The sequence below is a fragment of the Aquisalinus luteolus genome (assembly GCF_009712425.2).
GTDB classification, from domain to species: domain Bacteria; phylum Pseudomonadota; class Alphaproteobacteria; order Caulobacterales; family Parvularculaceae; genus Aquisalinus; species Aquisalinus luteolus.
Genome location: NZ_VCJR02000001.1, coordinates 810,001 through 867,671, shown reverse-complemented (window position 1 = coordinate 867,671; position 57,671 = coordinate 810,001). Strand labels below are relative to the sequence as shown.

Genomic DNA, 57,671 nt, shown 5'->3' with positions numbered 1-57,671 from the left:
AATCGTACGTGGGCGCGGCTCCAGCAGGCGAGCGGTCTGCATGGTGATGGTAGACGCGCCGGAGACCACCTCGCCATGGCGGATGAGCGAGCCGGTGGCGCGGAAGACGGCGAGCGGGTCGACGCCCGCATGGTCGTAGAAGCGCTTGTCCTCGATGGCGATCAGGCGTTCGACGAAGAGCGGGTCGATTTCTTCAAGATCGGCCTGTAGCCGCCAACGGCGCTCACCATCCCGGTCGATGACGGTGAAGCCGTGCAGCCATTCGCCGTTGCGGTCGAGGGCGACAACGCTGGTGCGGACCTGATCGAGCGGCGGCGGGAACAGCCGGTCGGCCAGCACGATACCGCCGAACAGAATGGCGAGGACAAGCCCTGCCTTCTGCCAGAACGGTATGCGGCTGACCAACCGAGTGATCATCCGCCCCCCCTATTGCGCCGGGGCGACGGCGAGCCGACCTGCGCCCGTGCGGGCGAAAATGCCCGGCCGGTACATGTCCTCAACGACAGCGCCGGGGAAGACATACTCGCCGGGTGTCACGGCACGAACCACATAGGCGAGCGCGAACTGGCCGGACCCGGCGCGGTCGGCATTGCGGCGGACATCAAGCGCGGCGACGAAGCGGTCGTCGCGCGCCTCCGCGACCTTGGTGTAGGAGAGGTCACCGAGCCAGCGATAGATGCCTTCCTCACCGGCATCGCCCGGGGTCAGCACGCTTTCGATCTCGAAGCCCGGCGGCAGCATGTCGACGATGACCGCCGCATGGAGCAGCTGGTCCTGCGGCTGGCCGCTGAGGGCGATGACATAGCGGTCGTTCTGGCTGACAGAGCCAAGACTCGCCGACTGGCCATCCAGCGTGAAGACCGACTTGCTCAGCGTGAAGCCCTCATTGACGGCAGGCGGCGCTTCGACCGGCGTGCCGAAGACGGCGACCGAACGATAGACCGTGCCCTGCCCGGCATTGGTGAAGGTCACCTCACCGGTGATGTCAGCGGGCAGGAGGTCGAAGGCCGGTGTCGTCTGGCCGGTTGCCTCTGCGCCGTTCATGGCGATTGTAACCTCGCCGGCACGGTCGAGCAGCGTGGCGCTGGCGAGCAGCAGGAAGGCTTTCTCCTGTGTGTTGAGATAGCTTGCTTCGCTCTGCATGCCTTCCAGGTCTTCCGTCAATTGGGTGACGAGAGCCTCGGCCCCGACCTCAGCGGCGAGCGGGATCATCGCTGCTACGTCACGCAGGGGCGACTGGTAGTAATTCTCCCGGTTGCTGTAGCCAATGGTCTCGGCGGCAAGCTCGAAGGCGCGGTTGGCACGGGCGCGATCCCCCATCAGGGCGAGCGCCGCCCCGGCATGGGCACGGGCCAGCGGGCTCGGGACTTCGCCGAGGAAATTGTCGGCGAAATAGCGAAGGTCGGACAGGTCTGCCCGACCGGCGCGGGCCAGCACATAGAAGGAATAGGCTGCAGCCCGGCGGCGCAGGTATTCCTGATTGTCGGCATAGATTGAGCCCTGCTCGATGCGGGTGATGTAGTTCACCGACAGCCAGCGATCCGTACTTGTCAGTTCCTCGACCGCGTCATAGGCCGACGACAGCGCCGTTTCTGGCACGGCATAGCCCTGTTGTTTTGCACGATAGAGGAAGTCGGTGACATAGGCACCGATCCACGCTTCGGCATTGCCATCACCGGCCCGCCACAGGCCGAACGCCCCGTCGGTCGACTGGCGCGCGAGGATCTTGTTGATCGCCTCCTGCACGCGCGGGCGCAGGGACATGTCCGCCTCTTCACCCGCCATGGCACCGAGCTCATCGGCGAATAGTAGCGGGAAGGATGTCGACACCAGTTGCTCCGTGCACCCGTATGGATAGCGATAAAGGCTTTCCAGCAGCGGCTTGGGATCGATACCGCGCAACGGCGAGAAGGATACCGTCACCTCGGTCGAGCCCGGATAATACCCGGCGATCAGGTCGCTGGACGGGGTATAGGTCGCGCCTGCCTCCATCGCTTCTGTCGTTACCTGAGTGACCGGGAAATACGGCGCGCGGACCTGGATCGGATAGCTGCGCTGGACGGCAAAGTCCTGCGGGCCTTCCACATCCAGCAGCACTTCGCCGATGCCGACATCGCCCGCCGTGAGCGAGAACAGCGCATCCTGACGCTGGTCCTTGGCGAGGTTGACGTTCAGCGTCTCGTCTATGCTGACCGGGCCGACACCGTCGACATTGACGGTGTAGACACCGCTGCGGCCATCGACATTGTCGATCAGCAGCGTCGTCGAGGCCGTGTCGTTCGGGCCGAGGAAGCGCGGCAGGGCGAGCTCCGCCGGGACGGTATCGCGCACGGTCAAGGCTTGAGCCGCCGAGCCGACCTTGTCGTCGGTCCAGGCGACAGCCATCAGGCGCAATTCGCCATTAAAGTCCGGAATGTCGAGCGGCACGTCTACCGTGCCATCGCCACTGATCGTCAGGATGCCGCTGAACAACGCCACCGTCTTGGTCGGCACGACGGTCAGCCCCTCCCCGCCCAGCTGGTCGCCACCGAAGCGGGTCGGCGCGGCAAGGTTCGGGTTCAGAAGACGTCCATAGTCGTCATAGACCTGCACGCCCAGCGCCTTCTTGCCGAAGAAGAACACCGCCGGGTCGGGCGAGTCAAACTTGGTCAGGCGCAATATGCCTTCATCGACGGCGGCGACGGTCATCATCACCGCTTCGCCCGCTGTTGCGCCATCGACATCCACCGGCAGGGTGACCTGCTGGCGCGGACGGATCATGTCGTCGATATCGAAAGTGAGGTCGAGCGTGCGCGTGTCCATGTCGAACGGTACGTAGGCAACGCCCATGGCGCGGCGCGGGACCGGCTGGTCGACGGCATCGCGTGGCGTGACGACCGTGGCGAGCACATAGAAGCCGCCGCCCCATGACGGATCGGTATCGATATTGATCTCGCGCGCGCCCTCATCGATCCGCACACGCTGGATAGAGTGGATGCGGTCGGTCGCCACCACAATCGTCGCCTCGCCAGCATAGGGCGCGGACAGGGTGACCTTGGCGCGGGAGCCAGGTTTGACCGCGCGGTCGGGCGTTGTCAGGCTCGCCTGATCGGGCGTGTCGGCGCCGGAAGCATAGGACGAATAGCCCGAATAGAAACGGTGGCTGGTCAGGACGCCCGTCTCGCTGTCGGTCACTTCCAGCCGGTAGGAGCCATAGTCGAGATCACTGGAGAGTTTGGCGAGACCGTCTTCATTCGTGTCGAGCGTGCCGGTCGCGATCAGGATATCCTGATAGTCGCGACGCCAGCGCCATTCGCCATTCTGGCGATACCATTCGAAGCGATAATCCTCCTCGATCAGGCGCCAGTCGAGAGATGCCTCCTCGACGGGTGTCCCTTCGCGGTCGAGCGCGAGCAGGGAGAAAACGACATTTTCGTCATTGGAGCGGCGCTCGCCTTCGTCCTGGCGCACACCGACATAGCGATCCAGCGTGCGCACCGGCACGCGGGCACTTTCCTGAACGAAACGCCCACCCGGCTCGGCGACACCGACGACGAGGTCGGCGCGCAGGGGCATGCCATTCGCCTCGACATCATTGTCGATGGCTAGCGTCAGGGTCGCTGCACCCGCACCGTCGGTCATCGTCTCGCCAAGGCGCAGATAACGCTCGTTGAAATAGCTTTCGGTATCGCCGAAGCGGAATTCGGAATAGTCAGGGAACGGATTGGGATCGACCCGCAAGCGGGCATCGCCCTCCACAGCGAGGCCGGAGCCCGGCGCGCCATAAAGGAAGCGGGCGTCGACCTCGACCGCGCGGCGCTCGCCGGCGAACAGCGGCGTGTCTTCATCGGCCACTACCTCGACCGCGATGCGCTGGGGCACGAAGTCCTCCACCGCGAAGCTCTCGGAATACTCTTCCTGCGTCCCGTCCACTTTGAGCGTCGCGGTCCACATGCCGCGCGGCGCGGAGGACGGGATTGCGAAATCGGTGGTAAAGCCGCCGACTGTCGTCTCCTCGATGCGGATCACCTCGGCTTCGGTATAGTTCGGGCGGCGCAGGGTCAGGGTTGCCGGGCGGCCTTCGACGGCATTGCCGGCATCATCGCGGATCATGCCGGAGATATGCGCCGTCTCGCCCGGGCGATAGATGCCGCGGTCGAACCACATGTAGCTGTCGACGGCACCGCTGGTATAACGGCCATCGATATTGCGATCGGAAAGATCAAGCGGTGAGCGTGACAGGTCGATGGCGGCGAAGTCGTCTTTCGGGCCATAGGCGACAATCATCTGCGGCGCCAAGGCGCCCTCGCCGCGGGTAACCGGACCGGGGAAACGCACAAGGCCGTCGCCATCGGTCGTGCCTTCGGCCAGAATTTCATTATTGCGGGCGATCAGCTTGACAGCGACCTTCGACAGCGGCCGCGCCGTCTCCAGCGAGCGCACGACGAGGTCAATGCCTTCATCGCCATGATAGGCAGAGAGTGCCATGTCGGTGAACATGATCCAGCGCCAGGCCCGCGCCGGCTGGTAATCATCGACACCCTCCGAGGCATCCTCGACCTGCAGGAAGTACGCACCGGGTTTCAGTCCGCCGCTTTCGGCCCGCGCCTCGCCCAGGGCAGCGCCGAGCGGGAAGACCGTTACGACGCGATCATTGCGATCCATGGCGACCGGCAGTTCGCCTTCCCAGACCTTCACGCCATCATCGAGGGCGCTTTCGTCACCCCACGGATAGCCATAGCTGCCTTCCGCCGCGCCATCGCCTTCGGTGATGCGCTTGTAGACGAGCCCGCGCTCTGCGACGCGGTAGACAGAGATTTTCAGCGCCTCGACATTGACGGTCTCGAAGCCGACGCCATCGGCCTCCATGCGCGGCAGTATCACGCCATTGCCGACAAAGCCCACATAAGCCGGCTTGTCGCCGAAGGCGACGGTGACGCCCTCGGCACGTGCCAGCGCCGCGCCATCGGCGCCCGGCAGGCCCTCGCGCAGGGTCGCCTGATAGGTGGTGTCAAAGGCAACGCCGGAAACGCACAGCGTGTTGTTGGTCACTTCTGTCACAGCCTGCACAGACGGCTCGAAGCGGACATAATCGGCATAGTTCACATCGCCGGAGGAGACGAGATTGCCAGTGAAGGAGAAACAGGCACGCGGCACGTCGCCGGAGGTATCTAGGGTCAGGCGGGAGAAGCCAAAGCCGTCCGGCTCAGCGCCTTCACCAGCGCGGGGGGCGTCGTCTGCACGGACAGTCTCGAATTCGCGCTGCTGGTCGAAGGCCTGATTGGCCTGGGAGACGCTCTCGATCGCCGGGCGTCCACTCTGGGCGAACTCCCCCGACGCGATTGGCCGCGACCCGACCCGCCCGATGAACAGCCCCGCCGCGAATGCGATCAGGACGAACACGCTTGCGATTACCAAACCCTTGCGTTGCATGAGTAAATCTCCCTCGACTGCCATATGGCAGCATTTCCTCGTGATTGGGCGTGATTATGACGCGGGCAAGGCGATTTTCCTATGGTAAATTGTTGGTTTTACGGCGGTTTAATTAGGGGGTTGGGCCTTTTCGGGTGCGCCAAAAACCGCTAAGGCAGGAACTGGCTGGCCCCGTAGCTCAGCAGGATAGAGCACGAGATTCCTAATCTCGGGGCCACAGGTTCGAATCCTGTCGGGGTCACCATTTTCCCAGCATTCACGGCTGTTGCGCGGACAGGCTAAAGCGTGGTTCGGCCGCAGCTTTAGCTCATTTCCCATAGTGTTGGAGTGATGCAAGACGCTGTTTTTGCTGGTGCTTGAAAAAAATTGCCGGGCCATGACCGATTTCAGGGCCGTTTCCAGCTTCTCCCTATGTGCAGGAACTTTCGCATGAAGGAGAGATATCATGAAGACGAACCAGCCTACCCCCAATCGCCGCCGCTATTTCCACAGCTTTCTGGCCGCTACCGCCCTTCTGGGCGTCAGCGCCGCTAGTATCGCACTCGCCCCCACCGCGGTGGCACAGATCACGAAAGCCCAGATCGACGGAACCTATCAGGCCGCAGAAGATCCCGCGATCGTCAACCGGTTCGTGGTCGATATCTTCGGCGGACTGGAAGTCACACCGATCCGCGACGGACGCAACGGCCAGGTGGTCATCTACGAAAAAGTCAGCGAAGGCCTATGGCGCGAGGCTGGCCCGTTCCTGAAGAACCGAGCCACATATACCTATACGAATTCAGGGGCATTCCTCTGGCAGAACAGGACAGGAACCAAGAAATACACACTCTACCGGACAGGGCGTGACCAGGTCGCGACTGACAATTACGTCATCCAGGGGAGCTATATGCTCGACGGTGTGCGGAGCAATTACAACGTCTTCGAGATGACCGATGGTGACACCGTTCTCATTACGCCCTACCGCAACAACCGCAAGGGCGCGGCAGTCACTTACAAGCGCTCGGCCCCGGACGAGTTCAGGGCCACGAACAGCGCGGCAACCTATACGGTCCTGCCAAACGGGGACCTGCTCTGGGAGAGCAATGACAGCCGCAACATCCGGATCAGCCTGACGCCCCGTTAAGACTGGCTGACGACACAATGGTGTGCCCGGAGATACTGCCTGACAGGAAGACTCCCGGCACATCACCCCCTGAAAATAACACTGACAGATCAATTCATCCCATCGGAGGACAGGCCCATGCTTTCCATACCCCGACCATCATCGAAGTTCATATTCGCAAGGGTCGTCACGGCTATACTGTGGGTATTGCTCTGTGTACTCACGACCACCGTCACTGGCACCTTTACCGGGGCCGAAGCGGCATCTTTCCCCAGCGAATGCGGTCGCGAAGGCCAGCGGCCATGCAAGGTGTGGGAACACGTCCCATCCTGTGCCTCCGGGCTGGAGGAACGCCCGCTGGGCAAGCGGTGCTCCAAAAAGCAGAGTGCCAGTCCCATTCTCCAGCGACCGACCAATTGCGGCGGCCTCGATGAACGCCCCTGCCCGCTGCCCCACATTCCGTCCTGCGATCAGGGCCTTGTAGAGAATTTCGCCGCCAACCGATGCCAGTCGACACAGCGTCCAGGCCATTGCGGGCGCGAGGGACAAAAACCGTGTACGGTCGATGAATTCTTCCCGTCCTGCGAAGGTCGGCTGGTGGAGGATTTCATCGCCAACAGCTGCATCAAGAGCGAGGGCGACATCATCAACATTGCAAAGAACACCGCCGAGGAAGTCGGCAGCTTCGCGCAGGCTGCAGCGACATCGATGCATAGTTGCGGCGTTTTCGCCCTGATGGAAGCCGTTGACCCGGACAGGCTCTCCGTAACGGCAGGCGAAATCGCCGCCAAGGGCTGCTTCGAGACCCTGTTGGCGCAAGCCGACCGTCTGGGCTATCAGACAGTGACGATCGGCGGGACCGGGGGAGCCGGCTTCCTGATCGGGGCTGACGGCGAGAACGGCTTTGCCTTTGACACTAAAGGCCGGTACGCGCCGAGCACCTATCATAATCTGGGCTTCAAGATCGGGCTCACCGCCGGGGGCGGTGCTGCTCTTACGGTCGGTTTCTACAAGAAAACAAACCAGCCGGGCCCGGATGGCTTTGGCGGCGACGGTCATGGCGCGGCTCTCGGCGTTGCCGCCTATGGCGGCTCCGGACTGGGTGTCTGGTATGGTTATGATGGATCTTTCGCAGGCTTCAATGCCGTGGTGACGGCGGGCGGCAAGCTCGATGTCGTCTATGTCCGAAACACGACGCAGATCATCAGTCTCGGGACAGTCCCTGCCAGCTCCGGCGAGACCTGGCAGGCCCCGCAACCGGCACCTGCCCCTTCTTCTGGCCCGTCCTCTGGCCCATCCTCTACACCCCCGGCTTACCGTCCCGGCATTCCCGCGCCGCCACCGCCTGCGGCGGAGTTTGACGATCCGAACCTTGCCGCGGCCTACGCCATCGGCCAGGGAATTGCGACCATCATGGAAACGCGCGCAAACCAGAGCCGGGTGAAGGTGTGCAACAAGACCGATGTCGATGAAGTCAATTTCGCGCACATCCAGTCGATGCCCTCCGCAAGTGGCTATGGCTATGAATGGGTCGCCACTGGATGGTATCAGGCAAAACGCAAGCGGTGCGAGACCGTTCGCCTGCCCACCAATAAAGACGGCAGCGCGTATGTCGGTCAGGCCTTTTTCGTCTTTTACGGCCAGCGCGACGGCGTCGATACATTCTGGGGCAATGAAGGAAACCCCTCATTCTGTGTCGATCTCGAAAGCAGGTTCACCTTCCCGGGGGCTGACCGTATGGCGTGCAACGGGCCGAGCCTCGCGCAGATCGGCGGGTTTCCCCGGGTTATCAGCCTCGGCACGAACCAGATAAATGTTACCGACTGAGCCTGCCATGCGCTTGCATTCAACAATCAAAAAATTGTCCCGATTTTGACGAGGAGTGATATGGTTCATCGATGGGAGCGATGAACGGGGGCGCCATGCCGACACAGACCGAGTTGACCGGCTTTCTGAAGGACTGGGCCGAGGGCGATCGCAGTGCCGAGCAAAAGATTGCCCCGGTGATCTACGATGAGATGAGGCGAAGCGCGGCGCGCCTCTTCGCGCGGGAGCGAGCCGGCCACACGCTGCAGCCAACCGCGCTGGTTCACGAGGCCTTTGCCAACCTCATCGCCGCAGATGTGGAATGGAAGAGCCGCAGCCATTTCTACGCGCTCGCCTCACGCATGATGCGGCGCATACTGATCGATCATGCCAAGGCGAAGAACGCCCAGAAACGTGGTGGCGGCATGATTGCCGTCACGCTGAATGAGGAAATCTTATCGAATGGCGAGAACGGAATCGGGCTCCTTGACCTTGCAGACAGCCTCGATGCGTTCGAGGCTGAGTACCCCCGCCCGGCCCAACTGGTCGAACTCCACTATTTCGGCGGCCTCACGGTCGATGAAATATGCGCTGTCACCGATCTCTCCCCGTCCACCGTCGGGCGCGACCTTCGCTTTGCGCGCGCCTGGCTGAAAAACGAACTAACCATCGATAAGGGGTAGCGGGCAATGACCGGATATCCCGCTCTTTGTCGCATTTGCGGACAAAAGGAGTAATCTGTCTTGACCGAAACCAGTTCAACCAGACTGATGGATCTGTTCGCCGAAGCCGTGGAGCTCGACGAGGACGCCCGGCGCACCTTCATCGACCGTATAGAGGCGGACGATCCCGGGCTGGCCCGGAAACTGCGGGCACTTCTCGCCGCAGACAGCACCGAAGGCCCATCCCTCCATGCACCGATCGAAGAAGCCGCCAAATCCCTTAGCGCCCAGAAAGCCGCCGAGGAAGCCGCCGAGGAAGAAGACCGCTGGCTAGGGCGCGAGATCGGTCCCTGGCGGATAAAGCGCAGGATCGGCGCTGGCGGTATGGGCGCGGTTTTCTATGCTGAGCGTTCCGATGAAAGCTATGATCAGGGCGCAGCGCTCAAGATAATGGCGGCTCAGCTTCTTGACCGGGAGGGTGCGGCACGCTTCCGGGTGGAGCGGCAGATCCTCGCCAATCTTCAGCACCCGCATATCGCCCGGTTGATCGACGGCGGCACCACGGATGAAGGACTGCCCTATCTCGTCATGTCCTATGTCGAAGGCGAGCGGGTCGATCTTTATTGCGACCGGGAGGCGCTGAACGTCCCAGATCGCCTGAAGCTGTTCATGAAAATCTGCGAGGCCGTGGATTTTGCCCACCGCAACCTCGTCGTTCATCGCGACCTGAAGCCCAGCAACATCCTCATCGACACGGCCGGCACGCCGCAGCTTCTGGACTTCGGCATCGCCAAGCTGATCGACAAGGAGCAGCTGGAAATGACGATGGTCAGAACATCCGTGGACGCACGAGTCATGACCCCTGAATATGCAAGCCCCGAACAGGTGCGCGGCGAACAGGTATCGATCGCTACAGATGTCTATGCCCTCGGGGTGCTGCTATATCGCCTTCTCACCGGGCGCTCGCCCTATGGCAGCGGACACAGCTCGCCCCACGCGCTGCATACGGCAATCCTTAGCGAAGACCCGAAGAAGCCAAGCAGCGTCGTTACCGAAGCAACCACGCCGGATGAACGCAGCGTCATGACAGACCTGGGCAAGCAACGCGGTCTCAGGCCAGAGCAATTGCGCAGTGCCCTTTCCGGCGATCTCGACAATATCGTTCTCAAATGCCTGCAGAAAGAACCAGAGCGCCGCTATCGCACGGCTGCCGACCTCGCCGATGACATACGCCGCTACCTGAACCGGCAGCCGATCGAGGCGCGCGGCGATGACTGGGCCTACAAGGCCCGTAAATTCATCCGCAGGCGGGCCATTCCCCTTGGTGTCACCGCTGGCGTCATCGCCATCGTCGCGGGCCTGACGACCTTTTACATGATCCGTCTCGCCGATGAACGGGACCAGGCGCGGATTGCGGCGCAGCAGGCCCGGCAGGCATCCGACTTCCTCGCCGGCTTGTTCTTCAATGCCTCTCCCGACCAGACACCGCAGGGCGGCGTTACCGCCATCGATCTCCTTGAAAAAGGACAGGAACAAGTCGACGCACTGGCCGAGCAGCCACGCCTGCAAGCGCAAGTCATCGCCCTGATCGGCAGAAGCTATTTCTATCTGGGTGATGTGGAGCGGGCAGCCGACTTGCTCAGGCAGTCCGTTACCCTGCAGGAGCAGGCAGATACGCAGGACCCGCTTCTGTTCGCCGATACGCTGATCGTTCTTGGACAGGCGCTGTCCTATAATGACTATGGCGATGACATCGACGAGGCGGATGAGTTTCTTCAAAGAGGGATCGCGATCCTCGACACTGTGGAGGGCGCTGATCCCTTGTTCCTGCGCAATGCGCTCGCTGCCCGGGGAATACTGCTCTACAATCTCGACCGTAGCGAAGAGGCGATCGACCTGCATCGCCGCGCGCTTGCCATTACGGAGCAGGCCAACGACCGTGAATCGGTCGCCAGCAGCCTCAACAATCTTGCGCTCGCCTATAGCGACCTTGGCCGCCTTGACGAAGCGGAACCATACTACAGACGCGCCATAGCAATGAACGATGAGCATCTTGGCGAGCTTCACCCTGTGACGATCCAGAGTTACGGTAATCTCGGTACGTCCCTGATGCGGGCCAACACGCCGAAAGATGCGGAGACACTGCTGACGGAAGCCATCCGGCGCGGCGAGGAAGTCCTGCTACCCACCGACGCTGGCCTTGCTCTCTACAGGGCCGAACTCGGCCTTGCGAAGATGGAGAAAGGAGCGTTCGAGGAAGGCGCTGACGTGTTGCGCGAAGCGATTGCCATTTCGGAGGAGGCCTTTGGCGAAAATCATGTCGAGACCTGTTATCAGATGCTCAAGCTCGGCGATATCCTGGCAGCGGCCGGGGATTTCGACGGCGCCGAGCGTGTCTATATGGATGCCGATCGCCGCCTCAGCCAGAGCGATGCCCAGGCGGCACCCAACATTGCCAGGCAAATTCGGGCTTCTCGAATTCTGGCCATGCTCGCCAGTGGCAATGCGACGGGCGCCCGGCCACTGATAAATGAAGCGCTCGAAGAGCGAGATGAGATTTCACAGACGCGACTGAACATCCTTGAAACCTATCGGGCGATGGCAATGACTGTCGCTGGTGAGCACGAGCAAGCAGCCGACCTTTTCGCCGACACGATTACGAAGATCGGCGACACACGTTTCGAACCGCCGGTCTACAAGATGTCCGTTTACGACCACCAAGCCCGCAGCCTGCTTGCGCTGGGGCGCATCGAAGAAGCCCGCAACAGCATTCTGGAAGCAAAAGGGATTGCGCAAAACTCGGTCGGCCCGGAAAGCTGGCGCATGGCCCTGCTCGATCTCACGCACGCCAGCATCATGCGGGCAGACGGCCGGGAAGATGCTGCGCAGGCCCTTGAAAAACCCGCCCGCCAGCGGTTGATTGCTCTATTCGGAAACAGCGACCCACGCTTGCAGCTAGGCACGATCATTCGCTGACAGGCGGTTGATCATGCCCTCTTCGATAGCTTGCAGACATTCGAGCGCTCAAACCGGATAGCCCGATCGGCCCGCCTCTTCGGCGGATGATCGGCCCTGTCATGGGGCGCATCCTCCCTCTCGTGGAAAACCCGAGGAGGACCATCCCATGCGACCATTCCGTAAACCGGCTGCCTTGTTGGCGGCCCTGTCAGGCCTGGCGGCCGTTACCATGGCTTTCAGCCCTGCCCATGCAAGCTGGGAGAAGATCGGCATTGCCGAGGATGCCGCTTGCGCCAGTCCGCTTGCTGGCGGCAACTTTTTCTCGTCGAAAAGCCGCCCGCTGCGTATCAGACCCGGGACAACAAAGAATATCGAGGTTTACGGGCATGGCCTCGACCTGTCGCGGACTGCTTCTATGAGTGGTATTACCGGCGGATCGGCCAGTGCCTTTGGCGGCCGTGGCGGGGCTGAAAACGCCGCAAGGGGTTGCGGGGGGATAGGCTCCATGCGGTTGCAGATACGCGTCGCCGAGAACGCCGATCCCGGCGACAAGGGTACGCTGATTGTCGGCGACCAGCGCATTCCCGTCGAGATCGTCGATACCGGGCTTCAGACCAGCTGGTCCGTATACAACAATTCCGACGCCCTGAGCGACGAAACACAGGCCGAGATCGAGCGCCGCCGCGCGCAGAATTTCTCTGATGCCCAAGCCGCAGCCAGCAGCCAGCAGCGTATTGCCGATTGCGCCAATGGCGTCACCCAGTGCGAAGCCAATCGCGCCAGGCGGCGGGCACAAATCGAGATCGAACTGGCCAACTGCGCTGCAAGCGGCAACTGTATTCGATCTTCCGTCAACACGTTCAGTCAATCCTGTCAGCAGGCAGTCCAGGCTTGCCGTGCGCCGACCCGGCCCCGGCCAAACCCGCAGCTCGAAGGTCCGGCCCGCTGCCTTCGCGACCTTGGCGGTTTTGCCGAGGTTGATACCAATGGTGTCCTTCAGCTTTTCGTGCCCATGGCGGCACGGGAGAATACCGCCGCGCTGCGCACCTGTCTTGCCCGTGACCTGCCTGTCGAGTTCGAGACCGTCGCATCCGGCGCAGACATCACGCCCGCGACTGGCCTGCCTTTCGGCCAGGGCGTAACGACACCGTTCTATCAGAAGACCGCCGCGACGGGCACTTACCCGATGGGCGATGCTACGCCTTTTGACGAGCGCTTTCCGGCCGTCCTTTATGGCCGCCTCAGCGCAACGCGGATCGTCGATGAGGTCGCCGGCGTGACGGAAGGCACGATCACCTTTGGCGTGAACTCGATCGACAGCCGCAGCGGTGGTTACAGCAAGGATAATTTCCGCGACGCCGCCCCCCTGAAATGGCGCCTTGAAACACTGCCGCAGAACGGCGTTGCCTCGCTTGCCCCGCAGATCGTGGCTGGCAAGCGGCTGGCCTCGCAGCCTGTCACGGTGAATGTGACCCTGCGGCAGCCAACGGCGGCGTCGACGGCGTCAGCATCCAAGACCACGACGAGCCTGAGAACCTCCATGAGCAAAGCTGCACCGACTCCGACGGCACGCTGGGAAATCGTTGCGGCGGGTACGAAGTCGGCGTCAGCCTGCTTCAGCCGGACGAGCGGTGATATCGTCATCAGTACGGGCAGCAAGAGCGGCACGTTCCAGATCACACCGACTGAAGCATCGGGCTGCAGCACGGCACAGTTCACGGTGAAAGCAGCACCAGACGGTGTCTCCACTGCGGCAGGTGCCCCGTTCGCTGCGGAGAAGACATTCTCGCTAGGCTCGCCATTGTCCCTTGCCACTACAGGCAAGACGACGTTGCCGAGGCCGATCAAGATCAACTAGAAACACATCAGTACGAAATCAGAAGGGCCGCCTACGGGCGGCCCTTTTTCGTGTGCCGATGAAATGTGAAAGCGGTCGATCAGATCAGGCCAAGCTCACGGGCGCGCATCGCAGCCTCCGTCCGGTTGACCGCCCCGAGGCAGCCGATGACATGGGCGACATGGCTCTTCACCGTTGCCGGAGAGATCGACAGGGCACGGGCGATCTCCTTGTTGGACTGGCCGAGCGCAAGAAGCCGCAAAACATCCATGTGCCGGTCGGACAGGCGGCCGAGAAGAGCCGTCGGTTGCTGGACCGTCGCGCCTGCTGGCTCCGCCTGCGCGGGCTGAACGGGGACCTCTTCTACGGCCGCCCGGGAAGCGCCAACGCTGAGATCGTAGAGCCGTGGCGGCAGGTACTGTCCGCCCGCGAGGGCTAGCCTGATTGCGGCATCTATGACCTTTGGCTCGGCGGATTTGGGCACGAAGCCGGCAACGCTGAGCCGCAGGATGGACAGGAGCACCGCATCATCTTCCTGCCCTGTGATGACCACGAGAATAGCCTCCGGCGCGATTTCCTTGAGCCGGGCCACACCGCCCTGCCCGTCACATCCCGGCATGCCGAGATCACAGAGGATCAGATCCGGACGGCTTTCAGCGACCTTGAAGGCAGACGTAAAATCTGCGGCAACCGCAACCTCAGCCTGCGGAAGAATGGAAGCGACCGTCATCGACAGGGCTTCGCGCACCATTGCGTGGTCATCACAGATCAGGCAGCGCATCAGGCAGCCCCTTTCCGGCTGACGGTTTCCGCAATGGCCGAGAACACACGGGCGGGCGTTGCCGGCTTGTGCAGCAGGCGTGCGCCGGTCGCCACGATCTCGGCAAGGGTTGAAGGCGCGCCGTCGCCTGTCATCACGATGGCTGGCAGATCTGGCTGGTGCTGACGAATGGCCGCCAGGGCATCGGCACCGGTTTGCGTCAATGACAGGCGCCAGTCCGTTATGACAAGGTCATAGCGCCGCGCTGCCGCCTGCGCGGCCGCAGCCTTCACCGATGGCACCCAGTCGGCAGCGGCACCAGTGCTTTCCAGCAGGGCCGCGAGCGCACGCCCCGCATCTTCGATATCTTCAACGATCAGGATGGCCAGACCCGCAATATTGGAAAGTGATCCTGGCACAGACTGCACAGCTCCGGACACAGGTACATCCGTCGCCGCACCCGGCAGGCTGAGGCGAAAGGCAGCCCCGCCTCTCCATCGGGTCTCTAGCATCAGCATTGTTCCGTGCAGCGCCATGATGCGCTGTGCGGAGGCAAGACCAAGGCCAAGGCCGCCACGCGGGTCCTGCCGTGTGGAGCGGCCCTGCACATATTCCTGGAAAAGCTCCTCGCGGTCTGTCGCCGGAATGCCCTGCCCGTCATCAATGACGTAGATCTCGACCTTGCCGCCACGCCTTCGGGCCGTCAGCAGCACGCGCTCTCCCCGGGAATGACGGATCGCATTTAGTACGAGATTTCCGAGGGCACGCTCGATCAGGGCGGGATCGGCTTCGACGGCAAGTCGTGTAGGCCGGACACGGATCGTCATGCCGGCAAGGCGTGCCTCGCCCTCATGCAGGGCGGCGACATGGGCGAGCATCTCGCCTACAGCCACGCTGCGCCGGCGAACCGGCATCGCTGCTGCCTCCAGCCGCAGGTGATCGAGGATCGTGTCGAGGAGATTGCCGGCGGAAACGAAGGCACCCCGCACGCCGGTGATTGCCCGTTCACGGATCGTCCCGTCCTCCGCCGTCTGTGCCTGCTCGAAATAGAGGGAGGCGGCATGCAGCGGCTGGCGCAGATCGTGGGAGGCAGCAGCGATGAAGCGGGTCTTCGCATCACGCTCTGTTTCGGCGCTGCGCAACGCGGCCTCCAGCTGTTCGGCCGTATCCTCCGCCTTCAGCCTTGCCTTGATCGCCGAGCGCATGGCGGTACGCAAGGCGATTGCGACGATCATCAGCAGCACCCCGAAAGCACCACAGAAAACGGCGATGCCGGTCGAATACGTGCCCGGCGTGTTGAGATAGAACAGCGCGATAGAACCAAAGATGGCGATAACGCCGAAGGCATTCGTCTCCAGCGACTCCGCTGTCGAGATAACCTGCCCGCAGATCGCCGCGAGATAGAAGATCACCATCAGGAGCCGCAGCCCCTCGCTGGCATAAGGCAGGAGCATCCAGATCGAAAGCGCGATGGAAATGTCATAGATGACCGCGACGACCTTGCCCGCCGGTGCCCACCAGCGCACGGTTTCCTCCTCACCCGGATTACGGATCAGATACAGCGCCGGCAGCAACATCATGATGGTGATCGTAACCGCCATGATCGTCGTCCAGGTGTTCAGGACGTTGCGCGGCGCGATGGGGGCGAAAAGTGTCCAGACATAGGCAAGCGTGCCGAAGAGCAGCAGGGTAAAGAGACCGGAGACAATGAACTCCGTGCGCGATTCCGCTGATCGGATACGCGTGCGTTCTGTCGGCCTTGCCGTATGAACATCCCCCTCTGCCATCCCCGCAATTTCCCACGTCACGGGCAGACAGGGAAGCCGGAAAAAACGGGCCGATCGGGCTAGCCGGATGGGCGATGCAGCGGGCCCCGCACCCGGCGAGGCTGTGTTGCATGAAAATCCTTTCCGTCTTCGCTATTTTCTTTGTGGTCTTCGCAGCATTCTACCTGCCCGAAGACCTGCCCGGTCCTGATGCAACAGCTGCGGGCGGACCAGTTGCCCCGGTCTGTCGTACCGCGAGCCATGACCGCCTTGTCGAACAGAAGGGACGCGACGTCTGCGGCCCGGCCATCGATAACGGTGGCTATGCGCGCGCCGTCGGATTGATGCCAACGGAGTGCCCAGAGAGCACCCCCCGCCTCGTCATCGACGCGGAAAAATTCGCCGACCGCTGCATGCCCGGCAAGACTGCCCCTGCCTCAACGGAGTAAACGACATGGCACTCAAGAACACCCTGCGTGGCGGTCTCGCCACTGTCGCCCTTCTCGTCGCCCTTTCCACACTGGGCGGATGCGCAACTGCGCCAGAGCCGGATACCGCCATGACGATCAAAGCGGGCGATCCGCTGGAGGCCGCCGCAGCGGACCTCCTCGCTGGCAGGTTCGAGACAGCGCAGGCAGGACTTGCCGAAGCGACGGCGCGCAGGCCCACCGACGCAGCACGACAGACCTTGCTCGGCATGGCGTTCCAGATGCAGGCACCGCACGATCCCGAGGCGCTGGAACTTGCCATGGTCGGCTATGATACGGCGCTGTCCTTCCAGCCCGCAGCGTACTGGCCTGCCCTCTTTGGTGGTCAGGCAGCATTGGAGCGGGGCCGACCCATGGATGCCATGGATTACTTCGCCCGCGCCGTCCTCGCCGATCCGTCATCGCCGCAAGCGCTGGAGGGGCTCGCCGCGGCAGCCTATAGCGCTGGCGATGCTGGCCTTGCACGCGAAGCGTCCCTGCGGGCGGCGACGCTTGATCCCTCCTCGACCGGCGCCTGGCGCATCGCCGCCCTGTCTGCGGCAGCCCTTGGCGACCGCGAAGAAGCCGAAGCGGCCTTGTGGTCGTATGGCACTGCAGGTGGCACCGATGCAGGGCAGCTCGCGCGACGCACCGACATGCTGGTCCTGACCAGTGCGGCCGAGCAGGACTATTATGAAATGTCCGACTATGAGATGGCCCAGCCCGAACCGTCCCTGTCGCAGGTTTCCATCGATGTCGCTATCGTGCTCAGCCAGAATACCCATCGCGACCGGGTCGGCCTGAACCTGCTCGACGGGCTGCGCCTGCAATATGGCGCCCAGCGCCAGCGCTTCACGACGAACCCTCCGGGGCCTGACAATTCCGAGACGCAGACAACGCTTTCGCAAGCGATCAATATCCCGGAGCTGACCTGGAACCTGAACCTGTTCAATCGCTTCGGCCAGTACTATCAGGTCGTCGCCCGCCCTTCCCTGACGGCCTATCAGGGTGAGACATCCGAGTTCTTCATCGGCCGCAGCCTGCAGATCGGCGTGCGCGGTATCGAGAGCGGACAGATCGAACAGGTTGACATCGGCATCGAGTTGAAAGTGACGCCGATCGAGATCGATGGCGACCGGATTGTCGCGCGCATCGAGACAGGCCGCAGCTTCGTGACCACAGACCCGGCCGGTACATTCGCCGAGGCCCTATCGACCTTCCGACAGTCCGTTGCAGCCACGGCAGAAATCCGGTTCGGGGAAACGCTGGTTCTGTCCGGCCTGTCGGAAAGCGTGCGCGATGCGACCGGCTCCAAGGTGCCGGTTGCCGGCTCCGTGCCGGTAGTCGGAAGCCTGTTCAACGAGCGCTCCACGACCGAGCGGCGCGATGCCGTGCTGATCCTGGTCACTCCTTCAAAACCTGTCAGTTTCGGCTCGGAGCCATGGGCACGGCCAGAGGCTGTGGCGCGTCTCGTCAGCCTGTGGGACAAGGTTGTCGACCCGTCGACCAATGGCAGCGATGTCGTCGCAAGATTGTCTCGTGTACGGATGTTCTCACGTATGCAGCAGGGAGATGCCCCCCTGATGTGGGGCGGCCCGGGGCAACAGGCTGGCGAGGCCGTGCGCGACCTTCTTAACTGGCCGGAATGACAATCATCTGAAAGAAGCCTGCATCAGGCGGAAATGGCGGCGCGCTTCTTGCGGTCTTCCTGCCTGGACAGCTTGCGATCGATCGCCTGTTGCATGACGGCTACCAGCGCATCCTGGCTGATCGGCTTTGCCAGATAGTCATCCATGCCCTGGGCCATCAGTTCCTCGCGGGCACCATCGAAGGCATCCGCTGTCACTGCAATGATATAGATATCGCTCCAGGGCTTGTTGGCAGCCCTGATCGCCTGCGTCGCGGCGATGCCATCCATGCCGGGCATCTGCTTGTCCATCAGGATGAGGTCGTATTGTTTTAGCTTCAGCGCTTCCAGAACCTGGGCGCCGTCATCGACGATATCGGCGCTGCGCACGCACCCTTTCAACAGCGAGTCGATGACGATCTGGTTGACCTTGTTGTCTTCTGCGACGAGCACGTCCAGCTGCATAAGGCGGGCTGGCGAGTCCTCGGGCTTTGCCGCCGCCGCAGTGGCGCGGGTGTTGGACAGGCGCTTCAGCGGCAGCGTCAGGGTGAAGGTTGAGCCAACGCCCATTTCGCTTTCCACGATCAGGTCGCCATCCATCAGGCGAGCCAGCTTGCGGCAGATGGAAAGGCCGAGACCCGTACCGCCATATTTGCGGTTCGCCCCTGAATCGACCTGCTGGAAAGTCTTGAAGATGTTCTCCAGTTCATGGTCGGGAATTCCGATACCACTGTCACGAATCTGTATACTGAATGTCTCTCGAAGCCAATCGCGCCCTGTCCAGCCCTTGACCGCGATCACACCCTTGTCGGTGAACTTGATCGCGTTGGACAGGAGATTGAAGACGATCTGACGGATATATTTTTCGTCCGCCTCGATCATCCCCGGCAGGTCATCGAGATCGGTTTCGACATTCAGGCCCTTGTTGATCGCGTTTTCCCGCCACAGATCGATCGTCTCATTGATGTTTTCGCTGAGATTGACCGGCGCCATGACGACCTTCATGCGCCCTGATTCAATCTTCGCAACATCAAGGATATCGTTGACGATCAGGAGCAGGGAATTGCCGGCCTTGCGGACGGTCTCGACCCTCTCGCGATCTTCAGGGGAGAGATTGTTGTGCTTCAGAATGACTTCTGTCATCCCGAGAATGCCATTCAATGGTGTACGGATTTCGTGGCTCGTCGTTGCGAGGAATTCCGTCTTTGCATTATTTGCCTTTTCCAGAGCCTCGTTGGTAGCCTGCAATTCCGTGTGGGAATTCTGGAGCTCCTCATTGGCCTTGCGAATGGAGTTGCGGCTGCGGCGGATGGAGATGTAGGCAACTGCCATCGCTGTCGCGACAACAAATCCGAACAAGGCGATAAAGCCTGCCACCATATATTGTTGGCGGTCCCCGGCGCGGGCAAGCGCGATATCGCGCTCCAGCTGGCCGGTTTTGAGTTTCTCGATCTCGAGCTGCTGGCTGGCAAAGTCGAATTCAGCGCCCATTAGGGCCACATTGGCGGAGCCTGCCGCTTCCAGTGCTGTCTGCTCGATACGCTGATGCGCCTTGGCATGGGCCAGGGCAAGCTCCAGATTACCGACTTTTTCATAGATCAGGACAGCAGCCTCGTGAAATTCCATGTAAGGCAGCGTCGTTTCTGTCAGAGGTGTGTCTTCGAACAGCTTGCCCATATTGGCTGCGGCGGTTTCATAGTCGCCTTTGGCGTAATCGATATGCGCCTGTACACCCCACAGAAACGGCTCCCACGCGTCGGTATCCGCCCTGTTCGAAGCGTCGAAACCGGCTTGAAGGGTTTCCTGGGACGCAGCTTGCTTGCCGGCAAGGAATTGTACGAAAGCAATATTGGTCAGGATACGGGCTTCCAGCATCGGGCTGTCAAAGCCCCGGGCCAAAGTCAAAGCCTTGTCATAATAGGCCTCTGCCTTTTTATACTCTTCCATGCTTTTATAGGCATTGGCGAGATTGTTCGTAGCCGACATATCGAGCGCCGGATCGCCGGAAAAAACCTCCGCACTGCGCTGATAATATTCAACGACGCGATCATAATCCCGGGCATCGTCATAAATGGACCCTATGCTCTGCAACGCCATGGCCTGGCTGCGAGACACCTCGAGTGCGGCAAAGATGTCATGGGCTTCCTGATAGCTTTTCAGCGCGTCCTCGATGTCGCCCTTGTCGCGGGACACACGCCCGCGGGTCAGCATCAGGTCACCGCCGAGTTTTTCCCGCTTCTTGCGGTTGCCGACAAGGATGATTGCCCGTTCGATCAAGGGAGCGGCTTCTTCCGACCGGTTGAGGCGGAGCAAGGCTTCCGCCTGAAGCCAGAACGCGGTCGCTATGTCCTGCTTTTGCCGTGCACTCGCTTCAGCGCGACGCGCCAGCGTCTCGGCACTCTGCGCATGGCGCAAGGCCTGTTCCGGGTCAGTCATCATGGATTGCTTGGAAGCAGTGATCAGGTCGCCCGTCGTCAGTTCCGGTGCCTTTGCGGCGGGCTTGGTCACATCGATCTCGGCCAAGACATGGCCAGAGGCCTGCCAAAGGCAAAGCCCAAAACAAATGACCATGACTTTGATAAGTCTTCTCGTGACCGGCATTAAGCACCTTCCCCTGACACCGGACAATACCGCCGCAAAGTTGATATTCGGTTTAGAAAACGCCACGACAGGCAGCAGAAGGCATTGATTTGTTCAACATTCTTAAAGGCGTTTAAACAAGACATGAAAAAGCCGGATCCCGAAGGATCCGGCGAAAGTCAGGTCAAAGTCTGTTGAGGGTCGAGGTCAGTCCGGCCTTAGAAAGAAAGCCTTAAATTCGTGCCGATGGAGTATTCGATCATCCCGGCATTGGTAGAGCGCGTATTGGTTTCGGCGCGGGTAAAGGTGCCGAGATTACCGAGCCCTTTCAGGACGGGCGTCGCGTACAGCATCTCCGCCACATAGGGCCGCCTGTCACCGCCAAGGGGTACATACTGGGTTGTCTGCCCGATATCGCCCGTCTCGCGGTTCACGACGGCAAAGCTGTTCAGCTCCAGTGCGCCATCCTCGACGTGAAGCGGCTGGGCGAAGCTGAAACGCAAATGATCAGTATCCCCGGCAACACCCGTCTTCAACAGCGCGAACTCATAGGCCGACGATGTTGCGCCCCCATTCGTCAGGGACAGGATCGAGTCCTCGAACTCTGTTTCTTCCGTTTCGGCACGGGTCGCCGACACGCCGAGCATCATGTTGCGTGGCAGGGCAATATCGAAACCCATGGTCGTCGAGGACGTCTCGGCCTTGCCGTCGAGCGATAATGCACCACCGCCCTGGGCACCCAGCAGGCCATCGGTTTCGGCCAATGCCGTATACGACACATTCATTGAAACCCAATCGTGCAGCTGATAGCCAAACCCGATACTCGCTGCCTGTGCCTCATACGGCGACAGGCCGGTCTCGTCCGGCAACAGCTGGCCGGTGTAGCGGTCCTCGAACTCACGATCATTCAGGCGTTGCGCGAATGACAGGCTGAGTGTGACGTTGTCGGTCAAGCTCAGGGCCGTTCCGGCGTAACCGGAGCCTGAGGCGAAACCAAAGACGGGGTTTACGCCACCGGACATTGGATCGAAGTCCGAGGCAAAGCCAAACGCCTTGCTGGACGAGAACAGCGGCGTCGCCTCACCCGTGCCGAACCGCAATTTCAAGGCGCCATTGGCGCTCGCCAGCATCAGGTCGGAATGGAAACCCGGCTCGCCAATCCGCCGCTCCTCTGCGATGGAGCGAGGACGCGCGGTCATCGACAGCTGCCAATTGCCGTTCGCTGTCAATGGCGCAGTGACGCTGCGCTGGTCGGCAAAGCCCGAGCCATTGTGGGCCCAGTCGATCAGGCGCTTGTAGAGATAGCTCTGTGTACGTTCCCTATCCCATGGATGGCCGTATTCTTCACCAAATACACGGGTCGAAAGCGGGATCAGGAAGTCGCGCTGTCCGCCCTTGTAGTTTTCGAAAGAACTGAGCACGATGCCCCAGTCTTCCCAGATATCGAGCACGCCCGGGGTAAGGATCGCCTGACGCAGGTCGCGTGTTCTGATCTTGTCCCAGCCATAATAGATTTTCAGGTCATCGAAGGCATAGGGCGACAAAGCTGCTTCCACATCGAGCAAGCCCCAGCCATAGGTGCCGTCAACACCTGGCTCACCCAGGTCCTTCGCCGTGTTGAAAATGATATCGGCAACCAGTTCCGGATTGCGTTTCAGCCATGGCCAGCGATCCATGATCAGTGTCGCCGTGCCGGAAACAAGAGGGGCCGCGAAGGACGTGCCCGACACGCGGGTCACACCACCTTCATCATCGGAAACAAGAACGAGTTCGCCCGGCGCGACAACGAACTTGTATTTCAGCTTGTCTTTCTCGCTGCACCACAGGAAGTCGATGACACAGGCTTCGCCGGGGCGGTTGGAGAACCACGAGATCTGCTCCGTCGGGCCGACGGAGCCGACGATGATCAGCTGGTCGAGCAGCCTGTCATTCAGGCTCCAGCGAATATCGGTCGTCTGGGTGATACCGTCATTGCCTGCAGCCTTGACCAGCAGCACGTCGCTGAGCATTTTATTGAGGTTGACGTCACCCAAGACATCGACCCAGCCATCGGAGAATGTCCAGCCGGGCTGGCCGAGTGACATGTTGAGGACGTTCACGTCATACATGTGCAGGCGTTCGATACCCGCTTTCACATCCTGCCAGTTGGTCGTGCCGCTTTCATCGAACGGGTTATAGACGAAAACTTCAGCATCCGGCGCAATGCCCATCACGCCCTGACCATCATGGGCGCTGACCATGAGACTGGCGACGGCTGCCCCGTGGAAATTGCCCTCGACCATATAGCCATTGGTGATGGTGATATTGTCGAGCAGATCGGCGTCGAAATTGATCGTTGCGTCGAGCAGGCCGATCTTTGCATCAGCCCCACCGCCAAGGTCCTGCGTCAGCGACGGACGCCAGTTGATCGTCGGCATCCAGTGATCGACATGATCGACACCGGAGAAATCCATCAGCCCGTCATAGAATTCCAGGAAGAACATTGACCGGTCACCGGCTGAGAGGCTTTCCAGCGTGGACGGATCATCGAGATCAATTCCGTATTTCGCATACAGCGCATCGGCAAAGCCCTGACGATAGGACAGGCCCGTCTTTGCCTCGATCGCCGGTCCCCAGACCTGTTCAGCACGGGCATCTATATCTGTCAGCATGCCTGCGAGCTGGTTCCAGTCACCTGCATAGCCATCGAACGGGCGGATATCGCCCCAGAAGGCGTCGATATTGCCCCACATCGGACCGACATCGCCCCAGAAGGCGGCAATGTCACCCCAGAACGGGCGCAAATCACCATAATGGGCGTAGAGCTTGTCATAGAAGTCGGGGTTGGTTTCGTAGAAAGGGTCGATATGGCCAAAGAACGGGCTGATATCGCCCCAGAATGGGGAAATGTCGCCAAAGAAGGGGTTTATCGTTCCCCAGAAGGGCTCGATCGTCCCCCAGAATGGGGAGATATCGCCGAAGCTGTTGTTGTTACCGTCCGCATAGAAAGGGTTGATGTGACCGAAGAAAGGATCGATCTGCCCGAAGAACGGGTCAATCTGTCCAAAGAATGGATCGATATGGCCAAAATAAGCGGTAAGCTCCTCGGCTTCCTGCCCGTTGGCTTCAGCAGCCGTCGCCGGAAGAACAGCAGAGGAGGCTATAGCCGCCATCGCTGCGCCTGTCAGAAGTATCGATCTGTGCATCACAAGTTCCCCGATCTAACTTTTGTCGCACCCTGACTAGACCATGGCGGCCTTACCACTCTGGTAAGAAACAGGCTTAACCGCGCTTAACCATAAACCGTCTCTATCCGGATCAATTGACTGATATCCTTGCCGAAATAGAGTGAGGGTAAAAAACCCGGTAACCATGTTTCCGATAAAAATTGAAAAAAATTTTGCGCGAGTAACCGGATGCAAAGCGCCATCGAACCCCCTATAGTGACGACTATGACAGACCAGAATCCACAGCCCCCGTTCAAGATCCAGATCGTTCCCGTCACCCCGTTCCAGCAGAATTGCTCGATTATCAGGGCGGCCTCAGGCAAGGCTGCGATCGTCGATCCCGGCGGCGAACCGGACAAGCTGATGGCCGCCGCCGAACAGATTGGTGCAAAGATCGAAAAGGTCTGGCTGACCCATGGCCATCTCGATCATGCGGGCGCAGCCGAAGAGATCAAGCGCCGCACCGGCGCGATCATCGAAGGGCCAGCGGAACCCGAGACCTACTGGCTGGAGCGCGTGCGCGAGAGTTGGGAGAAGATGGGCTGGGAAGGCGGCGAGGACGTCACCCCCGACCGCTGGCTCACCGATGGTGATACGCTGGAGCTGGACGGTAACGAGTTCGGTGTCGTGACCACTCCCGGCCACACCCCGGGCCATGTGGTTATCTATTCGGAAGCGGCGCGCCTCGCTTTCGTCGGCGATGTCATCTTCAAGGGCTCGGTCGGGCGCACAGACTTCCCGATGAGCGACCCCCCTGCCCTGATAGAGTCCATCGTCACCAAGCTATGGCCGCTTGGTGACGACATGGCGTTCATCCCCGGCCACGGGCCGATGTCGACCTTCGGCCAGGAGCGCCAGAACAATCCCTTCGTTGCCGACAGGGTGCTGGCGGGCCAGCGTTAGCTGCTTTCGCAGCAAGTCAGCGTTAGCTATTGCGGCAGGAAAGCCGGCAAAGGCACCAAGATGGGATCGGTGGAGACCTCCTCACCGGCCATGAAAGCCTCGATCCGCGCCGTCACCTCCGGCGAAGCCATGAACAGATTGTGCCCGGCATTGGTCACTTCGATATGGACTGCGTTGGACAGCCCCGCCGTCGCCTCGCGCTGACCCTCGGGATAAGTGCGCCCATCCAGCGTGCCGGTCAGGACCAGCACGGGCACGTCGCTGACAGGATCGGTGCGAAACTCGTCGCCGAGATCAAGACCGAGCATGCCGTTCAGCTGTGGCATGGGGAAGTTGAGGTAGTCCCGCAGCAGGGATGTCTCCGCCTGCTCCTCGACCAGCGCCAGCCGCTCGGCGCTGATGCCGGAGGCGATGTCCATGGCAAGTGACATTGGCCTGAAGGAGAGCGCCGTACCCTCACCCGCCATGAAATAGGACAAGAGCTGCATCAGCGGACCGGTGTCGCCCTGATCCAGCATGAAATAGATGCCGATCAGCTGTGCCGCGTTTTCCGGATCTGCGATCATCGCCGAAGCGATCTGCTGCATATGCATGCGCTGGAAGACCACCGCCTGTTCCTCGCCCCTGATGGTCAGGGTCAACTCCAGCGGCTCGGAGTCCAGCCTGGCATGGACCCGGCGCATCAGCGCCGCGATATCCGGGAAAGCGGCAGCGGCGGCGGGGTCTGAATTGATTGCCTGCTGCAACCTGCCGAAATAGGCATCGGTACGGGCGGGCAGCTTGACCGTCTGGTCCAGCCCCTCGACGCTGGCGAGGACGACCTTGCCTACCCCCTCTTCAATGTCCTTCAGAGCGGCGAGCGCCAGATGGCTGCCATAGGAGATACCCCAGAGCGTGACCTGATCTGCGCCCAGCGCCTGGCGGAGGTCATCGATGTCTTTCACGCTTTCGCGGGTTGTGTATCCGGCGAGGTCTATGCCCTGCCCCTGCCAGAACAGGGCGCATTCTTCCGCCGCTTCTCGGTAGCGGTCGGCCACAGCCGCATCGCTGAGCACTTCCGCGTAGCCGATTTCAACGGAGGATGTGCATTCAGGCATGTCGTTCGAGGCGCCTGTGCCGCGCTGGTCGAAGGCGATGACATCGCCATATGCCCGCATCGCCATGAACAATGAGAAGCGCCGCCCCTCTGCCGTGCCGATGCCCGAGCCGCCAGGCCCGCCGGCCAGATAAATGATCGGGTCACCGCCCTCACCATCCCAGGCACCGGTCGCCGGGAAACGAACATAGGCAAGCTCGATCATGCGGCTGTCGGGATCGGCGCGGTTTTCCGGCACCGTCATCGTGCCGCGGAAAGCATCGACCGCACTGCCGTCACTGGCCTCGAAGGTGATCTGTTCTTCGGTGACGGTGGGTTGGGCGTTGGCTTGGCAGAGCGTCGCTACTGCGAGAACGGGGATGATGGTGGCAAGGCGAGGTAAGGTCATCGGAGGCTCCTTCTGAAGTGTGATTGCCTCATCTTCCCGCGTCCCACGGGCCAGAACCGCCCAAATTCTGTCGGCGGCACCGTAATCCCTGCCAACGGCTTTGCCGGGAATCGGCTAACCGCTTACCCTTGCCTCATGACCGCTCACCGATTTCTCTTCTTCTGCCGCCTGCTGCTTGCCCTGCCATCTATCGCGACGGCGCAGGAGACCGTGCTGTGGCCATCGGAAACCGTGACCGTCTGCCCAGCCTCGTCGCTGGAGAACCATCCGGATTTTTCGGACAGGGGATGCCGCGAGACCGACATCTGGAATGTCGATACCCAGAAACAGACCCTATGGGTCCGGATGACGTTCCAGCTGCCGGAAAGCGGCGTGCCTGATGTGCCGCTCGGCTTCTATCTCTTCGGCAAGGCATCAAGCCGGGTATGGCTGAATGGCGAGGCCGTCGGCAGCAATGGTACACCCGGCTTTGACAGGGAAAACGAGATCGCCGGTGCGATGGACACGGTCTTTCCCCTGCCCCAGCGGCTACTGCGCAAGGGTGAGAACGAAATCGTCCTGCTGCTGTCTGGCCATCACAGCCTGATCCACCTGAACAGCCCGCTGCACACCGCCGTCATCGGCGACTATCACTCACCGCAGGCGATCGTTCTCGACGGCTATATGCTGTCACTACTGACCCTCGGGGCGTTTATCGTTGCGATATTCTATTTCGGGGTACTGTTCTTCAGCGAGGGGCGGCAATGGCCCTATCTCGTTCTGATGGTGCTGACCGCCAGCGTCACCGGGCAATTGCTGGTCGAAGCCTCGCGCGGCCTGATTGCCTACACCTATCCGTGGCAGGATGTGCGACTGGTGCTGATCATCGCCTTCTCTTTCCTGTTCGGGCTGTGCCTGGCACTGCTCGTGTCGGCGCGCTTCACCAATCTCCGCGGTATGGCCCTGTGGACAGCAGGCGGCGCGACCCTCGCCCTCATCCTGATCTTCATCCTCCCGGGCTTTGACCACAAAGCGCTGGTGGCGATCATGGTCTTTACGATGGCCAGCCTCGGCCTGTCCGTCATCAGCATGATCCGGAAAAAACCCAAAGCCTATGGCCACGTGCTGGCCCTTGTCGCTTTCCTCGCGTTGATCCTGCTAGGCGAAGGACGGTTTCTCGACAATTTCTTCTATTTCGCCATGGCCGGGCTGATCCTCTTCCTCTTCGTGCAGCAGGCCCGGGCGATGGCGCGGGAGCGGCAGCTGCGCCTGCGCGAAGCCGAAACCGCCCGCAAGCTGGAGCTGGCGCTGGACCAGGCGCGCGAACGCAGCGCCCCGCAGGTGCTGAGCTTCAAGAGCCCCGGCAAAGTGGAACGCCTGCCCGCCCAGTCGCTGGTGCGCTGTTCCGGCGCCGGGGATTATGTCGAGCTGTTCCTCGCCGATGGCACGACGCAGCTGCACAGCGGCAGCCTGAATGAACTCGAAGAGACATTGCCCTCGCAGTTCCTGCGCGTGCATCGCTCCCACATCGTCAATATCGGCTATGTGACGGCGTTGCAGCGGTCGCCGGCCGGAACCGGCGACCTTGAAATGTCAGTCGGCGATCCGGTGCCGGTTTCCCGCCGCATCCTGCCGAAAGTTCGCGAAGCGCTTGGTTAGGTTGACGGGATAAGTTTTACCCGGCAACGAACCGCAGGCGGATAAAGTGCTCGTCCCAGCCCTTGTCGTGATCGACGGCCATGGCGAACGGGTTCTCTGCAACTTCTTCAAAGCCGGAATGAACCAGTGTCAGGATCGTACCACCCTCGACGCCGACCAGCGTCCAAGTGCACAGCGTCTCGACGCCCTCCAGATATTTGTGGGTGAAGGTGTGAACCAGCCTGCCGTCCTTGCCGCCTGCTGGGGGCGTGAATTCCTTCACCTTGCCCGTGCAGACGGGCTGGCCTTCCTTGCCTTCGGAATTGGTGACGGTGATCCAGTCGCCGCCCGCAACGACATCCTCCCCGCCCGCCATGAACCAGGTCGCGAGCAGGTCCTTCTTCGTCAGGAATCGCCAGACCCGTTCGGGCGAGGCTTTCAGGAACAGCGTCTTGGTGATGGTCATTTCTTTAGTCATCATCTCTCTCCACTTCACGTTTCAGGTCTGCGAGCTTGTCGTCCCAGAAGGCCTCGAAGAAGCCGAGCCAGCGCTGGGCCACCGCCAGCATTTCAGGCTGCAGGTGATTGAGCCGTTCGCGGCCGCGCTGCTCGACCGTGATCAGCCTTCCTTCTTCCAGAATTTTCAAATGTTTGGCGACGGCAGGCCGGGTCATCTCGAAGCCCTGCGCCAGCGCATTCACGCCGCGCGGCCCCTGCGCGAGCTGCTGCAGGATTGCACGTCTCGTCGGATCGGCGAGCGCCCGGAAGACGCCCTGCGTTGGGTCATGTGTGGTTTGAGCATCCATAATACGAAACCTTTCGGTTTCATTTATAGGAAACCATAGGGTTTCACGTCAAGCTCTTTTGGGCGGGTTTAAACGGCTCCGGGAAGCCTCGTGATATTTGCTGTTCCTGAAGGGTATTAAGGCTTGAAGACTCGGGACTGCGGGACTAAACCTGCCGCAATTTGCGTGCAGCTTCGAAGGTCGTGACGAACGAATGCCCAAAAGAACAGACATCTCCTCCATCCTCATCATCGGTGCCGGTCCCATTGTTATCGGGCAGGCCTGCGAGTTCGACTATTCCGGCGTTCAGGCCTGCAAGGCCCTGAAAGAGGAAGGTTACCGGATCATCCTGGTGAACTCGAACCCGGCGACGATCATGACCGATCCCGGTCTCGCCGACGCCACTTACGTCGAGCCGATCACCCCGGAATTCGTCGAAAAGATCATCGAGAAGGAGCGCCCGGACGCGCTGCTGCCGACCATGGGCGGCCAGACGGCGCTGAACTGCGCCCTCGCTCTCGATGCGTCCGGCGTGCTGGAGAAGTACAATGTGGAGATGATCGGCGCGAAAGCTGACGTCATCGACAAGGCCGAGGACCGCGAGCGCTTCCGCGAGGCAATGGACAAGATCGGCCTGGAAAACCCGCGCGCGACGATTGCCTCCTCGCCCAAGATCAAGAACGAGGCCGGCAAGGTCATCGGTTATGACCGCGCCCGCGGCATCGCCATCGCGATGGAGAAGATAGACGAGATCGGCCTGCCTGCCATCATCCGCCCGGCCTTCACACTCGGCGGTACCGGCGGCGGCGTGGCTTACAATCGCGAAGAGTTCGAGCATATCGTCCGTGCCGGGATCGAAGCTTCCCCCACCGGGCAGGTGTTGATCGACGAGAGCCTGCTCGGCTGGAAGGAATTCGAGATGGAAGTCGTCCGCGACAAGGCGGACAATTGCATCATCATCTGCTCGATCGAGAATATCGACCCGATGGGCGTGCATACGGGCGACTCGATCACCGTCGCCCCGGCCCTGACGCTGACGGATAAAGAATACCAGATCATGCGCGACGCCTCGATTGCGGTCTTGCGCGAGATCGGGGTGGAGACCGGCGGCTCCAACGTGCAGTTCGCTGTGAACCCGGACAATGGCCGCCTCGTCGTGATCGAGATGAACCCGCGCGTGTCGCGCTCGTCTGCGCTCGCTTCCAAGGCGACCGGCTTCCCGATTGCCAAGGTCGCAGCCAAGCTCGCGGTCGGCTATACGCTCGATGAACTGGATAACGACATCACCGGCGCGACGCCCGCGAGTTTCGAACCGACCATCGACTATGTCGTCACGAAAATCCCGCGCTTTGCGTTCGAAAAATTCCCCGGCGCCAAGCCGCTCCTGACCACCGCGATGAAATCCGTCGGCGAAGCAATGGCGATCGGCCGGACCTTCCAGGAAAGCCTGCAGAAGGCCCTGCGCTCGCTGGAGACAGGCCTGTGTGGCCTCGACCCGATAAAGATCGAGGGTCTGGGCGGGGATGACGACGTCAATGCCTTCCGTGCCGCGCTTGCTGCACCGACTCCGGAACGCCTGCGCGTGACCGCAGAGGCGCTACGCCATGGCATCCCCATCGAACAGGTCCGCGCAATCACCTCCTATGATCCGTGGTTCCTCGACCAGATTCAGGGCATCGTAGAGGCCGAGGAGAAAGTCGCCCGCGAAGGCATCCCGTCCAACCCGGAAAGTCTGCGCTACCTCAAAGCCATGGGCTTTTCCGACAAGCGGCTGGCGCAGCTGGCCGATGGCACCGAGGATGAAGTGCGCGCCCATCGCCACAAGCTGGGCGTCCACCCGGTCTACAAGCGGATCGACACCTGCGCGGCAGAATTCGCGGCGAAGACACCGTATATGTATTCCGCCTACGAACCGGCTGTCAGCGGCACCTTCATGTCGGAAAGCCAGCCAACGGATGCCAAGAAAGTCATCATCCTCGGCGGCGGACCAAACCGCATCGGTCAGGGCATCGAGTTCGACTATTGCTGCTGCCATGCCGCCTTTGCGCTCGCCGATATCGGCATCGAATCGATCATGGTCAACTGCAATCCGGAAACGGTCTCGACAGACTATGACACGTCCGACCGGCTCTATTTCGAACCGCTGACGGCGGAAGACGTACTGGAAATTGTCCGTGCCGAGACCGAGAAAGGCACGCTCGCAGGCGTCATCGTACAATATGGCGGGCAGACCCCGCTGAAACTGGCCGAAGCCCTGAACAATGCAGGCGTTCCCATTCTCGGCACGCCAGTCGAGGCCATCGACCTTGCCGAAGACCGCTACCAGTTCCAGGGCCTCGTCAACAAGCTCGGCATGCTGCAGCCGGACAACGCCACCGCGTCTACCCGCGAGGAAGCGCTGGAGCTCGCTGAAAAGGTCGGCTATCCGCTCGTCACCCGCCCATCCTACGTGCTCGGTGGCCGGGCCATGGAAATCGTCCGTGGACCGGAAGGGTTGAAGAACTATCTCGACCGCGCGGAAATCGCCTTCAACAAGAAGGAGCCGCTGCTGCTCGACCATTACCTGCAGAACGCGGTCGAGGTCGATGTCGACGCGATCTGCGACGGCGAGGATGTCTATATCGCCGGGGTGATGGAGCATATCGAGGAAGCCGGTGTCCACTCCGGCGACAGCGCCTGTTCCCTGCCGCCCTATACGCTGAGCGAGAAGACCATCACCGAGCTGAAGGACCAGACCAAAGAACTGGCCAAGGCACTTGGCGTCATCGGCTTGATGAATGTTCAGTATGCAATCAAGGATGGGACGATCTATATCCTCGAGGTGAACCCGCGCGCCTCGCGCACCGTGCCTTTCGTTGCCAAGACCATCGGCTATCCGGTCGCCGCCATCGCCGCCAAGGTTATGGCAGGCACGAAGCTGTCGGAATTCAACCTCGAAGACCGGGAACTGAAGCATACGGCGGTGAAGGAAGTCGTCTTCCCGTTCTCGCGCTTCCCCGGTGTCGACACGGTGCTCGGCCCGGAAATGCGCTCGACCGGCGAGGTCATGGGCCTCGATACCAATTTCGACCGCGCCCGCGCAAAGAGCATGATCGCCGCCGGCATCAAGATGCCGCTGGAAGGCTGCGTGTTCATCTCGGTCAAGGACTCTGACAAGGACCTGATCCTGTCCGCCGCAAAGCGCCTGACCGAAATCGGCTTCTCGCTGATGGCGACCGGCGGCACGCAGGAATTCCTCGCCCATAACGGGCTGGAGTGCCGCCGGGTAAACAAGGTGCTGGAAGGCCGCCCGCATGTGGTCGATGCCCTCCTCAATGGTGAGGTCCAGATGATCTTCAACACGACCGAGACGGCACGATCCATCGCCGATAGCCGCTCGATTCGCACCACCGCGCTGCAGAACAAGATCCCCTGCATCACCACCGTGGCCGGTGCCCGCGCCGCCGTCAGGGCGATTGAGGTCCTCCAGAAGGATACACTTGAAGTTTTGCCGCTACAGGCCTATTGTAGCTGATCGCGAAACGATTACATGACGCCCGCACCATGAACGGTGCGGGCCTTTATTATTTTCCGAAGGAGACGGAGCCGACATGGAAAAGATCCCCATGACCGCCGAGGGGTATTCGAAACTGGAAGCCGAGATCAAGCGGCTGAAGTCCCAGGAGCGACCGGCCGTCATTCAGGCGATTTCCGAAGCGCGCGCCCATGGCGACCTGTCGGAGAACGCCGAATATCACGCCGCCAAGGAGCGCCAGAGCCTGATCGAGGGCCAGATCCTCGACCTGGAGGACAAGTATACCCGCGCCCAGGTGATCGATGTGTCCAAGCTGAACGGCACGACCGTGAAGTTCGGCGCCACGGTGACCGTGGTCGACGAGGATACGGATGAAGAGAAGGTCTACCAGATCGTCGGCGACATCGAGGCCGACCTTGCCGCCGGCAAGATCTCCCTCTCCTCGCCCATCTCCCGCGCCCTGATCGGCAAGGAAGAAGGCGATTCGATCGAGGTCGCAGCACCCGGCGGTGCCCGCGCCTATGAGATCCTCAAGGTGGAATACAAATAGACCGCCGCAAGAATTAAGTTAGTCAAAAGCCCGGCCCTATCGGCCGGGTTTTTTATTGCGCGGCATTCCCCAGTGTCGGGGTCGGATTAAGCCTGATGCCCTTGTAGGCCATGACAGCAGCCTGATCGAAGCAATCAGAGTCCTCGTCTGTGTCGTAGCACTCGACATAGACTTCCAGCACCCTGTCGCCGATGACCTGGCGCATACGATAATGGTCCTTAAAGACCTCCTCGTTATTCTTCATTGACGCATACATGATGCCGCGCCAATCGCGTCCTTCGGTCGTGATATTGTGTTCCTTGCAGGTGATGCGATACCAGCCATAATCGGCAGTACGATATTGCGTGTCTGTCATGCAGTCAGCCTCACCTGTCAGCTCCTCTCTATTCTCATCCGTAACCGGAAGCATACGGACTTTCCCCTGGGAGACGATTTTCCGGGCGCCCTCAACCTCCAGCTTACGCTGGATCAGGTAATTGACGCCCTTGGACCCGTCGTGATCATACTGATACATGTGGACTTCCCAGCCATTGCCGAAGAATTCCGCCGGATCGCCGATACGAAACTCGGACTCGAAGCGGAACGGGTTTTTCTCAAAGCCGCTCTCTCCTTTTTCAAGATGGTATAATCCATCGATCACCCGCTTTGCCGCTGCGCGGGCGACGGGCGTGTCGTTCGGAAAGAAAAAATCGATCCGCACAAGATAGTTGAGGCGGTTTGGCACCCAGTAGCCAATTGCACTGGCATTGTGCTGCGGGTCGAAATACTCTGCCGTGATCCCCATGACACCGCCGATCTCCATGTCCCTGACCTCACCCAGCCTGTAATCGGGAAACTCGTCACCTGAGGCGATCAGAAGCTCTTTTTCCTCTTCCAGGGTCCCTTTCATTTTTTCCTCGGAGACAGTCAGGTACCAGCCATCTTCGGATTCAGGCCCTACAATACCGGACTGATGAAACAGCTTTGCACCGTTTTCCATGGGCAAGGCGATATCGGGCCATGGAAAAGGCCAGTGTGTTTGCGGTATTTCAGCCCTCGCTGTCGCGCCAAGAAAAATAGTGGCGGCAAGGCAGCTCAATGCTAATCGGATCATGCTCATTCTCCCCTTTCAAAAAAGACTAGAACCCATGGTGATCATTCTCAACCACCCGTTCAGGGGAGAGCCAATGGGGCTAGAAAGAACCCGGCTGGCACTGATCCTGATAGGGATCGCGGTCGCAGTCCTTTCTTTCCTGCTCGCGCTTGTTGCTGGGATCATCATAATCATACGGCGTGAAGCTCTCGCAGGCAGATAGCCCCATAGCCAAGATCACGCTTGCAAATACCAGTTTCATCTCATTCCTCCCTGTCCAGAATATCGCCGGGCTTGCACTCCAGCACCTCGCATATGCGGTCGAGCGTTTCGAATCGCACGCCTTTCACCTTGCCCTGCCTGAGCAGCGACACATTCTGTTCGGTAATGCCGATCTGCTCGGCCAGGTCCCTGGCCTTCATCTTCCTGAGCGCCAGCATGACGTCGAGCCTGACAACAATCGCCATTACACGATCTGCCTGTTTTCATCATCGAGCTTCAACCCTTCGTCCATGGCAACGCCCATCAGCAGGAGAACGAAACCGATCGAGAGCAGGATGAAATGCTGCGAGGTGAAAGTGATGGCCAGTGTCCGCTCGCCCGGACCGAAATCATAGGTCAGCGCCAGGCTGGACGCTATCGACGCGAAGAACTGGACGACGACAAGCACCATCAGCCAGAACCCGGCCCGCCGGACCGCCGCGACCGTCTGTTGATGGAAGACCCTCTCGCGGGCAAAATTTGCAAACAACCGGTGAAGGTTGAGCAGGATCATCAGCCATACCGCCATGGCGGGGACCGTCAGCAGGCCAATCATTGCACGCTTGGTCATACCGATATTGGCAGGCACATCGAGACTGGCCATCTCGCGCGCCAGCTCGGCGATGACGATTTCCGGATTGAAAGCGACCCAGATTGTCGCGGCGACAATGGATCCGATCAACCCGACGATAACCCATTTCATCACGGCACTGAGAAAGATGGTGCGTTTTTTCAACATGAAAGACTCATTTGTGTTGCAATCATAACTTAATGTATTACGATAATTTTTCATCGTCAATTACGGATGTTGCCATGAGATTTCTAGCTATTGCCCTGTCGCTTTTCGCCCTCTCCGCCTGCACCTCAATGCCGCTGTCGACCATGTGGCAGATGCGCAATGCAGATCCATTGTCCATGGACCCGGCGGAGATTCGTGTCGCCGCACGTGTGCCGGAGCATTACAATATCGCCCCGGGACAGGCGACCATGTCCCTGTCGGTTGAACGGGACAGGACTAAGGAACGCGTCGCGGAGGAGTTCACCCTCGCCCAGACCGACATCATCGACAGCCCGCGCCTGGAGAAAGAGCAAAAAGACGGCCACCGCATCCTGACCTTCTGGATAGCCGAGAAGGACCGCGGCCGGGTCCGCCAGTTTCAGAACACCGCAAAGCGCTGGAAGACAGAAACACCGGGCGAAGTACGGGGAGAAATGAGCCTGACCGTCCAGCCTTGCCTGGAGGAAGGCAAGCCGCTCGGTCAGGTCAGGGTTTCCAGCTATATCCAGATGCAATCGGACGCCGACTTCATGGTGCTGACGAAAGATCTCGATCTCACCCGGCAATATGACGTTGACGGACTGACGCGTGAGGTCAAGACCTGCCCGGATGCAAGCTGAACAAGCCTAGCGGCGATATTCCTGATAGATGAAATACTTGCCGGGATCGAGCAGCTCCCCATCCCGGCTCATCTCCAGATGCAGATGAGGGCCTGTCGCGTTGCCGCTCGTTCCGATCTCGCCGATTTTCTGGCCCGCCTTCACCTCATGGCCGACGCGCACATCGATGACCGACAGATGCGCATACATGCTGCGCAACCCACCGCCATGGTCGAGCCGGACGATAAGGCCGTAGGCACCGTATGTTTCGGCAGCAATCACCCGGCCATCCGTCACCGCGACGACCGGCGCACCATAGGGGGCCGATACGTCGATCCCGTCATGCTTGCGCCGGCCCATGCCACCGCCTGAAAAGCCCGATGTCTGCAGGCCTTCAACCGGTTTTGTAAATGATGATGCGGCGCGCTTGCCCGGCCCGCTGGCGCAGGCGGCAAGCGTGGTGAGGATCACTAACATGGCAAGGGTTCGGAACATCATGGCCGATTACCTGTTTAGAGCATTTATCGAGAGATTGCGATCTACCGCCCATATGCTTAATGAATTGATATTACGCCGATAAAACAAAGCGGAGCGCTACCAGATTTGAGCGACACCGAAAATAAGCGCACCTGCTGGGTCGTCACCGACGGCCGGGCAGGCATCGAGAACCAGGCCCTCGGCCTCGCGAACGCCGTGAGCCGACTGGTGCCGCTCGATATCTCCATCAAGCGCCTCTCGGTGAAGTGGCCCTGGCGGTCCATGCCGGAACGGCTCTGGGCCAGCCGCCCTTTCGGCAAGCTCGATAAGGTGCTCGACGAAGATAACAATCCTGACGGCCAAGGCCTTGAAGAACCCTGGCCTGACCTGTGGATCGGCTGCGGGCGCCTGTCAGTCCCCTATTCCGTCGCCGTTCACCAGACTCGCCGCAGCTATGTCGTCCAGACGCAGGATCCGCGTGTGCCGCTTCAGGGCTTCGATCTCGTCATACCGCCCTTTCATGACGGCGTGTCCGGCACTAATGTCATTTCCATCCATGGCGCACCGACGCGCCTGACCGCAAATCTCATGGCAGAAGATGCCAAATTGCTGGAAGAGGCCCTGCCTAACCTGCCTCGGCCACGCATCGCTGCGCTCATCGGCGGCAACAGCCGGGCCTTTCGGATGACACCGGCTGTGATCGAAAACATCATCGACACCCTGAAAACCCTTGCCGAGGATGGCGCGGGCGTGATGATCACCACCTCGCGGCGCACAGGAAAGGTCAACGAGACGCTGATCCACGACGCACTCGGCGGTTTCGACAATGTCTTCTTCTGGCAGGGCGACAAGATCGGTGAGCTGGCCAATCCCTATGCCGGCATGCTGGGCCTTGCCGATCACATCCTGGTGACGCAGGAATCAACCAACATGATCACCGAGGCAGCCACGACCGGCAAGCCGGTGCACATCCTGCCCATGGAAAAGGGCAATACGAAATTCGCCAGTTTCCATGACAGCCTGAAAAAACAAGGGATTACGCGGCCCGTATCCCTGCCGCTCGCCGACTGGAGCTATTCGCCCCTTCGCGAGACGGACCGGGCAGCGAAAGAACTGGTCAAACGCTGGCTCGGGCGGCTGTCGGTAAAATAAATCCGCCCTTGAACCGCGCCCCAAGACCAGTACATAAACACCGCTGATCAAGGTTCTTAGAAGGCGGAAAAAGACATGTCACAGAAACACGCCAAGCTTCTCATTATCGGGTCCGGTCCGGCCGGCTATACTGCGGCGATCTATGCTGCCCGCGCCATGCTGGAGCCCGTCATCGTCCACGGCCTGCAACCGGGCGGCCAGCTGACCATCACCACCGATGTCGAGAACTATCCGGGTTTTGCGGATGTCATTCAGGGCCCTTGGTTGATGGAGCAGATGCAGAAACAGGCAGAGCATGTCGGCACGGAAATGATCTCCGACATCATCATCGAGGCAGACCTGAAGACGCGGCCCTACACGTTTAAGGGCGACAGCGGCACGATCTATACCGCCGATGCCGTCGTCATCGCCACCGGCGCCCAGGCCAAATGGCTGGGCCTGCCGAGCGAGCAGAAATTCCAGGGCTTCGGCGTCTCGGCCTGCGCCACCTGCGACGGGTTCTTCTATCGCAACAAACATGTCGCCGTCGTCGGCGGCGGCAACACGGCCGTCGAGGAAGCCCTGTTCCTGACCAACTTCGCCTCAAAAGTAACCCTCATCCACCGCCGGGACGAGCTGCGCTCGGAACGCATCCTGCAGGATCGCCTGTTCAAGAACCCCAAGGTGGAAGTTATCTGGGACACGGAAGTGTCTGAAGTTCTGGGCACGGAACAGCCACTCGGCGTCACCGGCCTGAAACTGCATAACCGCAAGACCGGCGAGAATTCAGAGATCGAGGTCGACGGCTTCTTCGTCGCCATCGGCCACGCCCCGGCAACGGAACTATTCAAGGGTCAGGTCGACATGAAAGACAGCGGCTACATCATCACAGCGCCGGATTCCACCGCCACCAGCATTCCCGGCGTCTTCGCCGCGGGCGATGTCACCGACGAGACCTATCGCCAGGCGGTCACCGCCGCCGGCATGGGCTGCATGGCCGCGCTGGAAGCGGAGCGATATCTTGCCGAGCATCACCTTGCCGAAGCGGCGGAATAAAACAAAGGCTGTCCAAGGGGCAGCCTTTTCTATTTCAGGCTTTCGATGACCTTTTGCAGCCTGCTGCGCACATCAGCAGCAATGCTGCCGAGATTTTCGTTCTCTACTGAAGACATTGACGCCACGGGATCGACGGCAGCAATTTCGATTTCGTCATTCGCGATTTTCTGCACAATGACGTTACACGGCAGCATGACACCAATCTTGTCCTCTGCCTGCAAGGCTTGCCAGGCCATTTGCGGGTTGCAGGCACCAAGAATGCGATAGGGGCGGAAATCCTTGTCGAGTTTCTTCTTCATTGTCGCCGACACATCGATTTCAGTCAGCACACCAAAACCTTCCTGCCTGAGTGCAGCGGTGACCTGCTCGATGGCGTCTTCAAACGATGCAGATATGGTTTTTGCGAAATAATAGCTCATGCGATCCTCCTGATCCGAATTTCCGGTGGTCATCATGTAAGAGGAGTACAGAGAAAAGCATCTCGCTAGACTGTGACATATCTCCTCAACAATGATCTATTGAAGAAATAAAAAGGGAGGCCGAAGCCTCCCTGCCCTGTTTCCGGCGCTCTTCACACAGTGCACCGAACCGGATTTTCAATATAATATGATCAGCCCTGCATAGAGCGCAGCATCCACGCCGTCTTCTCGTGGAACTGCAGGCGCGCGATGAGCAGGTCTTCCGTGCCATCATCATCGGCTTCATCAGCAACTTCAATGAAGTCGCGCAGATGCGACGCTATCGCTTCGTGATCCTTGGTCAGGTTGGCGATCATGACCTCGGCACTCGGCACGTCATTATCACCCTCTTCGATCTTGCTCAGCTCCGCCATGCGACGGCCCGAGCCCGGTGCGAACACGCCCAAGGCGCGGATGCGTTCGGCCAGTTCGTCGAGCGCGGCCCACATGTCGCGATACTGTTCCTCGAACATCAGGTGCAGCGTGCGGAATTGCGGACCGGTGACGTTCCAGTGATAGCCATGGGTCTTCATGTAAATCGCGTAGGTCTCAGCCAGAGCCTTCGACAAGGCCTCGGCAACTTTTTCGCGATCGTCTTTCTCAATACCAATATCAACAGACATGATTGTATCTCCCTTGTTCATGTTAGAGACATAGGACATGAGCCACATTAATCAAGACGATAATACAGCTATTTTGAATAGATTCTATCGATACAGCGTGAAGGGCTCTTATTCCAGCCCGTCACAGAATTTCTGGATGCGGAAGCAGGCATCTTCCAGGGAGGACTTGTCCGTCGCATAGGAAATCCGGAAGAATGGCGACAAGCCGAACGCAACGCCCGGCACGACAGCCACCGCCTCTTCTTCCAGCAGGGCCGCGGCGAAGCTTTCATCATCCTCGATCTTGATGCCGGAGCGCGATGTCTTGCCGATGCACCCGGCGCAGGACGGATAGACATAGAAAGCCCCCTCCGGCGACATGCATTCGATACCCTTGGCATCGTTCAGCATGGAGACAACGAGATCGCGGCGGTCGCGGAACGCGGCATTGCGCTCCTTCAGGAACTCATGGTCGCCGTTCAGCGCGGCAACACTTGCCCATTGCGAGACCGAGCACGGGTTCGACGTCGACTGGCTCATCACCTTGCGCATCGCGCCGATCAGCTGGGTCGGGCCGCCGGCATAGCCGATGCGCCAGCCGGTCATGGCATAGGCCTTGGAGGCACCGTTCATCGTCAGCGTGCGATCATACAGCGCCGGCTCGACCTGTGCTGGCGTGACGAATTCAAAGCCGTCATAGACGATATGCTCATACATATCGTCGCTCAGCACCCAGATCTTGTCATTGTCTTTCAGTACATCGGTGATGCCCTGAAGCTCCTGCGCAGAATAGGCGCAGCCGGTCGGGTTGGAAGGCGAGTTGAAAATGAACCACCGCGTCTTCTTGGTGATGGCTTTTTTCAGCGCTTCTGGGCGCAGGCGGAATCCGTCCTCGGCCTTGGTCTCGACGATCACCGGCTTGCCGCCGGCAAGCAGAACCATGTCCGGATAGGACACCCAGTAGGGTGCCGGGATAATGACCTCGTCGCCGGGGTTCAGCGTCGCCATCATCGCGGCGAAGATCATGAACTTGCCACCGGGCGTAACGATGATCTGGTCGGTCGTGTAGGCAAGGTCGTTATCGCGCTTGAACTTCTCGACCACTGCCTTTTTCAGCTCGGGTATACCGTCAACGGCGGTATATTTCGTCTCGCCGCGCTCGATCGCCTCGATGGCGGCCTTCTTGACGTGTTCCGGTGTATCGAAGTCGGGCTCGCCGGCACCAAGACCGATCACATTGACGCCCTTTGCCTTCAGGTCGCGCGCCTTCTGCGTCACGGCCAGAGTTGGCGAGGGTTTTACGCGCTTCAGCGTTTCGGAAAGGACAAGATCGGCCATTCAATACTCCCTTATTCGCAGGAACTAATAAGCCTCTCGGTGCAGGATGCAACTTTTCTCTTTGTCACGACGCCATGAGGGTTAACATGAACCAAAACCCCCTGTAGGCGTTAGGGGTGTAAGGTAAATTGGGCGCAGGGGCACATATGATTTTCCAGACATCGGCAGACGACGAACTTATCCCGCTTGACGAGATCGCCGAGCAGACCAGCGGTTTCTTCGGGGAAATTCAGGAAAAGCTCCAGTCTGCCTGGCAGACGATCGAGGCCAATGGCCCGGAATGGGCGATCGGCGTCGGGGTTGTCGCCCTGCTCTATCTGTTTTTCCGCCTCGTGCGCGCCGTGATCGCCGGAATGCTTAAGACGAAGAAGCATCCGGCGAACAGCCTGCGCAATGTACTGGCGAGCCTCGTCTCCGGCACCAGCAGCCTCGTCATCATCGTCGGTGCAGCGGTGCTCGTCGCGCCGTTCGTGTTCAACCTCTCCGACGACAACCTCGCCTTCCTGCGCACCTGCTTCACCGTGCTGGTCATCATCCAGCTCGCCCTGTGGGCACGCGTGCTGGCAAAAGCTTTCCTGACAAGGGCGGCAGAGCGCAGCACGTCAGACGACAGCACCATCAAGAACGCCATGTCGGTGCTGACCATCCTGGTCAATGTCGTGATCTTCCTGATCGCGGGCATGACGATCCTGCAGAACATGAATGTCGATGTGACGGCGCTTGTCGCCGGCCTCGGCGTTGGCGGTATCGCAATCGCCCTTGCCGCCCAGAATATTTTTCAGGACCTGTTTGCCTCGCTGTCGATCATCTTCGACAAGCCTTTCGCCAAGGGCGATTTCATACAGTATGGCTCCGACGGCACACGCATGGGCACGGTGGAAAAGATCGGCCTGAAGACCACGCGGATAAAGTCGCTATCGGGTGAGCAACTGGTCATCGGCAATAGCCAGCTGCTGGCGGCAGAAGTGCGCAATTACCGCCGCATGACCGAGCGGCGCATCGTCTTCCAGGTCGGCGTCACCTATCAGACCCCCCATGACCAGCTGGAGAAAATCCCCGGCTACCTGAAGGGGATAATCGAGAATGCCGACAATGTGCGTTTCGACCGGGCTCATCTGCTCAGCTTCGCCGACAGCGCCATTTCCTTCGAGATCGTCTATTTCGTGCTCACGCGGGAAATGATCGACTACATGAACGTCAATCAGAGGATCCTTCTGGCCATCCACCGGAAATTCGAGGAGGAAGGCATCGATTTCGCCTATCCGACCCGGACACTGTGGATCGAGGGTGGCGGCGACAAGCCGACCGCGATGGAAAGCGAAGCGCCGACATCCGCCCTCTCCGATCGCAGTACCGGCCTGATGAAGCGCAAATAACGTTTACCGCTGCCTCGCTCGGTACCTTTGCCTTTTGCCCCACGCTCGCTACTCTCTGTGAAAGACAACAGAGGGTTATCCGAGATGAAAAACATCGCCTGCGCGGCTGTCGCCGCCGTACTGCCTGCAATTTCCGGTGTAGCGTATGCGCAGGATACCGCCCCTCCCGGCGAGGTGATGAAGCTCTACGATATCGCCAACGCCCCCTCGCCCGAACGGATTCGCGCCGATATCCAGACGCTGGTCGATTTCGGCACCCGCCACACGCTCTCGGAAACGCAGAGCGATACACGCGGCATCGGCGCTGCCCGCCGGTGGATCTTCGACGAGTTCGAGAAGATCTCCGCCGAGTGCGGCGGCTGCCTCGAGGTCATGTACATCTCCGACACGATCGAGGGCACCGATCGCATCCCCGAACCAACGGAAGTTGTCAGCGTCATCGCTATCCAGCGCGGCACGCTGGACCCGAACCGTTTCGTGATGATGTCTGGCGACATCGACAGCCGGGTGACGGACCCGCTGAACGGCACGGATGATTCCCCCGGCGCGAATGACAATGCCTCCGGCATGGCCGGCGCCATCGAAGCCGCCCGTGTGCTGACGAAATACCAATTTGCCGGCTCCATCATCTATGCCGGCCTGTCCGGCGAGGAACAGGGCCTGTTCGGCGGGGAGATCGTCGCCGCCCATGCGCTTGAGGAAGGCTGGCAGATCAAGGCCGTGCTCAACAACGACATGATCTCCAACATTTCCGGCATCGATGGCGTGATCGACAATTCAACCGTACGCGTCTTTTCCGAAGGCACCCGCGCCGTCGAAACAGAGCGCGAGGCCTATCTGCGCCGCTTCACCGGTGGCGAGGTAGACTCACCATCGCGCAACCTTGCCCGCTATATCGACAGGCTGTCCGATGACTACATGACCAATCTCGACGTGATGATGGTCTATCGCCTCGACCGTTTTCGCCGCGGCGGCCACCACCGCCCGTTCAACGAGGTCGGTATTCCCGGTGTGCGCATCATGGAGGTACACGAACATTATGACCGCCAGCACCAGGACCTGCGGGTCGAGGATGGCCGCGAATATGGTGACACGATGGAAGGCGTCGATGAGAACTACGCGGCGAAACTGACCGCGCTGAACGCCATCACCCTCGCCGGAATCGCAGGCGCACCGCCCTTCCCCGCCAATGTCGAGGTTGAAGGCGCCGTTTCGCCGGACACGACCCTGACCTGGGAAAGGCCGGAAAATTCCGGCAATCTCGCCGGTTATCGCGTCTGGTGGCGCCTGACGACGGAACCGCAATGGACCCATTCGCGTTATGTTGGTCAAGTCGATAAATACACGATCGAGGATATCGTCATCGACAACTACTTCTTTGGTGTCTCTGCAGTTGCGACAGATGGCAGCGAGACACCGGTCGTATTCCCTGGGCCGGCGGGGCGGTTCTAATTTTTTAGGGTGACCGCGTCGTTATTTAGTCTTGTCTGCCGCGTAGAAACGGTCGGCTGAAGCTCCAAGAAAACATATGGAGCTATACAGGACGTCTATGACCATACCTTCCAGCATCGACATCGTCATTATCGCAGGCCGAGATGATCTGCCCCTACTGCGATTGCAAGCACGCTCAATAAGCCGTCATCTACAAGCGGATCTTATCGGCAACATCTTGATTTGCGTCGATGCAGATGACGCCGAGCCGGCAATTACGGATATCCACCATCAGCTTGCCGGGGAATATGGGGACTTTTGGAGCAAAGTGCAGGTTGTGGATGCGCGTGTAAGTTTGGACCTCGCTTCAGGCCTGCACGACAAGGCCTATCGTCAATTGACCCTGTTTTTTGCTGCAGATCTTGCCAGGACACCATACTGCCTGCTGATGCAGGCGAAGGATCATATCCTTCGCCCTACCCGTGTTGAAGACCTTTTTTCCGAAGACGGACGACCGTTCTTTTCATTAGCTTCAGAGGCTGAGCGACCGGTCAACGACATGTTGCGCGGTGCCTATAACTTCTACAATGTTTCTACTTTACGCATTCCAAAATCCACGCCGCCATCCACCACACCAATGATGATTATTCGTGCAGAGGTCGACGCCCTGAAAAAAAGCATCGAGCTCAGGGCAAAGTCTTCGCCGAGAGATTTCATGGCGTCAAATGCCGATAGCCTGACATTTCTGGCGCTGTATCAGGCATACCTTTTTTCAAGGGAAAACCAACCTACGTCGCTCTATGTGTCAGTGCAGCAGAACAGGCTGAAGCTGACCAGCGACTGGCCCAATAACTGGCAGGATATCGACGAGATACTGGATCGCACACGGAAAAACGATTGCAGATATTTCTCAATCCATGCGGCTCGCCTTGGCAAGCTGGCTCGCGAGCACACCGACAAGCTTCTCCTTCTCTGGCGTAATTGCGGACTGATTGCAGATAATGAAAACACAGACTGGTTGGTCCCCGTCGAGTCGTCCGGTGAAGTGCACAACCCATTTCCTGACATTCCAGATGAACAATTCCGTCTGTATTATCGCCAAGGCTTGACCCTGCTGTTAGACAAGAACTGTCTCGTTGATCAGTACATGATAGAGCGTGGTTATTGGGAAAACCGCCAGATCGAGCGACTGCTAGGTTTCGCTGAAGCTGCCGAACTCAAGCCCGGAGCAAAAAGGGTCTTCCTGGACGTCGGCTCATTTTGGGCCTTATACTCATTAAAGGCGCGTCAATCCGGCCTGTTCGATGAGATCGTCCTTTTCGAGGCAGACCATCGAAACTTCAGCCAGCTACAAGCACAGCTTTTTCTTAATCATGTCATCGTACCAGATGAAATTCGTACCATTTTTGCTCCGGTAACTGACAAGCCTGGTCCCGTTAATATGATGCGTAGCGAGCTGCGCCGTGACGGTAACCGTGGAGCTGCCGGCATCATGCCGGAGGGACATCCCGTCCCGCCGATCGAACTTCAGGGGGTGTCGCTCGACTCAGTTCTAGACTATGAGAACTGCCTGTTGGTCATGAAGTTCGATGTCGAAAAGCACGAGATCCAAGTTCTGGCTGGCGCAAGGACCTTATTGAGAGCAAATGAGGCTGTGCTGCAGATTGAGAGCTACGAACTTGCCGACGATGTCCATTCCTTCCTGAAAGGGATCGGTTATCGCAAACTGGGCGAAATCGGGCCCGACCGATTTTACTCAAACATTCCATCACTTGAGAGCTTTGAGTAACTGGCCATTACCCCGACATCGCAAACGCCCCGGCGATTTCTCGCGCGGGGCGTTTTCTGTTTTACATGATGTGCCTTCTACTGGGTATCAGGCTTTGGCTTGATCGTGCCTTCGGCGAGGCCTGACAGGTCGATACCGTTTATGCCCAGTTCCTGCATCAGGCTGTCGATCAGCGGGGCCTGGGTGCGATAGCGCAGCGCCGCGTTGACGGCCTGGTCGGCGATCCCGACACTGCTCCCCTCGCCGCCGCTGACAGCGCCGCCGCCATGGGAGGAGCCGTTGAGCCCATCCACATGCAGGATCTTGATGCCATCGATATTCTGCATCGGCTTGACGGATTCGGCGATGATCTCCGGCAGGGACTTGAGTAGCTCCACCTTGATCTGCATCGCGATCTGGTCCGCAGACAGAATGTTCATCGCCTCGTTGATCGCCTTCTTGCCGGCAGCCTCGACGCGATAGACCGCTTCCTGGGCCTCTGCGCGCAGCTTCTCTGCCTCGGCATGGGCCTGTGCGGCGATACGCTCCTTCTGGGCTTCACCGTCAGCGGCAATACGCACGGCCTCGGCCTTGTCGGTTGCGGCTGTTTTCTCGGCATCGGCCGCGATGGTGACGGCAAGGGCTGCCTGCTCGGCGATCTTGCGCGCCTCGATCAGCTCGATCTGCTTCTCACGCTCGGCGACTTCCGTTTCGCGGGCGGTGACGACTTCCTCAGCCGCCTTGGCCGCGATGGCCCGGGCGTGATCGGCCTCGGCATCGGCTTCAGACTTCTCGCGCGACTTCTGCGCGATGGCAATATCGCGGGATTGTTCTGCCAGCTCGATCTGCTTCGACTTCTCGACCGAAGCCGCCTCAACTGCCTGTTCCTTCTCGATCTCGCGCTCGGCGACGACACGGGCAGACTGAATGTCCGACTCGCGGACCTGTTGCTCCGCCGCGATGCGTGCCTGGCGGGCTTCCCGCTCGCGCTCGGCTTTTTCCCGCTCGATCTGGGAGGCCTGCTCGGCAGCCCTGATCGCGACTTCGCGTTCCTGATCGAGACGGGCATATTCATTATCCCGGCGAATCGCCAGTTTCTGTTGCTCCGCATCGAGATTTTTACGCTGGATCAGGACTTCGGTTTCCTGCTCGATATCATTGCGCTTCTTGCGGCGCTCCTCGATCTCCTGCGTCAGCTTGGTCAGGCCCTCGGCGTCGAACGCGTTGTTGGGGTTGAAATATTCCTTGTTGGTCTGGTCAAGGCCGGTCAGCGAGACCGATTCCAGTTCAAGGCCGTTTTTCAGGATGTCCTCGGAAACGGCCGCCTGCACCTTTTGCACGAAGCTGACGCGCTGTTCATGCAACTCTTCCATCGCCATCTCTGCGGCAACGGCGCGCAGGGCATCGACGAACTTGCCCTCGACCAGCTCCTTCAAGTCCATCGGCGCCATGGTGCGCTTGCCCAGCGTCTGGGCGGCATTGGCGATGGATTCGACGGTCGGCTGTACACGGACATAGAACTCCGCCTGAACATCGACGCGCATGCGGTCCTTGGTGATCAGCGCCTGTTCATTGGCGCGGCGCACTTCCAGCCGCAGTGTGTTCATGTTGACGGGGATGATCTCGTGCAGCACCGGGAAGACCAGTGCGCCGCCATTCATGATCACTTTCTGCCCGCCGAAACCGGTCCGCACGAAGGAAACTTCTTTGGACGATCGGCGGTAAAGCCGTGCAAAGATCAATCCGATCGCCATCAGGGCGATAAAGACAATGCCTGCGATAATTCCCACATCGGTAAAGCTGTTCAACATGATTCCCTCTCCTACTCCCTGTCAGACATGGCGGCACTGGTATTGCGTATGGCCTGGTAGATGCTGCCGGATTGTCTGACGATGACAATTTCATCTGCCTGGCTGAATGTTTCCCCGTCGAGATCAGGCTCGACAAGGATGTAATGGGACTGGCCGAAACTGTCCTTCAGCTTGGCCTCTGCGGGCGAGCCCTTTGCGGCGATGCCGCGTACGATGGTCGCTACCTTCCCGATAAAGAGTTTCTGGCTGACTGCCTCTGTCTGCTCCTTCGGGATCATCATGGCAAAGCCAAGCCCTGCATAACGCGTGACAGGCATTGCCGCGAAGAATGCCGGTATGGCAGCAAGGAAGGACGGAATTGCCATGCCCAGAAGCGCCATCTGCAGGCCCTGGATGACAAAGCCGGCCAGCCCGAACGCCGTCAGGAAAATGATCAGCAGGACCAGCACCGGCACCTTGCCGACACACAGCCAGCCAAGCAGCTGGCTGAGCGGTCCTGCGCCCGGCGCATCCGGCACGGCCGGGGCATCGGCATCCAGAGGCCCGCCCACATCGCCATCGAAGTCGACGTCCATGTCGACATCGATATCCGGCAGCATGCTGTCGAGGGCGGCGGAGGCCGACGTGCCCATGAGCGCGCCGACAATCTCCACCATGGCGATGATCAGCATCAGGACGATGGCCACCGCGAATGGTGTCGTCGCCGGAGAGAAGAAGATCTCTGCCATCAGTCAGCCGATTTGACTGCCTTGACTGCGGCAAGGCGTTCCTGCACCCGGTTCGAACGGGCGATCTTTTCAAGCTCGGCGAGCTTGGCTGCCGTCTGCGCATCGGCACCCTTGGTGCCGCCAATGCCTGTCGCCCCTTTCAGCGCCCGGTTGAAAGCCGTTTCGGCATTCTCTGCGCGCCGGTCAGGCCCGTCCTTCGAGGGCGTTGCGCCGCCGGTGGCCGTGGCGCCATCCTTCGGTCGGGACGCGATGAAAGTTTCCAGATCCTCTTCCATCTCGCCGCGGCGGCCGCTCAGGGCTGCGATATAGCTTTCAAGCTCTGCCTGCTGTTCGGCGGCATCCTTCAACGCCTCTTCCAGCACCGGCATCTGCGCCTCCAGGTCGATCTGGCGGGAGATGGCTGCCTCTGCCAGGTCGTCCCGGCCCTCATCGACGGCCATCCGGATCTTTTCGCCCAGCTCTTCATGCTTGGCGGTCGATTCCATCAGCCGCTTGTTGGCGTGATGCTTGTTGGCGATGACGACACCCAGCTCATCGCGCACATCGTCGATCGCCCGGTCGATCTCGCGGATCGCTTCCTTCATGACCGTTTCCGGCGCGGTATTCTCCACGGCATCAACAATCGAGTTGACACTGCCCGACACCAACCGCTTGACGCGGTTCACCAATCCTTCAGCCATTACTTGTCTCCCTTCCTCTTTTCCAAAGACATGTTCACGAGTTCTACAAGTTCAAGAACCGGCCCCAGCCTTTTGCTGACCCCTTGCGGGTCGTAGCATCGATTTTCCCGGGTCAGTCCTGCCTCGAGCGTTTCCCTGATCAGCGCGAATACTTCATCCAGAAGTTGTGCCTCAAAAGCTTTCAAAACCGTTTCAGGATCAGCTGAAGCCTTGCCAGTTCCCTTTCCTGCGCCGCCCTTTTCAGCCCCGGAGGGACCCGCGAAGACGGTTCCGGCAAGCTCTGGCAGACGCTCGGTCACCTTGAGCATGAAATCGGAGCGCAGGTCCGCCTCCCCCTCGAGCTGACGAACCTGCCGCCGCGACTGGCGCAGAAGGTCATGAAAGGCCTCTGCAGCCTGTATCCTGTCGCCCAGCCCTTCCTGCCGCTGGCGCTCGGCCTCGAGCAGCGCCCGCAGTTTTTCAGATGGGGTCCTCGCATTGCCAATTTCCAGCCTGGCAAGGAACGCGGCGTCATCATCGTTGACGCGGACAGAGAGCGGCGTTGTTTTCATATGTATGCATCCGTTTACATATGCATACATAATCTTTCCAGACCGTCATTTCAAGAGGTCGAATAGGAAATCCGAAACGAAAAACGCCCCGGCGATTTCTCGCACGGGGCGTTTAATTGGGTGCGGGAATAGGATTTGAACCTATGACCTTCAGGTTATGAGCCTGACGAGCTACCGGGCTGCTCCATCCCGCATCAACAGTGCGCCTGCCGGTTCAGGCGCTTCGGAACACGCCTTATGCGCTTCCCGGATCAGGAATTCAAGGGCTTTTTGAGGTTTTTTTGCCGAAAATTCCTCCACCTTTACAAGTGTTTAGACGTGGAGATGCCGATTTGGGGAAAAAGCATGTCCCGATCCCCTCTTGCCAGCCGCGACGATCGGGTGTTCCATCTGGCGGAACACTTATACGGAACAATTCCCTTGCCGGTGAGGTAGGCCGATGCAGCTCAGCGATTTCGACATTACCCCTGACCGAGGCTTCCTTTGCAGCTTCGATGCGCCGGACGTGGTGCTGCCGGAAGCTTTTGACGAGATCGTCGATGCCGGTATCTGCCTGCCCGACTACCTGATGACAGACAAGGTCCGCTTTTTTCTCGACCGATTGCCGGAAGTGCCGGTGGCCGCAGCACTGGCAACGATGAGCGATGCCGAAAAGCGCATGGCGATGGTGCGGTATTCCTTCCTCGTGCAGGCTTATGTCTGGGGCGAGACAGAGGTGCCTGCCGCCCTGCCGCGCTGCCTCGCCCGGCCGATCTGGGACCTCGCCAGGGCACTGGGCCAGCAACCGCTACTGCCATATTCGTCCTATGTCCTCGACAATTGGGGAATGATCGAGCCGGATGCCGGGATCACCCTCGACAATTTGTTCATGATACAGAATTTCCTCGCCGGTCAGGACGAGGCCTGGTTCGTGCTCGTCCATGTCGCGATCGAGGCGGCAGCCGGAAAGGCGCTCGCCGAGGTCCCGGCGATGCTGGACGAGACAATGCAAGAAGACGGAACGGCGCTGACCGCATCCCTCGGCCGGATCGGCATGGTGTGGCAGGAGGTCAACTCCCTGTTCGACCGCATGCCGGAGAAATGCGACCCCTATATCTATTTCAACCGTGTACGCCCCTATATCCATGGCTGGCAGGACAACCCCGCCCTGCCCGGCGGCCTGATCTATGATGGCGTGGGTGATACCGAAGGAAAGCCGGTGGCTTTTCGTGGGCAGACCGGCTCGCAGTCTTCCATCGTGCCGTTGATGGATGCGCTGCTGGGCCTGACCCATGAACAGGACCCGCTGCGGCGCTATCTCGATGAGTTGCACATCTATCGCCCGCCCGCCCATCGCCGCTTCATCGATGCGGTGCGCGAGCGTTCAGCCGTGCGCGCCACCGTACAGGCATCCGGCCCCGGCGAGATGCGCGACGCCTATAACCATATCGTCGAACAGATTGCGGCCTTCCGTACACGGCACCTCGAATATGCTGCCAGCTATATCAACAAGCAGTCGAAGGGCGGCGCCGGCAACGACACCGAGGTCGGCACCGGCGGCACGCCCTTCATGCGCTATCTGAAAAAGCACCGCGACGAATCACGCGCCCAGCTGATCGCCTGACGTTTCCCCCTGTTCTTGTTCAGGCCGTGCCGCTGCCCAGTTCAGCAACGCATCGAGCACGGGACAAAGGGACTGTCCCCACTCCGTCAGGAGGTATTCCACCTTGGGCGGCACCTGCGGATAGACGATGCGGCGGACGATGCCGTCGTCCTCCATCTGGCGCAGCTGCTGAATCAGCATTTTCTGGGATATACCGGGTATGGCCCGTTCCAGTTCGGAAAACCGCATCACCTGCCCGCCAAAAAGATGAAACAGGATGACCAGTTTCCACCGTCCTTCCAGCATCTTCAGTACAGATTCAACGCCTGCTGCTGCCGTTTCGCGGGTCAGCGGCTCATGCTTACCTTCAGGTAAGTTCCCTACTTTTTTGTCCGTACTTGTCATTAATTCAGCCTAGCGCCATGTGGAGGTCACCACAAGATCAACAGCCAAAGAGGAGCAAACCATGACTGACCTCCATGACAGTATCCGCCAGTATTTCGAGGCAACCAACAAACGGGATTTCAATGCAGCCATAACCGCTTTCACGCCCGACGCCATCGTCAGGGATGAAGGCAATACCTACAACGGCCTTCCGGAAATAAGGGCATGGATGGAGGGCGCTGCCAAGCAATATTCAACGACCGCCGAAGTGCTTTCATCTTCTGAGATCAGTGACAGACCGACCGTGAAGGCGCGTGTAACCGGGACCTTTCCGGGTAGCCCAATCACGCTCAGCTTCTTCTTTGTCCTGAGCGATGAGAAAATCAATACCTTGGAAATCAAGGTGTGATCATGACCCGGAAATTTTCTCTCGACCACGAAGAATTCAAGGACCGCAAGGTTCTCGTCACCGGGGGCACCAAGGGTGCCGGCCAGGCCATCCTGAGACGTTTCGCCGAGGCTGGCGCTATGACCGCCACAAGCGCGCGAAGTCATCCGGATGAAAAGCTCGAAGCCGATCTTTTCGTGGAGGCGGACCTTTCGTCCCCGGAAGGCATTGAGACACTGGCAAGCGCCATAAAGGCCGACTTCGGCGTGCCCGATATCATCATCCACTGCCTCGGCGGCTCGTCCACACCCGGGGGCGGCTTCAGCGCCGCGACAGAAGAGTTCTGGCAGAAGGAATTGAACCTGAACCTGCTTTGCGCAGTACGGCTCGATCGGGCCCTCCTGCCGGATATGGTGGCACGGGGTACCGGATCGATCGTCCACGTCTCATCCATACAGGCGCATCTGCCGCTGCATGAGTCGACTATGGCCTACGCCGCCGCCAAAGCCGCGCTGACCAGCTACAGCAAATCCCTGTCAAAGGAGCTTGGCCCGAAAGGTCTCCGTGTGAACACTGTCTCCCCCGGCTGGATCATGACGGGGGCATCCGAAGAGCTGGTCAAACGCATCGCACAAAGCGGCGGTACTGACGAAACGACAGCCCGTGAGAGTATCATGGATGCGCTGGGCGGCATCCCCATCGGCAGGCCAGCCATGCCGGAAGAAATTGCCGAGCTTTGCGCTTTCCTTGCATCTGAACGCGCAGGCGCGATTCACGGCGCGGATATGGTCATCGACGGCGGCACCATCCCGACCACCTGACCCCCGCATAAAAAAGCCGCCCCGAGGGGCGGCTTTTGTCGATCAGGCTTTCTTGCGCAGATTGAGTCGCCCGCGCATGATCCGCAGCAGCAGCCACAGTACCGGCACGCCGATAATCAGCCATGGCAGGATCGCGGCGAAGAACAACACCATGGTGGCGAGGCTGTCGGCGAGGACACCAAAGAATTGCTTGAACGCATTGCCCAGCGACTCGAACGTGCTGGAGGACACCGCCTGCGGCAGGGTCTGGTAGGACAGGCTCATCTTGTCCATCGACACCCGCGCCTGCAGCACACGCAGATAGCTTTGCGCACTTTCGATCTCGCCTTGAACGCGGGCAAGTTCCCGCTCGATCTGCAATAGGTCACCGACCTGGTCGGTATCCTTTTCCAGCAGCACGAGCAGCCGGTCGCGCAAGGTTATCTGGGCATCGAGTCGCGCTGTCGTATCGGTGATCGTGCGGGTCAGGTCCTCAGCCCGCATGGACGAGGAGGAAAGCTTGCCGTTGGCGTCCTTCGCGTCGCTTTCAAGACCGGTGCGGAAGTCCCCCATCCAGTCGCGCGCGGCGCGGATTTCCAGCGATGCCCAGGACCAGTCCTCACCTGACCCGCCCTGATTGCTGGAAATGACCTGGCAGATTGCGGGGCCGGCCGATTCGCATTCGGCCATATGGGCCTTCATGACCGGGCCGACACGGACAGCCGGCACCTGTAACTCGGCGCTGTATTCATAGGCCAGCATGCGACCACCAACCGGCTCCGATTCGCCCTCGGTCGGCGCAGGCTCAGCCATCTTGCCAGCAGCATACTCGGCCTCGTAATCAGCTTCAGGCGCGAAGGCAGGAGCGGAATCCATCGACGCGGCCTCTTCATAGGCCATTTCGACATCACCGCAGCCGGCAACAATTGCCAGCATGGCCAGACACAGAAATCTTTTCATGAAACTCTCTCCCTTTTCCCTTTTGTCTTGCACGATTGCGGCAAAGCCGCGGCAATGCAACGACTTAAAAAAGGGCTCGTATTTGTCAGGGAGTGAGTCGGTCGTGAGTGTCTGCTTTTTAGCAGCGCCCAGATACTAAGGGCGCTTTCTCCCGACGATGAGGCCAGACCGGAACCACAGCCGCAGGCCGGGTACGGACCGCAAATGACGGTCCATTTCCCACGCTGTGCGTGTCAACGGGTTCTGCGGGTTTTTGAACAGCTTTTGCGAGACTGGGCTCGCGGCCGCAGAAGCGAGCTGGATCGGATGCAGTGTGACGTCGAATCGCTCTTCGAACAGTTTCCACTGTGGATGATCGATCGGCTTTTCATCCGGCGTACGCAGTGCCGGCGTCAGGTGCCGGACGAGTTTCATCACCGGGTTGAAGTCGAGCGGTTCCATGAAAACCATGGTGCCACCGGGCTTCAGCACCCGTGCGATCTCGTCGAGAGCGACGGCATAGTCGAGATGGTGAAGGATCGCCTTTCCAAACACGACGTCGAAACTTTCATCCTCGAACGCCAGTTCATGAGCATCCATCAGCTGGAAGTCTGGCTGGATCGACGTCTGGTTCAGCGCGGCCCGGCCATTGTCGATCTCGGTCTGGGAAATGTTGATACAGACCAGTTCATCGACCGGCGTGCCGAGGCGATGGACCCAGCTCTGCCAGGTTGCGGATCCGACTTCCAGGAAACGACCATTTGCATGCGGAGCAAAGGCCGCCTTCAACAGCGCATCGACCTCATCATCCCAATAGGCGCCGGCATGGGACCAGACGGCTTCAAACCCGGTCCGGTCGAACCCCTCATCCCAAGCTTCCTGCTCGCGCAGCACTCTATCATCCATGGCCATCTCCCGACTTTACTACCGCTATTGGTGCACGGATCGTGCCAATACCCCAGCTAGGCAAAAAACTATTGCGACCAGTGATGGGCATAGGCATCTGCCGCCCACCATCGCGTGTCTGCCCTCATCCGCTCCCGATCCGACTCCGTGAGCCAGCGTGAGAGGCCTTCATTCTCCGCGCGCATATCGCGAACAATATTCTCAGCCAGGGGGCGCGGCACTGCCCAGGGCGCCGCCTTGCCACCCGGCATGAGACGGCGCAGCACGAGGTCCATCCGTGGGGCATTAGGCTGGCGCAGGCCGGGAAAGCGGCGATAGAGCGCGACATGGTTGGCGGATAGAGCGCTATTGACCCTGCTACCGGGCGGATATGTGGACGGGTCGATATCTAGCGCGTCAAAAGATCCTCGATGATGTCCCGCCCATCGTTCAGACGCACACTCACTCTCCTGACGCAATCAAGCGCAGCGATCCTTTCAAGGCGTGTGGTCCATTTTGCCGTATTGCATTGGGTTTTCCATATGGTCTCGATCGATGCGCGATCCTCGCGCCAGGCGAACCATTGCCACCATGCCGACTGGAGCCAGGAAATCTGCGGGCGCACCCAGGCAAGAACATGCAGATCGAGGCGCGCCCGCAGTTCCTCTGGCAGATCCCTTAGCCCGGCAATATTGATGTTATTTCCCCAGTTTTCATTGGAGATGATCGGTACCGACCGGTCCTGCGGATTATCCCGATAGTGACGATCAAGCGAGAGGATGGCGTCGGCAAGGGAACCTGTGGAGGCACTGTACCCGGCCAGGCTGGCCCTGTTCTTCAACGCAACCTGCCAGTCAGGTATCAGGCGGCCATTCGTGACCACAAAATATCCAAGAGAATCTTGCCCGGACACAAGCCGGCGGTTCCTGCACAGATAATGCTGGATCGCGGAGCTGCCGCATTTGGAATAGCCGATATGGACAATGATCTTGAGCATGGATCTTCGGCGTGCGGCCCTTATCGCACCGATTTGGTCAGGGCAGTGTGACCGCAACCGGCGGGAAATAAAAGTGGCGCAAACAAAAACGCCGCCCCGAAGGGCGGCGTTTTTAAGAAGTGATACAGGGTTTTCAAAAGCCGTCTTTGCAGGCCTGGCGACGACCTACTCTCCCACGCCTTGAGACGTAGTACCATCGGCGCTGCAGGATTTAACGGCCGTGTTCGAGATGGGAACGGGTGGGGGCCCTGCGCCATAATCACCAGGCCGGCGAAAACGGCTTTTGAAATTGCGAGAGTTTATAATGTCTTTGACGCTCGTGGCAGATCCGTCGAAACGGACCGTTCGCCACGCATGAGATAATGCTTCATACGCAGTTACGGCATAGTAACTGGCATGAGAAATGATCAAGCCTATCGAACAATTAGTACCGGTTAGCTCCATGCGTTGCCGCACTTCCACACCCGGCCTATCAACGTGGTGGTCTTCCACGGTTCTCAAGGGAATACTAGTTTTGAGGGGGGTTTCCCGCTTAGATGCCTTCAGCGGTTATCCCGTCCGTATATAGCTACCCTGCTGTGCCGCTGGCGCGACAACAGGTCCACCAGAGATACGTCCACCCCGGTCCTCTCGTACTAAGGGCAGATCCTCTCAATATTCCTACACCCACGGCAGATAGGGACCGAACTGTCTCACGACGTTCTAAACCCAGCTCACGTACCGCTTTAATTGGCGAACAGCCAAACCCTTGGGACCTGCTCCAGCCCCAGGATGCGATGAGCCGACATCGAGGTGCCAAACAATGCCGTCGATATGGACTCTTGGGCATCATCAGCCTGTTATCCCCGGCGTACCTTTTATCCGTTGAGCGATGGCCCGTCCACGAGGGACCACCGGATCACTATGGCCGTCTTTCGACTCTGCTCGACTTGTCAGTCTCGCAGTCAGGCTGGCTTATGCCATTGCACTCAACGAGCGATTTCCGACCGCTCTGAGCCAACCTTCGCGCGCCTCCGTTACTCTTTGGGAGGCGACCGCCCCAGTCAAACTACCCACCATGCAGGGTCCCGGAACCGGATAACGGTCCGCGGTTAGACATCAATAACAATCAGGGTGGTATTTCACCAACGACTCCACCCCAACTGGCGCCAGGGTTTCAAAGTCTCCCACCTATCCTACACAAATTGTCACTAATGCCACTGCAAAGCTATAGTAAAGGTGCACGGGGTCTTTCCGTCTGACCGCGGGTACCCCGCATCTTCACGGGGAATTCAGTTTCGCTGAGTCTGCGTTGGAGACAGTGGGGAAGTCGTTACGCCATTCGTGCAGGTCGGAACTTACCCGACAAGGAATTTCGCTACCTTAGGACCGTTATAGTTACGGCCGCCGTTTACCGGGGCTTCAATTTGGTGCTTGCACACCGCCTTTTAACCTTCCGGCACCGGGCAGGCGTCAGACCCTATACGTCGTCTTGCGACTTCGCAGAGCCCTATGTTTTTAGTAAACAGTCGCCACCCCCTGGTCTGTGCCCCCCGCCCAAAGTTGCCTTCGAACGGGGCTCCCTTCTCGCTAACTTACGGGAGTAATTTGCCGAGTTCCTTCAACGCAGTTCTCTCAAGCGCCTTGGTATGCTCTACCAGTCCACCTGTGTCGGTTTAGGGTACGGTCTAATAGGGAGGCTATTTCCAGGGACTGCTTCGCGGCCCGACCAATCCAATAAGGTCGAACAACTTACGCAATCCGTCACACATCCCTTGGCCACTGAATATTAACAGTGTTCCCATCGTCTACGCATTTCTGCCTCGACTTAGGGGCCGGCTAACCCTGCGCAGATTAGCTTTACGCAGGAACCCTTGGACTTTCGGCGAGAGTGTCTCTCACACTCTTTATCGCTACTCGTGTCAGCATTCTCACTTCCGATACGTCCAGGCAACCTCGCAGTTACCCTTCATCCGCCTACGGAACGCTCCGCTACCGCGTGCACAAAGTGCACACCCGAAGCTTCGGTGTGTAGTTTAAGCCCCGTTACATTTTCGGCGCGGGACCCCTTAATTAGACCAGTGAGCTGTTACGCTTTCTTTAAAGGATGGCTGCTTCTAAGCCAACCTCCTGGTTGTTTTGGGAGTCCTACATCCTTTCCCACTTAACTACAACTTAGGGACCTTAGCTGTCGGTCAGGGCTGTTTCCCTTTCCACTACGGACCTTAGCACCCGCAGTGTGTCTGCCATTCAGTTCTCTCTGGTATTCGGAGTTTGGTTAGGATCAGTAAGCCGGTGGGGCCCCATAGCCCATCCAGTGCTCTACCCCCAGAGGAATTCGAATGACGCTCTACCTAAATAGATTTCGCGGAGAACCAGCTATCTCCCGGTTTGATTGGCCTTTCACCCCTAGTCACAAGTCATCCCGTTCTTTTTCAACAGAAGTGGGTTCGGACCTCCAGTGAGTGTTACCTCACCTTCATCCTGCTCATAACTAGATCACCGGGTTTCGGGTCTAATCCCTCTAACAAACGCCCTATTAAGACTCGCTTTCGCTGTGCCTA

46 protein-coding genes, 2 tRNA genes and 2 rRNA genes (2 of these 50 only partly in view) are annotated in these 57,671 nt (G+C 59.7%); 21 read left to right on the top strand and 29 right to left on the bottom strand.

Going from position 1 to position 57,671, the window contains the following annotated elements:
• Positions 1–417, bottom strand: partial view of a penicillin-binding protein 1C gene (gene pbpC, locus FF098_RS03905; RefSeq protein ID WP_155137657.1) — the start only. The gene continues 1,662 nt to the left of window position 1, outside the view; 417 of the gene's 2,079 nt are visible here — the first part of the coding sequence; it begins with the start codon at positions 415–417; its stop codon lies beyond the left edge, outside the window.
• Between the two features lie 9 nt (positions 418–426).
• Positions 427–5,412, bottom strand: a complete 4,986-nt coding sequence (locus FF098_RS03900) for an alpha-2-macroglobulin family protein (protein WP_166426307.1) — start codon at positions 5,410–5,412, stop codon at positions 427–429.
• A 167-nt stretch (positions 5,413–5,579) separates the two neighbouring features.
• Here FF098_RS03900 and FF098_RS03895 point away from each other — a divergent pair.
• The 6 genes from FF098_RS03895 to FF098_RS03870 all read left to right on the top strand — a co-directional run bounded on the left by FF098_RS03895 (position 5,580) and on the right by FF098_RS03870 (position 13,798).
• A tRNA-Arg gene (locus FF098_RS03895) sits at positions 5,580–5,656 on the top strand.
• A gap of 201 nt (positions 5,657–5,857) precedes the next feature.
• Positions 5,858–6,535 (top strand): hypothetical protein, encoded by a 678-nt coding sequence (locus FF098_RS03890; RefSeq protein WP_155137651.1) that lies wholly within the window; start codon positions 5,858–5,860, stop codon positions 6,533–6,535.
• A 117-nt stretch (positions 6,536–6,652) separates the two neighbouring features.
• Entirely contained in the window at positions 6,653–8,341 is a 1,689-nt protein-coding gene (locus FF098_RS03885; RefSeq protein WP_155137648.1) for a DUF1036 domain-containing protein, read from the top strand.
• A gap of 95 nt (positions 8,342–8,436) precedes the next feature.
• Positions 8,437–9,003: a sigma-70 family RNA polymerase sigma factor gene (locus tag FF098_RS03880; protein ID WP_166426306.1), complete on the top strand. Its 567-nt coding sequence runs from the start codon at positions 8,437–8,439 to the stop codon at positions 9,001–9,003.
• Positions 9,004–9,063: 60 nt separating this feature from the next.
• Positions 9,064–11,958: a protein kinase domain-containing protein gene (locus tag FF098_RS03875; protein ID WP_155137642.1), complete on the top strand. Its 2,895-nt coding sequence runs from the start codon at positions 9,064–9,066 to the stop codon at positions 11,956–11,958.
• 148 nt (positions 11,959–12,106) lie between these two features.
• Complete coding sequence (locus FF098_RS03870; protein ID WP_155137639.1) at positions 12,107–13,798, top strand: hypothetical protein; 1,692 nt, start codon at positions 12,107–12,109, stop codon at positions 13,796–13,798.
• Positions 13,799–13,877: 79 nt separating this feature from the next.
• Here FF098_RS03870 and FF098_RS03865 read toward each other — a convergent pair whose 3' ends face one another.
• Together FF098_RS03865 and FF098_RS03860 are read right to left on the bottom strand one after the other, a co-directional pair.
• Positions 13,878–14,558 (bottom strand): LuxR C-terminal-related transcriptional regulator, encoded by a 681-nt coding sequence (locus FF098_RS03865; protein ID WP_155137636.1) that lies wholly within the window; start codon positions 14,556–14,558, stop codon positions 13,878–13,880.
• Positions 14,558–16,324 carry an ATP-binding response regulator gene (locus FF098_RS03860; protein ID WP_155137633.1) on the bottom strand — a complete coding sequence of 589 codons (1,767 nt, stop codon included), beginning with the start codon at positions 16,322–16,324 and terminating at the stop codon, positions 14,558–14,560. Before FF098_RS03860 ends, FF098_RS03865 begins: the two co-directional genes overlap by 1 nt.
• A 110-nt stretch (positions 16,325–16,434) precedes the next feature.
• Here FF098_RS03860 and FF098_RS03855 point away from each other — a divergent pair, with 110 nt between their 5' ends.
• Together FF098_RS03855 and FF098_RS03850 are read left to right on the top strand one after the other, a co-directional pair.
• The gene (locus tag FF098_RS03855) at positions 16,435–16,752 is read left to right on the top strand and encodes a hypothetical protein (RefSeq protein WP_155137631.1); all 318 of its coding nucleotides are present in this window, start codon (positions 16,435–16,437) and stop codon (positions 16,750–16,752) included.
• A 5-nt stretch (positions 16,753–16,757) separates the two neighbouring features.
• Positions 16,758–18,419, top strand: a complete 1,662-nt coding sequence (locus FF098_RS03850; RefSeq protein ID WP_155137627.1) for a secretion protein — start codon at positions 16,758–16,760, stop codon at positions 18,417–18,419.
• Between the two features lie 23 nt (positions 18,420–18,442).
• Here the strand turns inward: FF098_RS03850 and FF098_RS03845 are convergent, their stop codons facing one another.
• Both FF098_RS03845 and FF098_RS03840 read right to left on the bottom strand, forming a co-directional pair.
• Positions 18,443–20,920 carry a tetratricopeptide repeat-containing hybrid sensor histidine kinase/response regulator gene (locus tag FF098_RS03845; protein WP_166426305.1) on the bottom strand — a complete coding sequence of 826 codons (2,478 nt, stop codon included), beginning with the start codon at positions 20,918–20,920 and terminating at the stop codon, positions 18,443–18,445.
• 275 nt (positions 20,921–21,195) lie between these two features.
• Positions 21,196–24,162, bottom strand: coding sequence for a S8 family peptidase (locus FF098_RS03840; RefSeq protein ID WP_155137622.1), 2,967 nt, complete (start codon positions 24,160–24,162; stop codon positions 21,196–21,198).
• 246 nt (positions 24,163–24,408) lie between these two features.
• Here FF098_RS03840 and FF098_RS03835 point away from each other — a divergent pair, with 246 nt between their 5' ends.
• The gene (locus FF098_RS03835; protein ID WP_155137620.1) at positions 24,409–25,086 is read left to right on the top strand and encodes an MBL fold metallo-hydrolase; all 678 of its coding nucleotides are present in this window, start codon (positions 24,409–24,411) and stop codon (positions 25,084–25,086) included.
• 26 nt (positions 25,087–25,112) lie between these two features.
• On the opposite strand, the gene FF098_RS03830 is transcribed toward FF098_RS03835, so the two are convergent.
• Positions 25,113–26,570: an alpha/beta fold hydrolase gene (locus FF098_RS03830; protein WP_155137618.1), complete on the bottom strand. Its 1,458-nt coding sequence runs from the start codon at positions 26,568–26,570 to the stop codon at positions 25,113–25,115.
• Between the two features lie 135 nt (positions 26,571–26,705).
• Between FF098_RS03830 and FF098_RS03825 the strand changes: the two genes are divergently transcribed.
• Entirely contained in the window at positions 26,706–28,208 is a 1,503-nt protein-coding gene (locus FF098_RS03825) for a LytTR family transcriptional regulator DNA-binding domain-containing protein (RefSeq protein ID WP_155137615.1), read from the top strand.
• Positions 28,209–28,224: 16 nt separating this feature from the next.
• Here the strand turns inward: FF098_RS03825 and FF098_RS03820 are convergent, their stop codons facing one another.
• Positions 28,225–28,668 carry an SRPBCC family protein gene (locus FF098_RS03820; protein WP_205967364.1) on the bottom strand — a complete coding sequence of 148 codons (444 nt, stop codon included), beginning with the start codon at positions 28,666–28,668 and terminating at the stop codon, positions 28,225–28,227.
• Positions 28,658–28,993, bottom strand: a complete 336-nt coding sequence (locus tag FF098_RS03815; protein WP_155137612.1) for an ArsR/SmtB family transcription factor — start codon at positions 28,991–28,993, stop codon at positions 28,658–28,660. Before FF098_RS03815 ends, FF098_RS03820 begins: the two co-directional genes overlap by 11 nt.
• 193 nt (positions 28,994–29,186) lie before the next feature.
• Here FF098_RS03815 and carB point away from each other — a divergent pair, with 193 nt between their 5' ends.
• Both carB and greA read left to right on the top strand, forming a co-directional pair.
• Complete coding sequence (gene carB / locus FF098_RS03810; RefSeq protein ID WP_155137610.1) at positions 29,187–32,486, top strand: carbamoyl-phosphate synthase large subunit; 3,300 nt, start codon at positions 29,187–29,189, stop codon at positions 32,484–32,486.
• Positions 32,487–32,562: 76 nt separating this feature from the next.
• Positions 32,563–33,036 (top strand): transcription elongation factor GreA, encoded by a 474-nt coding sequence (greA, locus tag FF098_RS03805; RefSeq protein ID WP_155137607.1) that lies wholly within the window; start codon positions 32,563–32,565, stop codon positions 33,034–33,036.
• Between the two features lie 52 nt (positions 33,037–33,088).
• On the opposite strand, the gene FF098_RS03800 is transcribed toward greA, so the two are convergent.
• From FF098_RS03800 to FF098_RS03785, 4 genes are all read right to left on the bottom strand, one after another.
• The gene (locus FF098_RS03800; protein ID WP_155137604.1) at positions 33,089–34,129 is read right to left on the bottom strand and encodes a hypothetical protein; all 1,041 of its coding nucleotides are present in this window, start codon (positions 34,127–34,129) and stop codon (positions 33,089–33,091) included.
• Positions 34,130–34,208: 79 nt separating this feature from the next.
• Positions 34,209–34,370, bottom strand: a complete 162-nt coding sequence (locus tag FF098_RS03795; RefSeq protein ID WP_155137601.1) for a hypothetical protein — start codon at positions 34,368–34,370, stop codon at positions 34,209–34,211.
• A gap of 1 nt (position 34,371) precedes the next feature.
• Positions 34,372–34,575 carry a helix-turn-helix domain-containing protein gene (locus FF098_RS03790; RefSeq protein WP_155137596.1) on the bottom strand — a complete coding sequence of 68 codons (204 nt, stop codon included), beginning with the start codon at positions 34,573–34,575 and terminating at the stop codon, positions 34,372–34,374.
• Positions 34,575–35,108, bottom strand: coding sequence for a DUF2975 domain-containing protein (locus FF098_RS03785; RefSeq protein WP_166426304.1), 534 nt, complete (start codon positions 35,106–35,108; stop codon positions 34,575–34,577). Before FF098_RS03785 ends, FF098_RS03790 begins: the two co-directional genes overlap by 1 nt.
• Positions 35,109–35,182: 74 nt before the next feature.
• On the opposite strand from FF098_RS03785, the gene FF098_RS03780 reads away from it, so the two are divergent.
• Positions 35,183–35,767 (top strand): hypothetical protein, encoded by a 585-nt coding sequence (locus FF098_RS03780; protein WP_155137590.1) that lies wholly within the window; start codon positions 35,183–35,185, stop codon positions 35,765–35,767.
• A gap of 6 nt (positions 35,768–35,773) precedes the next feature.
• Here the strand turns inward: FF098_RS03780 and FF098_RS03775 are convergent, their stop codons facing one another.
• On the bottom strand, positions 35,774–36,244 hold the full coding sequence (locus tag FF098_RS03775) for a M23 family metallopeptidase (RefSeq protein ID WP_155137587.1): 471 nt from the start codon (positions 36,242–36,244) through the stop codon (positions 35,774–35,776).
• A gap of 105 nt (positions 36,245–36,349) precedes the next feature.
• Between FF098_RS03775 and FF098_RS03770 the strand changes: the two genes are divergently transcribed.
• Positions 36,350–37,375: a mitochondrial fission ELM1 family protein gene (locus tag FF098_RS03770; RefSeq protein ID WP_155137584.1), complete on the top strand. Its 1,026-nt coding sequence runs from the start codon at positions 36,350–36,352 to the stop codon at positions 37,373–37,375.
• A 75-nt stretch (positions 37,376–37,450) separates the two neighbouring features.
• Positions 37,451–38,410 carry a thioredoxin-disulfide reductase gene (gene trxB / locus FF098_RS03765; protein WP_155137581.1) on the top strand — a complete coding sequence of 320 codons (960 nt, stop codon included), beginning with the start codon at positions 37,451–37,453 and terminating at the stop codon, positions 38,408–38,410.
• Between the two features lie 29 nt (positions 38,411–38,439).
• Here trxB and FF098_RS03760 read toward each other — a convergent pair whose 3' ends face one another.
• The 3 genes from FF098_RS03760 to FF098_RS03750 all read right to left on the bottom strand — a co-directional run bounded on the left by FF098_RS03760 (position 38,440) and on the right by FF098_RS03750 (position 40,808).
• Positions 38,440–38,829, bottom strand: a complete 390-nt coding sequence (locus tag FF098_RS03760; protein ID WP_155137578.1) for a DUF302 domain-containing protein — start codon at positions 38,827–38,829, stop codon at positions 38,440–38,442.
• A 191-nt stretch (positions 38,830–39,020) separates the two neighbouring features.
• Entirely contained in the window at positions 39,021–39,512 is a 492-nt protein-coding gene (locus tag FF098_RS03755) for a Dps family protein (RefSeq protein WP_205967363.1), read from the bottom strand.
• An 87-nt stretch (positions 39,513–39,599) separates the two neighbouring features.
• On the bottom strand, positions 39,600–40,808 hold the full coding sequence (locus FF098_RS03750; RefSeq protein ID WP_155137572.1) for a pyridoxal phosphate-dependent aminotransferase: 1,209 nt from the start codon (positions 40,806–40,808) through the stop codon (positions 39,600–39,602).
• 146 nt (positions 40,809–40,954) lie between these two features.
• Between FF098_RS03750 and FF098_RS03745 the strand changes: the two genes are divergently transcribed.
• From FF098_RS03745 to FF098_RS03735, 3 genes are all read left to right on the top strand, one after another.
• Positions 40,955–42,184, top strand: coding sequence for a mechanosensitive ion channel family protein (locus FF098_RS03745; RefSeq protein ID WP_155137569.1), 1,230 nt, complete (start codon positions 40,955–40,957; stop codon positions 42,182–42,184).
• 84 nt (positions 42,185–42,268) lie between these two features.
• On the top strand, positions 42,269–43,636 hold the full coding sequence (locus FF098_RS03740) for a M28 family metallopeptidase (protein ID WP_155137566.1): 1,368 nt from the start codon (positions 42,269–42,271) through the stop codon (positions 43,634–43,636).
• A gap of 97 nt (positions 43,637–43,733) precedes the next feature.
• Positions 43,734–45,404 carry an FkbM family methyltransferase gene (locus tag FF098_RS03735; protein ID WP_166426303.1) on the top strand — a complete coding sequence of 557 codons (1,671 nt, stop codon included), beginning with the start codon at positions 43,734–43,736 and terminating at the stop codon, positions 45,402–45,404.
• Between the two features lie 77 nt (positions 45,405–45,481).
• Here the strand turns inward: FF098_RS03735 and FF098_RS03730 are convergent, their stop codons facing one another.
• The 5 genes from FF098_RS03730 to FF098_RS03710 form a co-directional block, all read right to left on the bottom strand.
• Positions 45,482–47,194, bottom strand: coding sequence for a flotillin family protein (locus FF098_RS03730; RefSeq protein WP_155137560.1), 1,713 nt, complete (start codon positions 47,192–47,194; stop codon positions 45,482–45,484).
• 11 nt (positions 47,195–47,205) lie between these two features.
• The gene (locus FF098_RS03725; protein ID WP_155137556.1) at positions 47,206–47,922 is read right to left on the bottom strand and encodes a YqiJ family protein; all 717 of its coding nucleotides are present in this window, start codon (positions 47,920–47,922) and stop codon (positions 47,206–47,208) included.
• Positions 47,922–48,602, bottom strand: a complete 681-nt coding sequence (locus FF098_RS03720) for a PspA/IM30 family protein (protein ID WP_155137553.1) — start codon at positions 48,600–48,602, stop codon at positions 47,922–47,924. Before FF098_RS03720 ends, FF098_RS03725 begins: the two co-directional genes overlap by 1 nt.
• The gene (locus FF098_RS03715; RefSeq protein WP_155137550.1) at positions 48,602–49,153 is read right to left on the bottom strand and encodes a hypothetical protein; all 552 of its coding nucleotides are present in this window, start codon (positions 49,151–49,153) and stop codon (positions 48,602–48,604) included. The genes FF098_RS03720 and FF098_RS03715 overlap by 1 nt, the downstream gene beginning before the upstream one ends.
• 117 nt (positions 49,154–49,270) lie before the next feature.
• Positions 49,271–49,347: transfer RNA gene (locus tag FF098_RS03710), tRNA-Met, on the bottom strand.
• Positions 49,348–49,592: 245 nt separating this feature from the next.
• On the opposite strand from FF098_RS03710, the gene FF098_RS03705 reads away from it, so the two are divergent.
• The gene (locus FF098_RS03705) at positions 49,593–50,756 is read left to right on the top strand and encodes a PrnB family protein (protein WP_155137547.1); all 1,164 of its coding nucleotides are present in this window, start codon (positions 49,593–49,595) and stop codon (positions 50,754–50,756) included.
• On the opposite strand, the gene FF098_RS03700 is transcribed toward FF098_RS03705, so the two are convergent.
• Positions 50,733–51,140 carry a winged helix-turn-helix transcriptional regulator gene (locus tag FF098_RS03700; protein ID WP_155137544.1) on the bottom strand — a complete coding sequence of 136 codons (408 nt, stop codon included), beginning with the start codon at positions 51,138–51,140 and terminating at the stop codon, positions 50,733–50,735. The two genes, FF098_RS03705 and FF098_RS03700, sit on opposite strands and share 24 nt — an antisense overlap.
• Positions 51,141–51,201: 61 nt before the next feature.
• Here FF098_RS03700 and FF098_RS03695 point away from each other — a divergent pair, with 61 nt between their 5' ends.
• Together FF098_RS03695 and FF098_RS03690 are read left to right on the top strand one after the other, a co-directional pair.
• Positions 51,202–51,528 (top strand): nuclear transport factor 2 family protein, encoded by a 327-nt coding sequence (locus tag FF098_RS03695; protein WP_155137541.1) that lies wholly within the window; start codon positions 51,202–51,204, stop codon positions 51,526–51,528.
• Between the two features lie 2 nt (positions 51,529–51,530).
• The gene (locus FF098_RS03690) at positions 51,531–52,328 is read left to right on the top strand and encodes an SDR family oxidoreductase (protein ID WP_155137538.1); all 798 of its coding nucleotides are present in this window, start codon (positions 51,531–51,533) and stop codon (positions 52,326–52,328) included.
• A 42-nt stretch (positions 52,329–52,370) separates the two neighbouring features.
• On the opposite strand, the gene FF098_RS03685 is transcribed toward FF098_RS03690, so the two are convergent.
• The 6 genes from FF098_RS03685 to FF098_RS03660 all read right to left on the bottom strand — a co-directional run.
• The gene (locus tag FF098_RS03685) at positions 52,371–53,267 is read right to left on the bottom strand and encodes a DUF4349 domain-containing protein (protein WP_155137535.1); all 897 of its coding nucleotides are present in this window, start codon (positions 53,265–53,267) and stop codon (positions 52,371–52,373) included.
• A gap of 135 nt (positions 53,268–53,402) precedes the next feature.
• Positions 53,403–54,152, bottom strand: a complete 750-nt coding sequence (locus FF098_RS03680) for a class I SAM-dependent methyltransferase (protein ID WP_166426302.1) — start codon at positions 54,150–54,152, stop codon at positions 53,403–53,405.
• A gap of 68 nt (positions 54,153–54,220) precedes the next feature.
• Positions 54,221–54,418 carry a hypothetical protein gene (locus FF098_RS03675; RefSeq protein WP_155137529.1) on the bottom strand — a complete coding sequence of 66 codons (198 nt, stop codon included), beginning with the start codon at positions 54,416–54,418 and terminating at the stop codon, positions 54,221–54,223.
• A gap of 122 nt (positions 54,419–54,540) precedes the next feature.
• The gene (locus FF098_RS03670) at positions 54,541–55,128 is read right to left on the bottom strand and encodes a hypothetical protein (RefSeq protein WP_155137526.1); all 588 of its coding nucleotides are present in this window, start codon (positions 55,126–55,128) and stop codon (positions 54,541–54,543) included.
• 152 nt (positions 55,129–55,280) lie between these two features.
• Positions 55,281–55,395: ribosomal RNA gene (rrf, locus tag FF098_RS03665) — 5S ribosomal RNA — on the bottom strand.
• Positions 55,396–55,531: 136 nt separating this feature from the next.
• Positions 55,532–57,671, bottom strand: a 23S ribosomal RNA gene (locus FF098_RS03660) (it continues 660 nt past the right edge of the window).

Bases quoted from the DNA above. Each gene is read 5' to 3' on its own strand.
- FF098_RS03700 (WP_155137544.1), bottom strand. From the start codon at position 51,140: ATGACAAGTACGGACAAAAAAGTAGGGAACTTACCTGAAGGTAAGCAT.
- FF098_RS03870 (WP_155137639.1), top strand. From the start codon at position 12,107: ATGCGACCATTCCGTAAACCGGCTGCCTTGTTGGCGGCCCTGTCAGGC.
- FF098_RS03720 (WP_155137553.1), bottom strand. From the start codon at position 48,602: ATGGCTGAAGGATTGGTGAACCGCGTCAAGCGGTTGGTGTCGGGCAGT.
- FF098_RS03820 (WP_205967364.1), bottom strand. From the start codon at position 28,668: ATGATGACTAAAGAAATGACCATCACCAAGACGCTGTTCCTGAAAGCC.
- FF098_RS03755 (WP_205967363.1), bottom strand. From the start codon at position 39,512: ATGAACAAGGGAGATACAATCATGTCTGTTGATATTGGTATTGAGAAA.
- FF098_RS03825 (WP_155137615.1), top strand. From the start codon at position 26,706: ATGACCGCTCACCGATTTCTCTTCTTCTGCCGCCTGCTGCTTGCCCTG.
- FF098_RS03715 (WP_155137550.1), bottom strand. From the start codon at position 49,153: ATGAAAACAACGCCGCTCTCTGTCCGCGTCAACGATGATGACGCCGCG.
- FF098_RS03785 (WP_166426304.1), bottom strand. From the start codon at position 35,108: ATGTTGAAAAAACGCACCATCTTTCTCAGTGCCGTGATGAAATGGGTT.
- FF098_RS03840 (WP_155137622.1), bottom strand. From the start codon at position 24,162: ATGCACAGATCGATACTTCTGACAGGCGCAGCGATGGCGGCTATAGCC.
- FF098_RS03775 (WP_155137587.1), bottom strand. From the start codon at position 36,244: ATGATGTTCCGAACCCTTGCCATGTTAGTGATCCTCACCACGCTTGCC.
- FF098_RS03850 (WP_155137627.1), top strand. From the start codon at position 16,758: ATGGCACTCAAGAACACCCTGCGTGGCGGTCTCGCCACTGTCGCCCTT.
- FF098_RS03740 (WP_155137566.1), top strand. From the start codon at position 42,269: ATGAAAAACATCGCCTGCGCGGCTGTCGCCGCCGTACTGCCTGCAATT.
- FF098_RS03855 (WP_155137631.1), top strand. From the start codon at position 16,435: ATGAAAATCCTTTCCGTCTTCGCTATTTTCTTTGTGGTCTTCGCAGCA.
- FF098_RS03735 (WP_166426303.1), top strand. From the start codon at position 43,734: ATGACCATACCTTCCAGCATCGACATCGTCATTATCGCAGGCCGAGAT.
- FF098_RS03750 (WP_155137572.1), bottom strand. From the start codon at position 40,808: ATGGCCGATCTTGTCCTTTCCGAAACGCTGAAGCGCGTAAAACCCTCG.
- FF098_RS03730 (WP_155137560.1), bottom strand. From the start codon at position 47,194: ATGTTGAACAGCTTTACCGATGTGGGAATTATCGCAGGCATTGTCTTT.
- FF098_RS03835 (WP_155137620.1), top strand. From the start codon at position 24,409: ATGACAGACCAGAATCCACAGCCCCCGTTCAAGATCCAGATCGTTCCC.
- FF098_RS03900 (WP_166426307.1), bottom strand. From the start codon at position 5,412: ATGCAACGCAAGGGTTTGGTAATCGCAAGCGTGTTCGTCCTGATCGCA.
- FF098_RS03830 (WP_155137618.1), bottom strand. From the start codon at position 26,570: ATGACCTTACCTCGCCTTGCCACCATCATCCCCGTTCTCGCAGTAGCG.
- FF098_RS03795 (WP_155137601.1), bottom strand. From the start codon at position 34,370: ATGAAACTGGTATTTGCAAGCGTGATCTTGGCTATGGGGCTATCTGCC.
- FF098_RS03680 (WP_166426302.1), bottom strand. From the start codon at position 54,152: ATGGATGATAGAGTGCTGCGCGAGCAGGAAGCTTGGGATGAGGGGTTC.
- FF098_RS03695 (WP_155137541.1), top strand. From the start codon at position 51,202: ATGACTGACCTCCATGACAGTATCCGCCAGTATTTCGAGGCAACCAAC.
- FF098_RS03790 (WP_155137596.1), bottom strand. From the start codon at position 34,575: ATGGCGATTGTTGTCAGGCTCGACGTCATGCTGGCGCTCAGGAAGATG.
- carB (WP_155137610.1), top strand. From the start codon at position 29,187: ATGCCCAAAAGAACAGACATCTCCTCCATCCTCATCATCGGTGCCGGT.
- FF098_RS03880 (WP_166426306.1), top strand. From the start codon at position 8,437: ATGCCGACACAGACCGAGTTGACCGGCTTTCTGAAGGACTGGGCCGAG.
- FF098_RS03890 (WP_155137651.1), top strand. From the start codon at position 5,858: ATGAAGACGAACCAGCCTACCCCCAATCGCCGCCGCTATTTCCACAGC.
- FF098_RS03690 (WP_155137538.1), top strand. From the start codon at position 51,531: ATGACCCGGAAATTTTCTCTCGACCACGAAGAATTCAAGGACCGCAAG.
- FF098_RS03685 (WP_155137535.1), bottom strand. From the start codon at position 53,267: ATGAAAAGATTTCTGTGTCTGGCCATGCTGGCAATTGTTGCCGGCTGC.
- FF098_RS03800 (WP_155137604.1), bottom strand. From the start codon at position 34,129: ATGATCCGATTAGCATTGAGCTGCCTTGCCGCCACTATTTTTCTTGGC.
- FF098_RS03860 (WP_155137633.1), bottom strand. From the start codon at position 16,324: ATGGCAGAGGGGGATGTTCATACGGCAAGGCCGACAGAACGCACGCGT.
- FF098_RS03815 (WP_155137612.1), bottom strand. From the start codon at position 28,993: ATGGATGCTCAAACCACACATGACCCAACGCAGGGCGTCTTCCGGGCG.
- greA (WP_155137607.1), top strand. From the start codon at position 32,563: ATGGAAAAGATCCCCATGACCGCCGAGGGGTATTCGAAACTGGAAGCC.
- FF098_RS03780 (WP_155137590.1), top strand. From the start codon at position 35,183: ATGAGATTTCTAGCTATTGCCCTGTCGCTTTTCGCCCTCTCCGCCTGC.
- FF098_RS03670 (WP_155137526.1), bottom strand. From the start codon at position 55,128: ATGCTCAAGATCATTGTCCATATCGGCTATTCCAAATGCGGCAGCTCC.
- FF098_RS03885 (WP_155137648.1), top strand. From the start codon at position 6,653: ATGCTTTCCATACCCCGACCATCATCGAAGTTCATATTCGCAAGGGTC.
- FF098_RS03760 (WP_155137578.1), bottom strand. From the start codon at position 38,829: ATGAGCTATTATTTCGCAAAAACCATATCTGCATCGTTTGAAGACGCC.
- FF098_RS03865 (WP_155137636.1), bottom strand. From the start codon at position 14,558: ATGCGCTGCCTGATCTGTGATGACCACGCAATGGTGCGCGAAGCCCTG.
- FF098_RS03725 (WP_155137556.1), bottom strand. From the start codon at position 47,922: ATGGCAGAGATCTTCTTCTCTCCGGCGACGACACCATTCGCGGTGGCC.
- trxB (WP_155137581.1), top strand. From the start codon at position 37,451: ATGTCACAGAAACACGCCAAGCTTCTCATTATCGGGTCCGGTCCGGCC.
- FF098_RS03745 (WP_155137569.1), top strand. From the start codon at position 40,955: ATGATTTTCCAGACATCGGCAGACGACGAACTTATCCCGCTTGACGAG.
- FF098_RS03705 (WP_155137547.1), top strand. From the start codon at position 49,593: ATGCAGCTCAGCGATTTCGACATTACCCCTGACCGAGGCTTCCTTTGC.